General features: G+C 38.8%; 46 protein-coding genes, 1 pseudogene and 1 riboswitch (2 of these 48 cut by a window edge). Of the genes and pseudogenes, 33 read left to right on the plus strand and 14 right to left on the minus strand.

Going from position 1 to position 57671, the window contains the following annotated elements; translation table 11 throughout:
- Positions 1-314: the 3' portion of a glycoside hydrolase family 1 protein gene (locus tag HZ311_RS10910; RefSeq protein ID WP_023519209.1), read on the plus strand. It extends 1132 nt beyond the left edge of the window; 314 of the gene's 1446 nt are visible here — the last part of the coding sequence; its start codon lies beyond the left edge, outside the window; its stop codon occupies positions 312-314.
- 136 nt (positions 315-450) lie between these two features.
- On the opposite strand, the gene HZ311_RS10915 is transcribed toward HZ311_RS10910, so the two are convergent.
- Positions 451-1905, minus strand: a complete 1455-nt coding sequence (locus HZ311_RS10915; protein WP_232092483.1) for a metallophosphoesterase — start codon at positions 1903-1905, stop codon at positions 451-453.
- Positions 1906-2417: 512 nt separating this feature from the next.
- Here HZ311_RS10915 and HZ311_RS10920 point away from each other — a divergent pair.
- The 6 genes from HZ311_RS10920 (at position 2418) to HZ311_RS10945 (ending at position 9991) form a co-directional block, all read left to right on the plus strand.
- On the plus strand, positions 2418-4850 hold the full coding sequence (locus tag HZ311_RS10920; protein WP_023519211.1) for a DNA translocase FtsK: 2433 nt from the start codon (positions 2418-2420) through the stop codon (positions 4848-4850).
- 479 nt (positions 4851-5329) lie between these two features.
- Positions 5330-5740, plus strand: coding sequence for a hypothetical protein (locus HZ311_RS10925; protein ID WP_051377631.1), 411 nt, complete (start codon positions 5330-5332; stop codon positions 5738-5740).
- Between the two features lie 15 nt (positions 5741-5755).
- Entirely contained in the window at positions 5756-6169 is a 414-nt protein-coding gene (locus HZ311_RS10930) for a hypothetical protein (RefSeq protein WP_010736159.1), read from the plus strand.
- Positions 6170-6289: 120 nt separating this feature from the next.
- Complete coding sequence (gene rlmN / locus HZ311_RS10935) at positions 6290-7363, plus strand: dual-specificity RNA methyltransferase RlmN (RefSeq protein ID WP_010736158.1); 1074 nt, start codon at positions 6290-6292, stop codon at positions 7361-7363.
- Between the two features lie 85 nt (positions 7364-7448).
- Complete coding sequence (locus HZ311_RS10940; protein WP_023519215.1) at positions 7449-7991, plus strand: aminoglycoside 6'-N-acetyltransferase; 543 nt, start codon at positions 7449-7451, stop codon at positions 7989-7991.
- Between the two features lie 332 nt (positions 7992-8323).
- A complete protein-coding gene (locus HZ311_RS10945) occupies positions 8324-9991 on the plus strand; it encodes a peptide ABC transporter substrate-binding protein (protein WP_010736156.1) in 1668 nt (555 codons plus the stop codon).
- Between the two features lie 92 nt (positions 9992-10083).
- On the opposite strand, the gene HZ311_RS10950 is transcribed toward HZ311_RS10945, so the two are convergent.
- Positions 10084-10428, minus strand: coding sequence for a DUF3899 domain-containing protein (locus tag HZ311_RS10950; protein WP_010736155.1), 345 nt, complete (start codon positions 10426-10428; stop codon positions 10084-10086).
- Positions 10429-10508: 80 nt separating this feature from the next.
- On the opposite strand from HZ311_RS10950, the gene opp3b reads away from it, so the two are divergent.
- From opp3b to HZ311_RS10975, 5 genes are read left to right on the plus strand one after another with little or no spacing between them, the layout of a single operon-like run.
- A complete protein-coding gene (opp3b, locus tag HZ311_RS10955; protein WP_023519216.1) occupies positions 10509-11450 on the plus strand; it encodes an oligopeptide ABC transporter permease in 942 nt (313 codons plus the stop codon).
- Positions 11451-12494 (plus strand): ABC transporter permease, encoded by a 1044-nt coding sequence (locus HZ311_RS10960; RefSeq protein ID WP_019722499.1) that lies wholly within the window; start codon positions 11451-11453, stop codon positions 12492-12494.
- 5 nt (positions 12495-12499) lie between these two features.
- Positions 12500-13582, plus strand: a complete 1083-nt coding sequence (locus HZ311_RS10965; protein ID WP_019722498.1) for an ABC transporter ATP-binding protein — start codon at positions 12500-12502, stop codon at positions 13580-13582.
- Positions 13557-14510: an ABC transporter ATP-binding protein gene (locus tag HZ311_RS10970; RefSeq protein ID WP_010736151.1), complete on the plus strand. Its 954-nt coding sequence runs from the start codon at positions 13557-13559 to the stop codon at positions 14508-14510. Before HZ311_RS10965 ends, HZ311_RS10970 begins: the two co-directional genes overlap by 26 nt.
- Before the next feature lie 11 nt (positions 14511-14521).
- A complete protein-coding gene (locus tag HZ311_RS10975; protein WP_023519217.1) occupies positions 14522-15529 on the plus strand; it encodes an RNA-guided endonuclease TnpB family protein in 1008 nt (335 codons plus the stop codon).
- Between the two features lie 307 nt (positions 15530-15836).
- Here HZ311_RS10975 and HZ311_RS10980 read toward each other — a convergent pair.
- Positions 15837-16340: pseudogene (locus tag HZ311_RS10980) on the minus strand (transposase); the annotation flags it as partial.
- A 207-nt stretch (positions 16341-16547) separates the two neighbouring features.
- Here HZ311_RS10980 and HZ311_RS10985 point away from each other — a divergent pair.
- Together HZ311_RS10985 and tnpA are read left to right on the plus strand one after the other, a co-directional pair.
- On the plus strand, positions 16548-23303 hold the full coding sequence (locus HZ311_RS10985) for a hypothetical protein (protein WP_178946663.1): 6756 nt from the start codon (positions 16548-16550) through the stop codon (positions 23301-23303).
- A 548-nt stretch (positions 23304-23851) separates the two neighbouring features.
- Positions 23852-24304: an IS200/IS605 family transposase gene (gene tnpA, locus HZ311_RS10990; protein ID WP_010736145.1), complete on the plus strand. Its 453-nt coding sequence runs from the start codon at positions 23852-23854 to the stop codon at positions 24302-24304.
- A gap of 124 nt (positions 24305-24428) precedes the next feature.
- Here the strand turns inward: tnpA and HZ311_RS10995 are convergent, their stop codons facing one another.
- Both HZ311_RS10995 and HZ311_RS15800 read right to left on the minus strand, forming a co-directional pair.
- Complete coding sequence (locus tag HZ311_RS10995) at positions 24429-25250, minus strand: NUDIX domain-containing protein (RefSeq protein ID WP_010736144.1); 822 nt, start codon at positions 25248-25250, stop codon at positions 24429-24431.
- Between the two features lie 91 nt (positions 25251-25341).
- Positions 25342-25620 carry a hypothetical protein gene (locus HZ311_RS15800; protein ID WP_080674305.1) on the minus strand — a complete coding sequence of 93 codons (279 nt, stop codon included), beginning with the start codon at positions 25618-25620 and terminating at the stop codon, positions 25342-25344.
- Positions 25621-25897: 277 nt separating this feature from the next.
- Between HZ311_RS15800 and metG the strand changes: the two genes are divergently transcribed.
- Positions 25898-27907 (plus strand): methionine--tRNA ligase, encoded by a 2010-nt coding sequence (metG, locus tag HZ311_RS11000; protein WP_010736142.1) that lies wholly within the window; start codon positions 25898-25900, stop codon positions 27905-27907.
- Between the two features lie 107 nt (positions 27908-28014).
- On the opposite strand, the gene HZ311_RS11005 is transcribed toward metG, so the two are convergent.
- Entirely contained in the window at positions 28015-29310 is a 1296-nt protein-coding gene (locus HZ311_RS11005; RefSeq protein ID WP_010734358.1) for an ISL3-like element ISEfa11 family transposase, read from the minus strand.
- A gap of 459 nt (positions 29311-29769) precedes the next feature.
- Between HZ311_RS11005 and HZ311_RS11010 the strand changes: the two genes are divergently transcribed.
- The gene (locus tag HZ311_RS11010) at positions 29770-30531 is read left to right on the plus strand and encodes a Fic family protein (protein WP_023519220.1); all 762 of its coding nucleotides are present in this window, start codon (positions 29770-29772) and stop codon (positions 30529-30531) included.
- A gap of 41 nt (positions 30532-30572) precedes the next feature.
- On the opposite strand, the gene HZ311_RS11015 is transcribed toward HZ311_RS11010, so the two are convergent.
- Positions 30573-31166 (minus strand): hypothetical protein, encoded by a 594-nt coding sequence (locus tag HZ311_RS11015; RefSeq protein ID WP_023519221.1) that lies wholly within the window; start codon positions 31164-31166, stop codon positions 30573-30575.
- A 168-nt stretch (positions 31167-31334) separates the two neighbouring features.
- Here HZ311_RS11015 and HZ311_RS11020 point away from each other — a divergent pair, with 168 nt between their 5' ends.
- The 5 genes from HZ311_RS11020 to HZ311_RS11040 all read left to right on the plus strand — a co-directional run bounded on the left by HZ311_RS11020 (position 31335) and on the right by HZ311_RS11040 (position 35887).
- Complete coding sequence (locus tag HZ311_RS11020) at positions 31335-32657, plus strand: APC family permease (RefSeq protein WP_010736139.1); 1323 nt, start codon at positions 31335-31337, stop codon at positions 32655-32657.
- A gap of 136 nt (positions 32658-32793) precedes the next feature.
- A complete protein-coding gene (locus tag HZ311_RS11025) occupies positions 32794-33570 on the plus strand; it encodes a TatD family hydrolase (protein WP_023519222.1) in 777 nt (258 codons plus the stop codon).
- Positions 33563-34132, plus strand: coding sequence for a ribonuclease M5 (gene rnmV / locus HZ311_RS11030; RefSeq protein ID WP_010736137.1), 570 nt, complete (start codon positions 33563-33565; stop codon positions 34130-34132). Before HZ311_RS11025 ends, rnmV begins: the two co-directional genes overlap by 8 nt.
- Positions 34125-35009 carry a 16S rRNA (adenine(1518)-N(6)/adenine(1519)-N(6))-dimethyltransferase RsmA gene (rsmA, locus tag HZ311_RS11035; RefSeq protein ID WP_023519223.1) on the plus strand — a complete coding sequence of 295 codons (885 nt, stop codon included), beginning with the start codon at positions 34125-34127 and terminating at the stop codon, positions 35007-35009. Before rnmV ends, rsmA begins: the two co-directional genes overlap by 8 nt.
- A gap of 251 nt (positions 35010-35260) precedes the next feature.
- The gene (locus HZ311_RS11040; protein WP_019722490.1) at positions 35261-35887 is read left to right on the plus strand and encodes a hypothetical protein; all 627 of its coding nucleotides are present in this window, start codon (positions 35261-35263) and stop codon (positions 35885-35887) included.
- 93 nt (positions 35888-35980) lie between these two features.
- On the opposite strand, the gene HZ311_RS11045 is transcribed toward HZ311_RS11040, so the two are convergent.
- Positions 35981-37090, minus strand: coding sequence for an ABC transporter ATP-binding protein (locus tag HZ311_RS11045; protein ID WP_010736134.1), 1110 nt, complete (start codon positions 37088-37090; stop codon positions 35981-35983).
- A gap of 413 nt (positions 37091-37503) precedes the next feature.
- Here HZ311_RS11045 and HZ311_RS11050 point away from each other — a divergent pair, with 413 nt between their 5' ends.
- The 4 genes from HZ311_RS11050 (at position 37504) to HZ311_RS11065 (ending at position 39381) form a co-directional block, all read left to right on the plus strand.
- Positions 37504-37737: an AbrB/MazE/SpoVT family DNA-binding domain-containing protein gene (locus tag HZ311_RS11050; RefSeq protein WP_010736133.1), complete on the plus strand. Its 234-nt coding sequence runs from the start codon at positions 37504-37506 to the stop codon at positions 37735-37737.
- Positions 37738-38064: a type II toxin-antitoxin system PemK/MazF family toxin gene (locus tag HZ311_RS11055; protein ID WP_023519224.1), complete on the plus strand. Its 327-nt coding sequence runs from the start codon at positions 37738-37740 to the stop codon at positions 38062-38064.
- A gap of 63 nt (positions 38065-38127) precedes the next feature.
- The gene (gene mgsA / locus HZ311_RS11060; RefSeq protein WP_023519225.1) at positions 38128-38559 is read left to right on the plus strand and encodes a methylglyoxal synthase; all 432 of its coding nucleotides are present in this window, start codon (positions 38128-38130) and stop codon (positions 38557-38559) included.
- Positions 38560-38713: 154 nt separating this feature from the next.
- Positions 38714-38811, plus strand: a riboswitch (THF riboswitch).
- Between the two features lie 36 nt (positions 38812-38847).
- Positions 38848-39381 carry a folate family ECF transporter S component gene (locus tag HZ311_RS11065; protein WP_010736130.1) on the plus strand — a complete coding sequence of 178 codons (534 nt, stop codon included), beginning with the start codon at positions 38848-38850 and terminating at the stop codon, positions 39379-39381.
- Between the two features lie 77 nt (positions 39382-39458).
- Here HZ311_RS11065 and HZ311_RS11070 read toward each other — a convergent pair whose 3' ends face one another.
- The 4 genes from HZ311_RS11070 to HZ311_RS11085 form a co-directional block, all read right to left on the minus strand.
- Positions 39459-41234: an ABC transporter ATP-binding protein gene (locus HZ311_RS11070; RefSeq protein ID WP_178946664.1), complete on the minus strand. Its 1776-nt coding sequence runs from the start codon at positions 41232-41234 to the stop codon at positions 39459-39461.
- Between the two features lies 1 nt (position 41235).
- Positions 41236-42951, minus strand: coding sequence for an ABC transporter ATP-binding protein (locus HZ311_RS11075; RefSeq protein ID WP_023519227.1), 1716 nt, complete (start codon positions 42949-42951; stop codon positions 41236-41238).
- Positions 42952-43357: 406 nt separating this feature from the next.
- Positions 43358-43999 (minus strand): lytic polysaccharide monooxygenase auxiliary activity family 9 protein, encoded by a 642-nt coding sequence (locus tag HZ311_RS11080; protein ID WP_023519228.1) that lies wholly within the window; start codon positions 43997-43999, stop codon positions 43358-43360.
- A 612-nt stretch (positions 44000-44611) separates the two neighbouring features.
- Positions 44612-45553: a helix-turn-helix domain-containing protein gene (locus HZ311_RS11085; RefSeq protein WP_062805586.1), complete on the minus strand. Its 942-nt coding sequence runs from the start codon at positions 45551-45553 to the stop codon at positions 44612-44614.
- A gap of 212 nt (positions 45554-45765) precedes the next feature.
- Here HZ311_RS11085 and HZ311_RS11090 point away from each other — a divergent pair, with 212 nt between their 5' ends.
- The 8 genes from HZ311_RS11090 to HZ311_RS11125 all read left to right on the plus strand — a co-directional run bounded on the left by HZ311_RS11090 (position 45766) and on the right by HZ311_RS11125 (position 55714).
- A complete protein-coding gene (locus tag HZ311_RS11090) occupies positions 45766-47502 on the plus strand; it encodes a fibronectin type III domain-containing protein (RefSeq protein ID WP_153830493.1) in 1737 nt (578 codons plus the stop codon).
- 766 nt (positions 47503-48268) lie between these two features.
- Positions 48269-49282, plus strand: coding sequence for an NAD(P)H-dependent glycerol-3-phosphate dehydrogenase (locus HZ311_RS11095; RefSeq protein ID WP_010736124.1), 1014 nt, complete (start codon positions 48269-48271; stop codon positions 49280-49282).
- Between the two features lie 30 nt (positions 49283-49312).
- A complete protein-coding gene (galU, locus tag HZ311_RS11100; protein WP_010736123.1) occupies positions 49313-50194 on the plus strand; it encodes a UTP--glucose-1-phosphate uridylyltransferase GalU in 882 nt (293 codons plus the stop codon).
- A 63-nt stretch (positions 50195-50257) separates the two neighbouring features.
- Complete coding sequence (locus HZ311_RS11105) at positions 50258-50632, plus strand: hypothetical protein (protein WP_010736122.1); 375 nt, start codon at positions 50258-50260, stop codon at positions 50630-50632.
- Between the two features lie 509 nt (positions 50633-51141).
- The gene (locus tag HZ311_RS11110) at positions 51142-51747 is read left to right on the plus strand and encodes an SIS domain-containing protein (RefSeq protein ID WP_010736121.1); all 606 of its coding nucleotides are present in this window, start codon (positions 51142-51144) and stop codon (positions 51745-51747) included.
- 521 nt (positions 51748-52268) lie between these two features.
- Positions 52269-54008 carry a putative basic amino acid antiporter YfcC gene (gene yfcC / locus HZ311_RS11115; RefSeq protein ID WP_019722929.1) on the plus strand — a complete coding sequence of 580 codons (1740 nt, stop codon included), beginning with the start codon at positions 52269-52271 and terminating at the stop codon, positions 54006-54008.
- Between the two features lie 203 nt (positions 54009-54211).
- Positions 54212-55402: a beta-aspartyl-peptidase gene (gene iadA / locus HZ311_RS11120; RefSeq protein WP_023519234.1), complete on the plus strand. Its 1191-nt coding sequence runs from the start codon at positions 54212-54214 to the stop codon at positions 55400-55402.
- Between the two features lie 90 nt (positions 55403-55492).
- Complete coding sequence (locus HZ311_RS11125; RefSeq protein ID WP_010736118.1) at positions 55493-55714, plus strand: CsbD family protein; 222 nt, start codon at positions 55493-55495, stop codon at positions 55712-55714.
- Positions 55715-55776: 62 nt separating this feature from the next.
- On the opposite strand, the gene HZ311_RS11130 is transcribed toward HZ311_RS11125, so the two are convergent.
- Together HZ311_RS11130 and HZ311_RS11135 are read right to left on the minus strand one after the other, a co-directional pair.
- Positions 55777-56442 (minus strand): ABC transporter ATP-binding protein, encoded by a 666-nt coding sequence (locus HZ311_RS11130; protein ID WP_010736117.1) that lies wholly within the window; start codon positions 56440-56442, stop codon positions 55777-55779.
- Positions 56443-56454: 12 nt separating this feature from the next.
- Positions 56455-57671, minus strand: partial view of an ABC transporter permease gene (locus tag HZ311_RS11135; protein ID WP_178946665.1) — the 3' portion only. Its footprint extends 292 nt past the window's final position; only the last 1217 of its 1509 coding nucleotides appear in the window; its start codon lies off the right edge, out of view; its stop codon occupies positions 56455-56457.

The raw sequence follows: 57671 nt of genomic DNA on the forward strand, positions 1-57671 counted from the left end.
AAAACGGTTTAGGTGAATATGACAAATTGACAGAAGATAAAAAAATCCATGATGACTACCGTATCAACTACTTGGAAAGTCATGTCAAAGCCATCAAAGAAGCTATTTCAGATGGTGCAGAAGTCTTGGGCTATTGCACATGGTCTTACACAGACTTGCTGAGCTGGTTAAATGGCTACCAAAAACGCTATGGCTTCGTTTATGTAGATCAGGATGAAACACAAGAAGGATCACTTGATCGCTACAAAAAAGATAGCTATTACTGGTACCAACAAGTAATTCGTGAGAATGGCGCGAATATTGGGAACCAATAAATATTGCACGAATAATACGTACTAAAGTGGATGGCACAATTTAAAAAAAGGAACAAAAGAGGAGGTACTGCTCATCTTTTGTTCCTTTTTTTGTTTGTCTTTTAGCTTTTACATCACCTAGAATTTCTGTTGATCACTAGTCTAACATAAATTGTTGAAGCACCGTTACACCAAAATCAGGTGCAGTCAATAATGTTGCGCCGATTGCGGCATCCGTCAATTTCCCACTATACGAATTTAGTGTGAGTAGTTTTCCGCTTCGAACGTTTCTGAACTTGTACAAAGGAATGGTTCCATAGGCATTTCCTGCGCTTACTACTCGCCATTGTGCCCGTTTATCTGAAGCATTTAAAACCCCAGTGCGTACAATAGAGAAGCCATTCCATTTACTATCTGATTCATACATTGAAAAATTATTTGCTCGATTATGGATGACAAAGGAATTGTTAGCCTCATAGAATACAAATCTCCATTGTTGGTTCGTATTCCTATGTTCATTAAAATAGATGACATCATCACTACTTGCTGAATCATCTAGCGCTCTACTATTATTAAGAGAATTAATGATGTGATAAGAATTACCTACCCTATTAGCCAATTCTTTTTGCTGTTGGTAGTCTCTGTCATCATTCACAGCAGTGAGTCCTTTCGAATTTATAGCAATTGTATCAATGAGTTGTTTCTTTTCCCAAACATTCCCAATCACTCGATAGATTTTCATCTCATTTTTTGAATGATCGACTTCTGCAGTTAAGTAAGTTTTTTGAGAAGCACTGCCAGAAGAATAAACTGGGACTTTGCCAAAATACTGTGGGTAAGAAACCTTACCGATTGTTTTGTGATAATGCCCTGCAAAAACGGCTCGCAACGTTCCATTATCATAATATTTTTCTACCATTGCCTTGAATCTTCCTTGGGGATCACTTCCCAATTTCCAATCATTTGGTTTATGTATATAAAGAATAGCCGGTTGGTTTGCACTTCTTGCTTCTTCTAACTGTCTCTCGATATAGTCCATCCCAGGTGTTAACCAATAAGTAGGACCAGGCCCTTCAGAGCAAGAAAGATGCATCGTGGGATAATTGTTGGCTGTGATCATTCTAAAATCCCCAATTTTTTGTGAATAGTTTAGGCTATCAACATGCTTAGATTCAAAAAAGTAATCTTCTTTCCAAGTATCTTTTGAAATCCAATTATGAGGTCTATAGGTATGCATTCTGTTAAAGGTTATCCGCCAAGCTTGGTTGAGGAAAGTATCCTCGAAATTATTTTCAATATCGTGGTTTCCTAGGCCATAAGAATAAGGCATTTTTAGTCTACTGAATAATTGATCCATGCGACTCCACTGAGAGCCTTGACCGTAAGCAGTGACATCCCCATTGACATAGGTATGTATTACTTTATTGCCGATGCTTGTTGAATAATCATTGATACTGTCATACTGATTTAAAATTAACGCAGCGGACTCCGCTCTGAGATCGCTATCTGATTGATAAATACCATCATCTGTTTTTGCTGTCCATGGAAATTGAGGATCAGAGGTAACTACAAACGAATAGTCGATGTCTGCGAATGCCGTAGTGCCAACCATAATTGTACCTACTAGAATACTCGCACTCAAAGTAATGCTTTTGATCATTTTATTTATTAATATTTTAGTACGCTTTTCAAATTTCATTTCTACTCCATTCTCTTATATTAATTTATTTTTTAAAGTTTGTTTCACTTTTATTTTGAAATTCTACACTCGAAGGCTTTTTTGATTCTTGTGAGTGTTATGACAAAACAAAAAGTGGTGTGATTTCCTATATTTTCGTAACCTCCTTTAAAGTTGATTGTTTTAAAAAAAGTATATCTTCCTATAATAGGTACTGTTCATAGTGTGTGGTGTTGCAACAAATAATTCTTCTTACAAAGACATAAAAGAATTTCTATCCTCACCTCAACGAAAGAGCGAAGACCATGGAGGCAAAAGGGGTGGCGAGGATCGTAGGAAGAGTTTTGAAGAATCAGATAAAAAGAAAATCAGCAATCGGGCAAACAAAACTTTTGTTCGCTTGCTTTTTTTTGTATAATGGAACTTGATGAAAAGAGGGATATATCATGGCAAAGAAAAAACGTCCTGCTAAGAAGAAGAGAAAAACTAAAAAACAAAAACAGCAGCAGGAGCAAATGATTGCGATCGGTGTTGGCTTTGCTTTTATACTATTTGCCGTCTTTGGGTTTTTGAAATTAGGCTTTTTAGGCATTTTAGTGGCGAATGGCTTTCGCATAGTCGCTGGAAATACGTATCAGATCCTCTGTGTATTATTAGCAGTTTTAGGATTTTGGATCATGGTCAAAAATAGAGAATTCACGATGGGTAAGAGTCGTCGTTGGCTGGGAGTCGGTCTGTTTTATTTAGGTATCTTACTCTTTTTACATGCCAATCTTTTTGGAAAATTGAACAGCGGAGAACCCAATATCATTGGAACGACTTGGGATCTACTATCGGCAGATATTCGTCAAAGCCAAATCACCACGAATGTTGGTGGCGGTATGTTAGGTGCATTTATTTATAATCTGACATTCTTTTTGATTGCTCAACCGGGAAGTTATTTCGTAGCTGTTTTATTGATTATTGGCGGAGCAGTATTATTCAGTAATGTTGAGGGTCATCAATTATTGAATGCCTTACAAGTCATGGGAGATAGATTCCAAGAACTGTTAGAAGGCGATCCAGAAAAGCAGGCACGTAAACAAGCTGCGAAAGAAGAGCGGCAAAAGCAACGAGCAGAAGCGAAGGAAGCAAAACGTCTTGCTGCGAAAGAAGCAGCCGAAGCTGCGGAAATAGAACAAAAGCGAGCCACTCGTCAAAAGAATCAGGTACAAAAGGAAACTTCTCCTATTTATGAAGAAAGTGAACCTGAACAATTAAGTTTTGTGCCGATTGACAGTTTCCAAGGAAATGTCCAACCTCCTGTTATGGAACGTCCTAAACAGGATGAGATGAGCCAAGTACAAGAGTCTTCCGAAGATGAGTTATTTGAAGATGATGGCACTGCATTAGAATTTGAGATCGAAGCAGAAGAAGAAAATCAAGCATACGAGCTACCTTCAATCGATTTATTAGACTCAGCGCAAACCGTGGATCAAAGTGATGAGTACAAGAAAATTGAAAAGAACATTGGCGTGTTAGAACAAACTTTCCAAAGTTTTGGTGTCGATGCGAAAGTCGTCAAAGCAAGTTTAGGCCCATCTGTGACGAAGTTTGAGATCCAACCAGCTGTCGGAGTAAAAGTAAGTAAAATCGTTAGTTTGACTGATGATATTGCCTTAGCTTTAGCCGCAAAAGATGTTCGTATGGAAGCACCGATCCCTGGGAAATCACTGATTGGGATCGAAGTGCCGAATAGCAAGATCAGTATGGTTTCGTTTAGAGAGATCATCGAAGCCCAACCGGATCATCCAGACAAGCTATTAGAAGTACCTCTAGGACGAGATGTTTCGGGTCGTGTCCAAACGGCCGATTTATCGAAAATGCCTCACTTGCTCGTTGCCGGATCGACTGGTAGTGGGAAGTCAGTAGCGATCAACGGCATCATCACAAGTATCTTGATGCGAGCAAAACCTCATGAAGTCAAACTGATGATGATCGACCCGAAAATGGTTGAGTTGAATATGTATAATGGTATCCCGCATTTGTTGACGCCAGTTGTGACCAATCCTAGAAAAGCAGCACAAGCATTGCAAAAAGTCGTTCAGGAAATGGAAGAACGTTATGAGAAGTTTGCTGCAACTGGTGTGAGAAATATCTCTGGGTACAATGAATTTGTCCAACAAAAAAATCTAGAAAATGGAACCAAACATCCGACCTTACCATTTATCGTTGTCATTGTTGATGAATTAGCGGATCTGATGATGGTTGCAAGCAACGAAGTCGAAGATGCGATCATCCGTTTAGCGCAAATGGCTCGTGCCGCAGGTATCCATATGATCTTAGCAACACAACGCCCAAGTGTGGATGTTATCACCGGAATTATCAAAGCCAATGTGCCTTCACGAATGGCGTTTGCTGTTTCCAGCGGAACAGACTCACGAACGATCATTGATTCTAATGGGGCGGAAAAGCTCTTAGGACGAGGGGATATGCTCTTCTTACCAATGGGTGAGAACAAACCGATCCGTGTCCAAGGGGCATTCATTTCCGATCATGAAGTCGAACGGGTGGTTAACTTTGTCACCGATCAACAAGAAGCCAATTACGAAGAAAAAATGATGCCAACGGATGAAGTTGAATCAGCTGGTTCAGCTGAACAACCTCAAGATGAACTATTTGAAGAGGCAAAAGCATTAGTTATCGAAATGCAAACCGCTAGTATTTCTCTGTTGCAACGTCGTTTTAGAATCGGCTACAATCGGGCAGCTCGTTTAGTCGATGAATTAGAAGCTCACGGCGTCGTAGGCCCTTCAGAAGGCAGTAAGCCTCGAAAAGTTTTTATTGAGCAAGTGGAAGAGTCAATGGATCAATCATCATCTGAAAATCAGGACATATAAAATGAAAGCAAGAAATCTTTTCTTATCGAATTGATTTTTTGCTTTTATTTTGCGTTTAGTCCATAAAAATATTTTTTGTGAAAAAAAACAGGTAGTAACAACACGACTATTATAAAATCATTCATGTTAAAAAATGATAAGCGTAAAGTCACAATAGTTTTTTTAGATGAAAGGAGATTCACTGAATGAACGATGAGACAATGAAAAAGATTGATCAAGTAACGAATGAAGTTTCCGAAAAAATCACGAATGAACAATTAACAGAAACAAGGGATGAAGCGACTGGAAAACCAGTCAACGAACAACCTAAAGAACGAGCCAAAGAACCAATCGAAGAACCAGTCAAAGAACTGGATGCGGATGCCGGTGTAGATGCAACCGAAGAACCAATCGAAAAACCGATCGAAGAACCGATCGAAGAACCGATACAACCAACGAGTCACACAAAAAAAGCAACGCGTGATGAACCCCGAGTCGGCTTGGCAAATTCTGAGTTTCAAAGGGGCAATCAGGAAGTACCGGAAGAAATCAAAAAATGGAATTGGGGCGCCTTCTCTCTTAACATCATCTGGGGAATTGGGAACAAAACGTATCTTCCATTACTGTGTCTGATTCCACTATTCAATTTTGTTTGGGTGTTTATTTGCGGATTCAAAGGCAATGAAGGGGCATGGAGAGATGGAAACTATACGGATGTTGAAACATTCAAACAAGTCCAAAAAACTTGGAGTAGAGCTGGCATAGCGATGTTTATTATTCAAATTGTGATTATCCTCTTATATCTTGTTTTCGTCGTATTCATTCTTTCTAGCTTATGGTATATTCGTGATTCTTTTATCCGGGATTCTTATAACTATGATCCTTACATTTATGATGGTTATTACTACTAGAAAGGAGAAAACAATATGCATCAAAAAATGATCAAAACTATTTTTATATTGAATATCGTTCAAACAGTGATTTATCTTTTTGGTTTCTTTAACCGAGTAGCAGAGCAGTCAGGTCTGGTTCCTCTCGTCTATGTGACACGTCTATGGGGGAATTTTTATGGAATTATTTTTTGGTCGATCCTAAGTATGATTTGCGTGATCGGCTTCACTTTGAGCTTATATTTATTGCTTTCAAAAGCAGTAGATTCTAAAAAAACAGTCGGGTTGATCATTTCTGCTATTGGTTATGGTTCCCCACTACTATTCAGTTTTTTCTTGATCATTCCAGCAACCTTGTTGATTTTAGGGCTTATCTTTATTAAATGGATGATTATAGATCCAGAAAAATCAGTAGAAGAATACGATGAGTGGCATGATACCCATGCATGACCTAAATAAGATTTAGTACAAGTTTTTAACGATTATTTAGTTTCTTTTGTGAACTATTGCATTAATAAAGGGAATCAGTTATAGTATGTAGCGATACTTTGAAAAAAAGAGGGAATAATCGTGGAAAAACAATCCATTTATGGTTTAACAAATAAAGAATTGACTGCTTGGTTTTTAGAACATGGTGAAAAGAAATTCCGTGCCTCACAAGTATGGGAATGGCTCTATCAAAAGCGTGTCACAAGCTTTGAAGAAATGACGAATCTTTCAAAAAGTTTGATTGAAAAACTATCAGAAAATTTTGAGATCAATCCATTGAAACAAGTGATCGTGCAAGAGGCAAGTGATGGGACAGTCAAATACTTGTTTGAGTTGCCAGATAAAAATATGATCGAAACGGTGTTGATGAGACAAGAATATGGCTTATCTGTGTGTGTAACTACACAAGTCGGATGTAATATTGGCTGTACTTTTTGTGCCAGTGGTTTATTAACGAAAAACCGAGACTTAACTGCGGGTGAGATCGTGGCTCAGATCATGATGGTCCAACATTACTTTGATGAACGTCAATTGGGGGAACGTGTATCCCATGTCGTGGTGATGGGGATCGGTGAACCGTTCGACAATTATGACAATGTCATGGATTTCTTGCATATCATCAATGATGCCAAAGGTTTAGCAATCGGTGCTCGTCACATCACAGTGTCAACTAGTGGGTTGGCAAATAAAATCAAAGAGTTTGCTGAAAATGGATTACAAGTCAACTTAGCAATTTCATTACATGCACCAAATAATGAAGTCCGTACGTCCATGATGCGCATTAATCGCCGTTTTCCAATCGAAAAATTGATGGAAGCAGTGGATGAGTACTTGGAGAAAACTAATCGCCGGATCACGTTTGAGTACATCATGCTGAATCAAGTAAATGATCGGCCAGAACATGCGCAACAACTTGCTGATCTGTTGAAAGACAAGAAAAAATTAACTTATGTCAATTTGATTCCTTACAACCCAGTAAGTGAACATGATCAATATTCAAGAAGTCCAAAAGCGGATGTATTGAAATTTTATGATGTGTTGAAAAAGAACGGCATCAATTGTGTGATTCGCAAAGAGCATGGGACAGATATTGATGCAGCTTGTGGGCAATTGCGTAGCAAACAAATGAAAAAAGAAAAAACTGTAGCAAAATAAATATTCTTAAAGTTAAGTTTTCTTTCCTTCTCTTTTTCCCGTTTGGCTGATAGAATAGGCTGAAATTGGAATGGAGGGGAATAGGATGATCATCAGTGAATTTGATCGTAGAAATATCGGTTTGAAGGATCAGCTAGCTGACCTTTTGCGATTGACTTGGCCGAAGGATTACGGTGAACAACCAATGAAAGAAGTCGAGCAACTGCTGGCGATGGATCGAATCGCTGTCTCAGCGGTGGAACAAGATCGTTTGGTTGGTTTTATCGGTGCGATTCCGCAGTATGGAATGACTGGTTGGGAAATTCACCCTCTAGTAGTAGAAACTTCTTATCGAAAGCAGTATATCGGTAGCCGCTTAGTTGCTTATGTGGAGAAAGAAATCGCTTCTAAAGGTGGTGTGATGGTTTATTTAGGAACAGATGATACGGATGGGGACACGAGTCTTAGTCATACGGATCTTTTTGATCATCCGTTAGATAAACTGAAATCAATCGAAACTTTCAACAAGCATCCTTATACATTTTATGAAAAAATGGGCTATCAAGTCGTTGGAGCGATTCCTGATGCAAATGGGCTCAATCAACCAGATATCATTCTGGCAAAACGACTTGGAGAAATAAATCAATGAATGAAGCACCAAAATGATTTTTTAAAATCGAATAAAACATGCGAGCCTCCCCTAGTGTGGAGGCTCTTTTTTGTAGCAAAAACCGAACATTCATATCAAACGTTCTTATAACGACCATTTTTTTATGATTATTTTATTCGAAAGAGGATTAGATAAAAATCCTTGATTTATCTCATTTTTTCAGAAAAAAATAATAAAACGTTCATGGAAAAGTCATTATTTTTTAGAAAAAGCGAAAAAAACTGTTGCAATTTTAATAATTATTCATTAAACTCATAAACAACTCAGAAAATACTAATTATTCTGAAAATTTCGATAAAGGGGTACGGAAGATGAAAAAGAATTTAACTTTTGGTGTTGTGGCCTTATGTGGGCTTGTACTTGCTGGTTGTTATGGTGGCAGCAGTGCAGATACAAGTGGTAGTGGTTCTTCAAGCAGTGGATCAGCAGATGGAGGAGGCGTCTTCAACTTAGTAGTACCTCAAGAAATGCCGTCAGCCGACCTATCGGTTGCAACAGATACAATCAGTTTTACTGCACTAAATAATGTGTATGAAGGAATCTATCGTTTAGATGAAGATAGTAAACCTCAACCAGCCGGTGCAAGTGAATTGGCTGAAGTTAGTGAAGATGGATTGACTTATAAAGTCAAATTGCGTGAAGACGCAAAATGGTCAAATGGGGAGCCTGTCACTGCAGCTGATTATGTTTACGGTTGGCAACGTACGGTAGATCCAGCGACGGCATCAGAATATGCGTATCTTTTTGCACCAGTTGAAAATGCTGAAGCAATCACAGCAGGCGACAAAGACAAATCAGAATTAGGCATCAAAGCAGTTGGCGATTATGAATTGGAAATCAAATTAGCCAAACAAACACCATACTTCCAATACTTACTTGCTTTCCCTTCATTCTTCCCACAAAGTCAAGCAGTGGTTGAAGAACATGGAGATGCGTACGCATCATCAAGTGACAACGCAGTATACAACGGACCATTTACTTTAGCTGATTTTGATGGACCAGGTACTGATACAGAATGGACGTACAAGAAAAACGAAGAGTACTGGGATAAAGATGCAGTTAAATTATCAGAAATAAAAGTCAGTGTTGTAAAAGAATCTTCTACTGCATTGAATCTATTCAAAGATGGACAAGCAGATGATGTCATCTTATCAGGTGAGTTAGCACAACAAAATGCGAATGATCCAGCTTATACGTCAGTTAAAGAAGCACGTACAAGTTATATCGAGTTCAATCAAAGAGAAGATGATTCACCATTCAAAAATGTGAACTTAAGAAAAGCCATTTCTTATTCAATCAACCGTGAAGCATTAGTGAAACAAGTCATGGGTGATGGTTCAGTTGTTTCAACAGGCTTGATTCCTGCTGACATGACTAAGAATCCTGAAACAAATGAAGATTTTGCAGCAGAAGCCGGCGAATTAGTATCATATGATCAAGACAAAGCAAAAGAATATTGGGAAAAAGCGAAGAGTGAATTAGGAATCGACTCATTAGAATTTGAATTGATGGCATCAGATGATGACTCAACGAAAAAAGTGATCGAATATATCCAAAACTCTATCCAAGAAAACCTTGACGGTGTGAAAGTAAAACCTACACCAGTACCATTCTCTGTTCGTTTGGATCGTTCATCATCTGGTGATTTCGATACAGTATTAGGTGGCTGGGGCGCAGACTATGCTGACCCAAGTAGCTTTACTGACTTATTTGTAACAGGCAATTCTTACAACCGTGGACAATGGTCAAATGCGGACTATGACAAAGCCGTTGAAGCATCTGCTTCTAAAGATGCTGGTGACGAACAAGCGCGTTGGGCTGACTTACAAGAAGCGAATAAAATCATCGCTGAAGATATGGGTGTCGCACCAGTTTATCAAAAAGCTGAAGGTCATTTAGTTAATCCAAAAGTCAAAGGTATCGTTCATCATGCTGCTGGCGCATCATGGGATTACAAATGGACATATATTGAAGAATAAACTGTCCTAAAAAGAAAAAAGAGTGTCTGGGATGTATTACAAATCCCAGACCTCTCAATTTTCTGATCCTAGTTATTCTTTTGGCCGTTCATTTAGACAAGTGAGATGAGCGCAAAGACAATCGAAAACACAAGCAAAATTCCAGCGATGATCAGCCAAAAGGTATACATACCGTAGCTGACCGAAGATAGGGAAGTAAATTCTGGTTTTTCCTTCCGGTTTCTCGTTCGTGCTAAGTGAAACGAACGTTGAAAGTGATCAAAGAAACCTGAGGAGAACACCCATAAAAATCCGCCGATAATCAAAAACGGCAACGCACATAAAAATAAATCATTGGATAATTGAAGAAGGGTCAACTGATCAGTCAAAGCATTTTTAAGTAACACGAGGACGATCACTAAACCGGCAAACAAATAAGGACGATATTTTTTTTTCATTTTTTTGCTCCTTTATCATTGGTTCATTAAATAATGTAGCGAAACATTGATCAGAAGTCAAAAGCTAGGGGGAAACATTCGTGAATAGTTATATAAAATATGTATTAAAACGTGTCTTCTTTATGGTCATCACACTTTGGTTGATTGCAACCATCACATTCTTTTTGATGCAATTATTGCCTGGTACACCTTACACAAACCAGGAACGTTTAAGTCCTGAAACAATTGAGATGTTGAACAAACAAGTTGGTTTGGATAAACCAGTCATCGTTCAATATGGGATCTATCTTTCTAATTTGCTCCAAGGAGATTTTGGTATCTCTTTCCAATTCAAAAACCAACCAGTTGCTAACTTATTAGCAGGACGAGTAGGACCTTCATTACAGCTTGGTCTACAAGCAATCATTTTCGGAACTTTCTTTGGAACGATCCTAGGAACAATCTCAGCAATGAAACAAAATACATGGGTCGATACGTCTTCTACATTAGTCGCGATCTTAGGACGTTCTATCCCTAACTTTGTTTTTGCTGTATTGTTACAATACATTTTTGCCATCCAATTTCGTGTATTACCGATCGCAAAATGGGATGGGTTCATGTATACGATCTTACCAACGATTGCACTAGCCATGTCGCCATTAGCCGACTCTGCCAGATTCATCCGAACAGAAATGGTCGAAGTCTTGCATAGTGATTATGTTGAATTGGCTCGAGCAAAAGGCTTGAGTCGTTGGGAAATTGCCTTCAAACATGGTCTACGTAATAGTTTGATCCCGTTGATGACCTTGTTAGGCCCATTAGCAGTCGCTTTGATGACTGGTTCATTAGTTGTTGAAAATATCTTTGCTATTCCGGGGATCGGTGAGCAATTCGTTAAGTCGATCACAACAAATGACTATCCAACGATCATGGCTGTCACGATCTTGTATTCATTTATGTTGATCTTAGTTATTTTAGTCGTGGATCTATTGTACGGACTAGTTGATCCGAGAATCCGAGTTTCTGAAGGGAGTCGAAGCTAGATGGAACTGATACCAAAACGCTACGAAACAATTGCAGAAATTCCTGCAGATGAATTTTTACCGTTACAAAAAAACACAGAAGAAGAACGTGAAAAAATCGAAGCTCCTTCACTGAATTTTATCCAGGATTCTTGGCGTCGATTGAAGAAAAACAAAGCGGCAGTTATTTCTATGGGATTACTGATCGTGATCATCTTTATCTCGATCATCACGATTTTCGTTTCACCCCATGATCCAACCGCTCAAAATGTCGATTACATCAACTTACCACCACGTATTCCTGGTATCAATATCGACGGACTAAACGGAAAAGCAATGGTTGCTGGTGAGTTAGTCGATAAATATGCGCAAGCAAATGTTCCCGCAGACGTGAACTACTTTTTAGGAACAGATGGTCTAGGTCGTGATGTGTTAAGTCGTTTGTTCATGGGAACACGTATCTCTCTACTGATTGCCTTCATTGCTGCGTTACTAGATGTAACGATCGGTGTTGCCTATGGTTTGATCTCTGGTTTGTTAGGTGGTCGTGTGGACAATGCGATGCAACGTTTCTTAGAGGTCTTATCTGGTATTCCTAACTTAGTCGTGATGATTTTGATGTTGGTCGTCTTTGAACCAGGGATCTTCTCGATCGTGGCGGCGATGGCGATCACGAACTGGATTCCGATGGCTCGGATCGTCAGGGCGCAAACCTTGAAATTAAAAGACCAAGAGTATGTGTTAGCAGGAATGACATTAGGTGAATCCAAATGGAAGATCGCCTTCAAGCATATCTTGCCAAACATTTCGAGTGTGATCATCATCCAAATGATGTTCAGTATCCCATCAGCGATTTTCTTCGAAGCTTTCTTAAGTTTCATCGGCCTAGGCTTGACACCACCTTCTGCTTCATTGGGAACGATGTTGAGTGATGGATACAAAACATTCTTATACTTGCCGTACCTATTATGGATACCGGCAGCAACCTTATCGGTGATCATGATTGGTTTCAACTTATTAGCAGATGGCTTACGTGATGCCTTTGATCCTAAAATGAAAGAGTGAGTACGATGACGAAAATTCTTGAAGTAAAGAACTTACAAATCTCCTTTGATACCTATGCTGGAAAAGTCCAAGCAATCCGAGGCGTCGATTTTCATTTGAACAAAGGTGAAACATTGGCAATCGTTGGCGAATCCGGTAGTGGGAAATCTGTAACGACTAGAAGTATCATGCGTTTACTGTCAAGTAACGCATCGATCGATTCTGGTGAGATTTTATTCAAAGGACAAAACATTGTTGATAAAACAGAAAAAGAAATGCAAAAGATTCGTGGGAAAGAAATTGCGATGATCTTCCAAGATCCGATGACTTCATTAGATCCAACGATGACGATTGGTAAACAAGTAGCAGAATCTTTACGTAAGCATAATAAAGTATCGAAAAAAGAGGGGCAAAAAGCCGCTTTAGAATTATTGAATCTTGTAGGAATCCCGGAAGCTGAGAAACGCATCCATAGCTATCCTCATCAATTTTCAGGGGGACAACGGCAACGGATCGTGATCGCGATCGCGTTGATTTGTTACCCAGAAATCTTGATTGCAGATGAACCAACGACAGCCTTAGATGTGACGATCCAAGCACAGATTTTAGAGTTGTTGAAAAAAATCCAATCAAAAATCGACACGTCGATCATTTTTATCACCCATGATCTTGGTGTCGTAGCGAATGTCGCTGATCGAGTAGCAGTGATGTACGGTGGAAAAATCATTGAAGTGGGGACATCTGAAGAGATTTTTTACAATCCACAGCATCCGTATACATGGGGCTTACTTGGCTCTATGCCTACATTGGAAAGTGGCAATGACCGCTTATATGCAATCCCAGGTTCTCCACCGGATTTATTGAATCCGCCAAAAGGTGATGCCTTCTATCCACGAAATGAATTTGCATTGAAAATCGATGCGGAACAAGCACCACCGTTTTTCGAACTATCACCAACACACCAAGCAGCTACTTGGCTATTAGCCCCACAAGCTCCAAAAGTGACACCGCCAGAAGAGATTCAACGGCGCTGGGCGATTTTTCAAGAAAAGCAAAAAGCACATGGCCAAGGGGGATTGAACAATGAACAAAAAACTGCTCGAGGTTAAAGGCTTAAAACAGTATTTTAATGTAGGAAAGAAAAATGAAGTCCATGCGGTGAATGATATCAGTTTTCACATCTATGAAGGAGAAACATTCGGCTTAGTTGGCGAATCTGGTAGTGGAAAGTCAACCACAGGTCGAACGATCATCCGTTTGAATGAACCAACGGGTGGCGAGATCTTATTTGATGGGCAAGATGTGACGAAATTAAAAGGCAAACAAGCCATGACAAAGTTTCGTCATGAAGTCCAAATGATTTTCCAAGATCCATATGCTTCATTAAATCCAAGAATGAAAGTACGAGATATTATTGCAGAAGGAATCGATGTCAACGGACTAGCTAAATCACCCGAAGAACGTGCAGAAAAAGTCAACGAGTTACTAAAAACAGTTGGCTTAAATCCCAGCCATGGCACACGCTATCCTCATGAATTTTCAGGGGGACAACGCCAACGGATCGGGATTGCACGAGCATTAGCAGTCAATCCGAAGTTTATCATTTGTGATGAACCAATCTCTGCTTTAGACGTATCGATCCAAGCCCAAGTGGTCAATCTTTTACAAGATTTACAAAAAGAGCAAGGATTGACTTACTTGTTTATCGCGCACGATCTATCCATGGTGAAACATATCAGTGACCGTATTGGTGTGATGCACAATGGCTTGTTGCTTGAGATGGGAACCAGTGAAGAAATCTATAATCATGGAGTGCACCCATATACGGAAAGCTTACTATCAGCGATCCCATTGCCTGACCCTGATCATGAACGCCAACGTCGCCGGATCAAGTATCAACCTGAACCAGATGATGGACAAATCCGCACGTTAAGAGAAATTGCTCCTGAACATTTTGTATATGCAACAGAACAAGAAGTTGCTTATTATGCGAAAAAATTAAAACGGCAGAAAGAAGCCTTGCTAGTCGCAAACTAGGGGAGAAGCCGATGCTAAAAGCCTTTAAATTTCGAATCTATCCCACTGATTCACAAAAACAGTGGTTGATCCAAACATTTGGTTGTGTGCGTTTCACTTACAATCATTTATTAAAAGCCAGACAGGCGTATTATTTAGAAACACAAGCGATCGATTATACGCTGACACCAGCTTCTTTAAAAAAGCAATATCCGTTTTTAAAAGAAGTCGATAGTTTAGCCTTAGCGAATGCCCAATTAAACTTGGATCGTGCATTTCGTAATTATTTTAAAGGACGCGCAAGCTTCCCCAAACTAAAAAATAAAAAAAGTATTTGGCAGTCGTATACGACGAATAATCAAAAAGGAACAATCTATTTAGAAGAAACATACCTCAAATTGCCAAAGCTAAAAGAGAAAATTCGCATCCATGCCCATCGTCCGATTGAAGGAACGATTCGTTCAGCAACGATCTCATCTCGATACAACGAGATCTTTTATGTCTCCTTGCTCTGTGAAGTTCCCCAAAAGACGATGAAAGCGTCAAATAAATGGATCGGGATAGCCTATGATCCAGATCGTCTAGTGGAGATGTCCACACCACTTGACATCACGATTCCTAAATTCAAACAAGTTGATCAACAACTTCTGCGGGCAAAGAGAAAGCTTGTGATCAAAGGACGATCAGCACAGCATCGACGCACACGCGTTGAAAGAGTAAAAAATTATCAAAAGCAAAAAAGGAAAATCAAAGACCTTTATTTAAAACAAAAATTTCAACGAGAAGACTATTTAGAACAAATTTCAGGAACAGTGATCCGTCATTATGATTATTTGTTTGTCGAATCGATTTCAGCAGATTGTCCGGAAGGTGATTTTTCTATCCAAGACTGGCATAAGCTATTAGCAAAGCTCCAATATAAATCGCAATGGTATAGCAAAAAGTTAGTATTGATCGATATGAAAGAACAAACAGATCCTTCCACAAATAAAAAGAGTCTGGAATTAGTTGAAATCGGGAAACAAGTCCTTTTTGAATAAAAAAACTGGTAGGGGCGCCAGGGTTCGCCTTGCTAATAAAAAACATCTATTGTTTTTGTTTCTAGGAATTTCTTTCAGAGAAGCTCACTAATTATGACAAACCAAAAAAGAGGAGAAGAGCATGAATGCTCTTCTCCTTTCAGACTGTAGACAAAAGCATCAGTTTCCTCTTTACTAAGAGTGTAGACTAATACTTTTGTCTATTTTTGTATAATAAAAGATATGGGCTCTTTGTCAATAAGGACTGATGAGTTGCGAAAAACTAAATCTGAGTCAGAACAAACCTCATTCTGACTCAGATTTTGTGTTATCTAACTTTGATTAATTGATTGGTCAAAAAGATTCTAATTTTCATATTCTCAAATGATTTAAATCCGTAGGATACTCGTTTCATTGTTTTTATGTGGGTATTCTTTGCTTCTATTTTTCCATTGGAGTAAGGATAAATCATCGCATTGCCGATGCCTTCTTCGTAGATCAGAAGGTTTTGAAGTTTCTCACGAAATCCTTCATCTAATGTTTCGGGAAGTTCTGCCAATAAGGAGAAAAGCAAGTCAGGATCTTTGTCTCGAAAAGCTTCAACTAATTCATGGAAAACGGGATACGCCTCCTTTAGGGGCGTGGAAAAGCTAAGCAATCGATCAATCATCATTGCTTCAGTAAGAAATGGGTATTTAGGTGCTCGGAAACTTTTCCATGTTTTATATTCATAGTGGTTAATGTTTGCACGATTTTTTAGCAGAAAGCGCCAGTTCTTTTTCAGTTTTTCTGCATGGCTTTTCTGTTCTACTTTACGTTGCTCATTCATTTGATTGTTTGGACAGCATTATACATTCCTCCTCAAAAAGCGAACGTTTTTTTTTAATTGTAATAAAAAAACTGTAGTCTGAGTTTTCTTTTTTAGTGTATTTTTTGAAGTTTGTATTATATGATACAAAAAAGAGTGATTAGGAGGTGCTTTTTGTTGACTACATATAAATAAACTATCTATCTTATTAATTAACGAGGAGTGAAAGAGATGCCAAAGTTACCAGAAGATGCTCATAGAGAAAAAATTGGGAATAATTACAACAAACGGAATGATGAACATCCGCCAGGAACGGACCAAAAGATTTTAACCTATCTAGCCAATCACAGGGGGCAAACGCTGATACGCAATGGTGTATGGACATTTACTGGATTGGTTTATCTAGCCACTATTTTTCAAAATTTTCGGCCAGTAGATCCTCCCGAACAACATCCGGTTATAAAAAAAGACTCGCCAGCATTTGAAGTCACTACACGAGTTGACGTGAGAAGAGAGGGGAATCAGGCAAGGATTCACTCCTTTGTTTCCACCTCCACCATCAATCGTGCTCGAATCCATTCCTTGAATCCAAACCATGCGATATCCCATTCGGATACAGACAAACTTTCTTATGACAATCAGACGTTTGCTAATACGACATCCATGGATCTATCACCGTACGTTGATCTCGCGAAGATGGTGCATGAACGAAGTCTTTCTTTGTACCGACGGAGGCATAAGATTCATCAACTGATCAATTGTACCACCACGAGAAGGACAGATCAGGTAAACACATGGATCGTCACAGGAACAAGTGTGGAACAAACGCGATTGACCACTATTTGCCAAGAAGCGATTACTCGATCGAATGCGCAAAATGAGCAAAAGAAACAAGAGAGGGAGAATTCTACACACTCTTCTCACCATAAGAATGATTCAAAAACTCAAGATTTTCCTTATTTTTCTGCACAAGAGTCGGCTCAAAAACTAAGTGAAGCCATCCGAACCACCTTTGAAACCAAATATAATGGCACAACAGATGCCCCAACGAATGTACATAGACCAATCCCAGCCACGTTTTGGAAGGGATTAACGGAGCGATTTTACCAGATCTTTCACCAATACGAGAATACGAGCTACACCCAAGAACAAAAAGACACAAGTGGTGGGTCAGTGCTGTCGCAGTTTGTGAATTTATTGTTGCGTACTTTTTCGATAGATTATGAGGAAGAGCTATCTAGTGATTTCCATTTAGAAAAGGATCAACAGTTACCGATGAATGTGTACTCCACGAAAGACTCGCATCCATCCAAGATTTCACCAAAAAAATCAAGGGAGGAAAAACAGGCGCAGGATCCTCAGGAAACAGCTTCAGAGGAAGTGACAGGCACACCACCAGAAGGTGAATCTGTACTATCTCCTGAAAAAGTGAGTTTCTTCACGCAACTTTGGGATCTAGTAGAAGATTTTTGTGAAAAAGTAGGGAGCTTTGATATTTTCCCAACATTTGGGGTGGAAGCAATGCCCCTTCCTGTTAGCACTGAAACAACTCTCGAAGACAGTTCGGTGAATGCGACAGCTATTCCTACGGAAGTACTTGGATTAAATGTGACAACAGCTGGAGAATTTGACACCACCCAAGAGCAAGAGATCAATGAAAAAATCCAAGCATTTTTGCGTGAAAATAGAGCTGATCCAGCAAAGGAAATAATTCAAGAAGAACAGGAAACACCTCTTCCAATGTGGAATAAGGAACAAAAAGAGGACATAAATAAAAAGCTGACTCATTTTTTCACGGAAAAAGGAATTGCTTGTCAAGAAAATGCTGAGGAATTAATGGAGACAGTCGGTGAGTGGGTACTTCTTGAAGGTGCAGCGCCACCAACGTTGGATATGGTGAAAGTTAAACAAATTGCAAAACTGATCTTGGAAATGAGCGAAGAGACAGTGATTTCAGAGGAACAAGCCGGTCTAACGGTCGGGACATGGATCTATGAAACAGTGAAGGACAACCAATCTGTGGCTTTAAATCTTGTTGTGGAAACGACTAAACAACCAGAAGGAACCAGTACGCCCCACCCCACAAGAACAGAAAACCAACCTGTGGCTTTAAATCTTGTTGTGGAAACGACTAAACAACCAGAAGGAATCAGTACGCCCCACCCCACAAGGACAGAAAACCAAAAAAATAACAGCGAAACTGATGGAATTCAATGGCGTGACCCTAATGTGCGAAAACAAATGGAAGCATTTTTTCAAGAAAAGGAATTATTACCAAATCAGCCAACCAAAGAACAAATATTGATCGCCTTAGGAAAATGGATCATCAAAGAAGAAAATAACAAATTCGTCTTCAATTATAAAAGAATTCAAGCAGTAGCAAAAGTGATTATAAAAGGATTGAAGCTTTATGATATAAAAGGAAAGGAAAAGATTTCAAACAAAGATGCCGAATTAACTGTCATGAAATGGGCCTTTGAAACGATATTAGGAAGTTCGATTGAAGCTTATATAGTCAAAACCTTAGTGTCGGCTCCTGATGTAGAGCAATTTACCATAGGTCGATTGAGAGATTTATTCACTGCCAGAAACTTAGAAAAAGAGGGATTAATTCAGTTAGATACGCCTACCCTTTCTCAAGAACAGAAAAGAGTCTTTAACAAATTATGGAATTTGTTACTTCATAAAGAGCTACCAAATTATTTTCTAGATAGCAGTGGTTTAGCGGATCACTTATTGATTTCTGATTATCAATCATTGATGCAGCTGACAGGAGCACAAATTTTAAATGAGAGTGGGTACCCACAGGCATTCAGTCAAGAAGATAGTTGGTTGATGGGGCAACATTTCTGGGAAACGATCCTTGAAAAAGGCGTGACCAGCTATGAAGAATTCCGTCAACTTCTAATGCCTTCTTTGCTTGCGGTCGCCCAACTAGAACCAAATCTATTACGAGAGGCATTGGCTACGGACACCTACAAAGAAGTGGCAATCAGTACCTTTATTGGATATCAACAAGAAGGTTATTATAAGCTAGTCGAAAATCAAGAACTCCTCAGTCAATTGTATAAAGCTTATCAAAAAGTCTTTCTTCAATGGCGTCGAAAAAAAGCATTAGCTATAACTGTGGCACAGACTTGTCGCGACAAAGGTTCCCTCATTTCATTTCATGTGATTAAACAAAATTATCTTATAGGTTCAGAAGATCCTTGTCCAGATATTGACTGGATTCCAGAGAAATTAGAAACTAGTTATGTTAAATTGACGAAAAATGTAGCAGATACGTATTTGCCACTGAATAAAAAACTGATAGAGTTTGCATTACTCGCCTTCGACAAAGAGGAAAGAGCGTTTATTTTCTCAGAAGGAACTCAGCTATATGAGGCAAATGCCGAGTTGACAAATGAAAGTGACTATATGGCTGAAGTGCCAGTCGCAAGTGTGGCTCTGAAGATGTATCAGTTGCTTTCTATGAAGAAGAAACAGAGAACGATTCTAAATCTAGACAAAACCGATCTGTTTGTAGCGGACAACGAAAAGGAAAAACGTTGGTATGCCCTGAAGCAGTTGGCTGGCGAAGGAGGTTATCGTTTTTATCGTGTTGATCAAGATCCTCTATTATACCTCAAATTTGGGTTATTTGATCAGAAAAACCTTTGGAAAAATGGGTATAAGAAAGAAGGAAATGAGATTCGGATCGGGGATAAACTTTTTACATTTTCTACTCGTATGAATTGGAGTAAAAAATTATCCCATGGAGTTGAGACAACTCCATTCATTGAAGCACTTAGTCGTAAACATAGTGATCAACTGTATCAACAATTGTATGATTCGGGAGACGACAAAGCGGATCTCGAAAAAGCTTTGGAGGTCGTCAAGCATTTTATTCCTTTTTATGATTGTGTGACAGGGAGCATTAATCAAGACACAGAAGGAGCAATTGTTTCTTGTACGATTGATGCCTTACTCATGATTCCGGTACTCGGTCAAGTCACTTCCCTCAATATGAAATTTACATTAGGTGCGGCTCGAGCGTTTGCCAGTAGAGGAATTCGCAACGCCATCAGAAGTGGTAAAAGTTTCCTACCAACAGCGGCCGAGACCAGAAGACTTGCGTTAACTCTTGCACAAACGATTGATCCAGGATTTGAGACCATTGTAGGTGGAGGACGATGGATCATTAGAAAAGTAGTGCAGTTCAAAAATGAACTTCGTGTGGGTAAAAAGACGAGAGAAATGTTAGAAAGAGTCGAAGCGTGGGAGAAGAAGCAAAAAGCGTGGGAGAAATCAATCGAGATCGTTCAGTTAAATGGTCTGGAAGTACCAGTGAGAAAAGTGAATGCTCATTTGTATATGCGCGTGACGAATCTAGAAACTGCAGAGGTGTTTGGCGGCTTGTTTATGAAAAAGGGGGATCGCTTAGAGCCCTATAGACCCGCTACATTTACGAATGAACAACTCAACTTGATTAACCTCTTGGAGGTGAAGTTGGATGAAAATCAGATCTTTGTCGTGGAAGATAATTTAAATCCTCAAGCCTATGGTATAGGAAAGATCACAACTGTAGCAAAAGAAGGTGAAGAAACGAAGCGTTGTATTGAAATGAAGGAGAAATTGATTGAAGTGACCATGACAGTCATCAAAAAGCATGGAATCCGATTAGATGTTTATGATCGTCATGAAGGAAAAATGTTACCAGTGAATTTTAACGGGATGGAATGGTATTTTGAAGAAGCAACGTCTACTTTCATATCAAAATCCGTAGAGGAAAAAATCGCTGGGATGTTAGATAAGTTTGAAACACTAAAAGATCCAAGTGGACTTTCTGCTCCGTATGGAAAGGGGATGATGTGGAATGAATCAGGCAGATCCTACATCAAGATCAATAATCATTACATTCCGTTGATCGCATTGGATAAAAATAGCAATCGGTATCATTTAGTGAAAAAGGAATACAATGAACCGATGACGATTTTGATATTTGATGAAAAAAAAGGCAAGTTTCGTTTTGAGACAGATTCGGAAAGAGCGAAGGTAGAAGCAATTGAACAAACAAGTAAGAAAGAAAAACCTCATAAGTTAGAGGCTTTACAGCATAAAAGAAAAACCACTTCAGGTGAATCAAGAGTGTCGCAAGGAGAGACACCGGGCACCTCAGGTACTTCAAGCACAAGTTCTCACGATAAAAGGGTTAAAATGGGCACATTGGTTGGTCAAGTGGAAAATAATGATATTCCCAAATCCGCGGGAAAATATGATTTATGGAGTAAACTTAGAGAAGCAGAGCTTTCTAAAGGTGTAATTCCAAGAATAGAAGATCCTAATGTTCGACTTGCACCGTTAACTGAATTTGTTTCAGATTTGCCTAATAAATATCATTTTAGTGACGAGGAAATAAGACAGAGTATTTTGAAAACAATTAAAGTGAACTTGCCGCCCAATTCTACTTTTAAAACAGTGGCAGGAGTTACTTCTGATAAAGTGCCAGACTTTCTCAAACCGTTTGTTCAAGATATGGAATATGGTCTTGAACAATTAATGGATTTTGCAGATTCTGGAATAGCCATATTTGAAAAATTATTGCTTGACAAAACTACTGAAAAAGTTGAGCTTAATAAAGCCGTGGCAAACGCTGAGGTTGAAAACGCTGTGGCAAAAGCTGTAGTTAACGATGCTGTGGCAAAAGTTCAGCTTGCAGAATCTCCGCTTGACAAAGCTATTGCACAAGCAGAGCTAGAAGAAGTTATGGCAAAAGCAGAGCAGGCACAATTTGAACTTGACAAAGCGATTGAACTAGTTAAGTTTGATCAAACTCTTTCACAATCTAAGGAAGGGAAATATTTAATAAAATTATTTTCAATAGGTGAGACTCCTAGCCAAGAACTCATCATAACAGAAACGATTAAAAGACTGTTGAATAGGTTGAAAAAAATCAAAAACTTCTATAAGCAATCAAAGGAATGGGACTATGAAAATATTTTGCTCGTTTGGAGTGATTCATTCACCAAGAAAGAAGGATTAGATGTTTATGTATCAACAGCTGATATAAATATTCCGAAAGCAGAGGTTTTTCCAGTTGATGGAGAATGTCGGGTCATTATTTATGCAGATAGTTTTCATTTGGATCCTCAAAAATTTCCAGAATATGAGCTAACAGCAAGACCTTCTTCAGTGCTCTTTCATGAAGGATCACATCTTGTTTCAAATACAAACGATCTGGCAGTTCAATATTATTCTCCAAGAGGGACGGAATTGACTACAGTACAAGCAATAAACCGGTTTTACGAGGAATTAAAAAACATAGTAAATGTAGATTCTAAACCTTTCGGTGTTTTTGTGGATCATTTAGCGAAAGAATTGAATTTACCTACCTTATCCAAGTCTGAGGTTATAAGGAGAATGTGTGAAGATGATGTGTTGCTTTATAATTTTTTATTGACAGATGCAGAATTCTTTACAATGATTTTAAGGGACATTATCGAAGGAAGAGAGGTGGATGAAATCGTTCGTGTCCCAAGAAGTACAGATAATAAAAAAATGAAACTAAAATTTCTGTTCCTCTATACGGCAATGGCTTATCTGTCTAGAAATTCAAATTTAGAGGTAAATCATCAGTTAAACCAAATGAAAGAACAGACCACAACAAAAGTAATGGATAATGTAAGTACAGATATCCCAAGTAAAGAAATGCCGAAAGAAACAAGAATGCCTGTACACACGGAATCTTTAAAAATACTAAAATATAAAGCAAAAGATATGTTGAAAAAGGAAGTCTCAGACCTTCTAACGGCTAGTATGATAAAAAGTAATAACAGTACAACTGAATATATTATAAAAGAACAAGGAGTAATGAGCCCAACACACCCTTCATTGACTTTAAGTTTCTCGAACCTTGTAACTAGTAGTATTGAAAAAAGTAATAAACTTCGACAAAATGTCTCGAAGAGACGAACAAACCATCTGCAAGAAGTAACTCCACAATATTAATTCAAGTAGGTCATTCAAAAATATATGGGCTTGGTATAATAAACTAAACAAAAAATTAAGGAGGAGTGATGGACGAGTTATATTAAAGTAGACACCAAGTTAAGAGAGTTTGTGGGGGAAATTACTATGAAACATGGACCATTTACACAAGAATTCAAACGATAAGCGGTTTTATTCATCTTGGATGAAGGACTACCTGTCCAAATTGTTTCAAAAAATTGGAAGTCCATCCTCACAAAATTAACTTATCTTTTTGTTCATAAAAGTCTTGCCAGTTCCCCCTTCATATTTAAATGAAAAAGGCTCGAGTAATGAAAAGCAACTCCCACAAATAGGAACCAAACATAATCAGACTGTAGACAAAGAAAAAATTTCTTTGTTCTACAGTTTTTTTGTTATTGACTTTAGTCAGTTTCGTTCGCGTAGCGTACGAAATAAAAAAACCGCGCGTTTCTATGCGTGGACGAAATAGCTTTAGCGATAAAAAACTCCTTTCGATATACTAATAGTGGCTACCAACCGCATATCAGATTGAAAGGAGTTTTTTTATGTCTAACAATGATAAAAGTTTAGCACATACAAGATGGAATTGTAAGTATCACATAGTATTCATCCCGAAGTATCGACGAAAAGTGATTTATGGAAAGTTAAGAGTAAGTATTGGTCAGATATTAAGAAAATTGTGTGAGATGAAAGATGTTGAAATCATTGGAGCACATGCAATGCCTGACCATATTCATATGTTAGTAAGAATACCGCCAAAGATTAGTATTTCTAGTTTTATGGGCTACTTAAAAGGACGAAGTGCAACTTTAATCCATGAAAAACATGCGAATTTGAAATATAAGTATGGGAATAAAAGCTTTTGGTCCAAAGGATACTACGTGAGTACGGTTGGGTTAAATCAAAAAACAATTGAAAAATATATTCGAGAACAAGAAGCAGATGATCGAATTAGAGATAGTATAAGTAAACAAGAGTATGTAGATCCATTTAAATAGTTAAAGAGAGATAGAGCTGTGAGCGAGCGGTTGGTGGTTATTTAAAAAGCCCCTTTTAAGGGGCTAGCGAGTGGTGAGCCCTTCTAGAGCTGTTAAAAAGCCACCCGTTTTCACGGGTGGATATTTACTCTGTATGTCCAGGTTTTAATTGATAGATCTTTGAGGGACGTCCGATACCGACAGGACGTTCACCGATTTCATCGAAGTATTGTAACATAGCTTTTTTGAAATTGGAATGATCGATCATTTTAAAATCGATCCCTAAGAATTTAGCGAATACTTTGCGTGCTTCAGTGATCGTGAAGTCTTTTCCTAGCACTTGAAGCACTTGGGGTTCATGTTCCATTTTGTTGACGACACGGTTGAAGGCTTTGACAATGATCTCGCTATGGTCAAAAGCTAATGTGTCTTTGCCAGAAGACTCGCTCGTCGTCAAGTCTAGAGTGATTGCTACATCCCCACTCGATAAATGCAGTTTGTTTGCATTGCGTTCAAGTGAAAACCACTGCACTTCTTTGGCATCGTCTCCAGCGATCAAAGGTTCTTCACCGATAAAGGCGAGATAGCTGACTGTCACGACCCAGCCACGAGGATCACGATTCGGTGTACTGAAGGTATGCAGTTGTTCAATATTTTCTTCGGATATGATGACGCCTGTTTCTTCTTTTGTTTCTCGCAATACGCTGGCACCAGTCGATTCATTTTTTTGGACGAATCCTCCGGGAAGTGCCCAAGAATTTCGGTAAGGATGGCTTTTACGTTGGATAAGTAAAACTTTTAATTGATCTTCTTCTTTGTTGTAGCAGAGTAAAACGATATCGACGGTCAAGGAAGGTTTTTCATATTCAGGACGTTCTTGGTCTTGGTACCAAGATAAGAAATCAGTTTCAGAGGCCTCTTGTTCATAATATGTTTTTTCTTCTTCTTTTGAATGAAAATGTTCCACTTTCTCACCTCCTATTATGTTAAGGTACTTTTTACTTTATTGTAGCAGAATCTCTCTGAAAACCAAAGATTTCTAGACAAATAAATCCAACTCAGAGTTGAAAAAGAAACGGTAAGAGTAGATTAAATAGGAAGAAAAGCAAATAAAAAGGGGGAAGCTTCTGTTTTTCTTCTCGAATGGCGAAAAAGCCACAGAGGACGATATACCCTGCTAGGATCACTCGAAGGATCAAAGTGAGCAAAAGAAAAGTATTTAATTGCCCATGTAGATTGAAATAACCATACAGATGTAAATAGTAAAAACTAAATAATAGATGGATGAGAGAAAGTAAAGCAATGCTGATAATCATTCGTTTGTGTTTTTTTGTCATTAGTCTCAAAACCTTTTCTTATATGATATTGCTTATTATAGCATGTTTGTAAAGTAAAAATGAGAGAGTAGACGATCCTGAAGAAAAAGGAGCGAGAGTGTGGGTAGAGAAGGAAGTGGTTCATCACGATAACGTAGGTTCTTTATAAATGTTTTCTTGAAGGGAAAGGACATCTTTACATTTCGGGAGTTATCAAAAAAAGCTAACAGCGTATTCATTTTATGGTATACTAGCAAGGAAACGAATTCGCACCATGCGATAAAGGAGGAAGTACCCCATGGCAGAAAAGGAAACTTTTTATATCACTACGCCCATCTATTATCCAAGTGGCAAACTGCACATTGGCAATTCTTATACAACGATTGCATGTGATGCTGTTGCACGTTATAAACGTTTGATGGGCTTTGATGTGTTTTATCTAACTGGGGTAGATGAACACGGACAGAAAATCGAGAAAAAAGCAGAAGAATTAGGCGTAGAGCCACAGGAATATGTAGACAAAATGGCTGCAGATGTCAAAAAACTATGGAAAACATTAGATATCAGCTACGATAAATTCATTCGCACAACTGATGATTATCATAAAGCAGCAGTTCAAAAAATCTTTGATCGTTTGCTTGAACAAGGCGATATTTACTTAGGTGAATATGAAGGTTGGTATTCTGTCTCTGATGAGGAATTCTTTACAGAAACTCAACTTGCAGAAGTATACAAAGATGAAGACGGCAAAGTGATCGGCGGGAAAGCGCCAAGTGGTCATGAAGTTGAGCTAGTCAAGGAAGAGTCTTATTTCTTCCGTATGAGTAAGTATGCAGATCGCTTGTTAGAGTACTACGAAGAACACCCAGAGTTTATCCAACCTGAATCACGTAAAAATGAGATGATCAATAACTTCATCAAACCAGGTTTAGAAGATCTAGCAGTTTCACGGACGACATTCAGCTGGGGAATCAATGTTAAAAATGATCCGAAACATGTAGTGTATGTCTGGATCGATGCGTTGTCGAACTACATCACCGCACTGGGCTACGGTTCAGAAGACGATCAATTATTCCAGAAATATTGGCCCGCAGATGTCCATATGGTTGGAAAAGAAATCGTTCGGTTCCATACGATCTATTGGCCGATCATGTTGATGGCATTAGATATCCCATTGCCAAAGAAAGTCTTTGGACATGGCTGGTTGTTGATGAAAGACGGCAAGATGTCTAAATCGAAAGGCAATGTCGTTTATCCAGAAATGCTCGTAGAACGCTATGGCTTAGATGCTTTGCGTTATTACTTATTGCGTGCAGTACCATTTGGTTCAGATGGCGTATTTACACCAGAAGACTTTGTGTCACGTGTGAACTACGATTTGGCGAATGACTTAGGGAATCTTTTGAATCGAACGATTGCAATGATCAATAAATATTGTGATGGCATGGTTCCTGACTATGCGTCATTAGTGACACCGTTTGACAGTGAGTTATCAACAACTGCTGCGAATGTGGTTGGTCGTTATCATGACGCAATGGAAAAAATGGAATTCAACACTGCTTTAGCCGAAATCTGGGTATTGATTTCTCGTGCCAACAAATATATCGATGAAACAGAACCTTGGGTCTTAGCAAAAGACGAAGAGAAGAAAAAAGAGTTAGAGAGCGTGATGATCCACTTAGCTGAATCGTTACGTATCACTGCGATCCTCTTACAACCGATCATGACAGAAACACCAACTAAAATCTTCAATCAATTAGGGTTGGATGCCGAGACGATGAACCTTGAAGGATTACACTTCGGTGAATTCCCATCTGGGACAAAAGTCGTTGCAAAAGGTACACCGATTTTCCCACGCTTAGAGCTGGAAGAAGAAATTGCGTATATCCAAGCAAAAATGTCAGAAGGTACTCAAACAAATGAGGACTCTGTCAAATGGGACCCAGAAGAAACAGAGCTTGTTTCGACTAAAGAAAAACAAATCAAATTCGATGTATTTGAAAAAGTCGAATTAAAAGTAGCAGAAGTCATCAATTGCCAAAAAGTCGAAGGGGCAGATAAATTATTGCAATTCCGTCTAGATGCAGGAGATGACCAAGACCGTCAAATCTTATCCGGTATTGCCGAATTTTATCCTGATCCAAGTGAATTGATCGGCAAAAAATTAGTGATCGTTGCTAACTTGAAACCACGCAAAATGCGCGGGCTGATCAGTCAAGGAATGATTCTTTCAGCAGAAGCAGCTGATGGTTCATTACAAGTGATCGAAGCACCAAAAGGTATGCCAAACGGTTCTGAAGTTGGCTAATCAATGACTGTTAAGAACTATTCTAGGCTCTTTGTCAATAAGGACTGATGAGTTGTGCAAAATCAAATCTGGGTCAGAATGAACCTCATTCTGGCTCAGATTTTTTGTTATCTTACTTTGATTAATTGATTGATCAAAAAGATTCTAATTCTCATGTTCTCGAATGATTTAAATCCGTAGGATACTCGTTTCATTGTCTTTATGTGGGTATTCTTCGCTTCTATTTTTCCATTGGAATAAGGATAGATCATTGCGTTGGTGATGCCTTCTTCATAGGTCAGAAGGTTTTGAAGCTTTTCCCGAAAGCTGTCATCCAACGTTTCGGGAAGTTCTGCTAATAAGGAGAAAAATAAGTCAGGGTCTTTGTCTCGAAAGGCTTCAACTAATTCATGAAAAAAGGGATACGCCTCCTTTAGGGGCGTAGAAAACTCAAGCAATCGATCAATCATCATTGCTTCAGTAAGAAATGGGTATTTTGGTGCTCGGAAACTTTTCCATGTTTTGTATTCATAATGGTTGATGTTTGCACGATTTTTTAGCAAAAAGCGCCAGTTCTTTTTCAGTTTTTCTGCCTGGCTTTTCTGTCCTGCTTTACGAAGTTCATTCATTTCACGGATACGCAACTCATTGAACGCTTGATTCATGTGTTTGACAATATGAAACCGATCAATCACTATTTTCGCATTTGGCAGAACACGTTTGGTGAGCTGGAAGTAGGCGGCGTTCATGTCTGTCACCAAGAATTCTACTTCTTCTGGATTGGTACACTTTAAGAAATAGCTTGTTAATCGAGGTAATTTACGCGTAGGCAAAACATCTATTAATTTTCCTGTTTCGCCATCTGCGCAAATAAAGCTCATTTTATCTTCTATGGAAGCATGCGAACGAAATTCATCAACCATCAATACTCTTGGGAGAATCTTCTTAGATTGCTTTGGTAAATAGCTTTTAAACTCTTTCAATGTACGAATAACAGTGGTCAAAGATACCTGACAGCTTTTCGCAATAAAAGATAAAGATACTTTTTCAGTCAGTAAAGAAGCAATTTTATATCTAACATGATTTGCGATTGAATGTCTGGATTGGACAAAATAACTTTGAGCAGTCCAATGGGTTCGGCAGTTTTTACAGGTATAGCGCTGCTTTTTTAGGCGCATAACCAAAGGCATATGATTGTATTGTTCAAAACGGACAATCGTTTCTTTTTTTCCATTTTTCACTATAATTGCTTTCCCGTTTCCATCTACCACAGTAGAACCACAACTTCTACAAGCACGAGGAGTAGGCGAGAGAACAGCATCGACGACCAACGTCTTTTTCTTCTGAAGGGTCTCGTAAGAGACCTCTGTAATCATCAAATCTTTCTCTATTATTCTCAGCATTTTTTTGATAGAATCATTCATATAGCATATCGTCCTCTCAGTTGTTTATTTTGTGGTGATTTAATCATACTAGAGAACGATATGTTTTTTAATACCTAAAATGAAAATGGGACTGAAGAATCAATTCTGATTCATCAGTCCCATAAATTATAGAGCCCTATTCTAAGCAAATAAGCTTAGAATAGTTCTTTTTTGATAACCTTACTTTTCATGGCTCTATAAAAATAAAACTAACGAGGTTGTGCGAACACCGTTTATTTGTTTTTAGGGGGTACGAAAGGACGAATCTCCTCGGCTTTTTTATAACTTTGATTGAGTGACAAATTTTTTGGAACTGCAGTATTAAACCATTCATTCATGTTACAATAAGAAAGAAAAGTGAGTAAGTAAACGATCCAAGCCGAATGAGCAGGTCATTGGCTTAGTTAGCGCTTGATAAGAAATAGGATAACTATGCTATCTATTGGAAGGAGACGAAAGATGAATGTGGCTGAGTTAGATTTAGTTACCCGATTTGTACTGGAAAAAAAAGCAAATCTGCATGGCGGAATTTACCATTTGACTCAAGTAGAAATGGCGTATAACTCCAATCGAATCGAAGGGTCGAGAATTTCTGAGAAGCAAACCGCCTTAATATTTGAAAATAATATTCTCCCTCCTGCTGAAAGTGGCGAGGCAACGAAACTAGATGATATCAAAGAAACAGAAAATCATTTCAAAGGTTTCGATTACGTGATCGATCATATCGAAGAACCGTTATCGAATGATTTTATCAAAGAACTACATCGAATTTTGAAACGAGGAACAACTGATGAAAACAATCCGCTAACACCTGTCGGAGAATTTAAACTTGTTCAAAATATGATTGGTTTTGGTTATGATGAGGTTGAAACCATAGCATCCGAGGAAGTAACTGAAAAAATGACGGAATTACTTGCTCACTATGAGAACTCAAAAAAACAAAGCTTAGTTGAAATTGCAGATTTTCATGTGAAATATGAACGCATCCACCCATTTGCAGATGGCAACGGACGTATGGGACGTTTGATGATGTTCAAAGAATGCTTGAGGCACAATATCATGCCTTTCGTGATCAAAGTTGTCCATCGTGAGTTCTACTACAGAGGTTTAAGTAATTGGGGAACCGAGAATGGTTATTTACTTGATACTTTAGGTATGAGTCAAGATATGTATGAACAGTTTTTAAAAAAAATGAAATTCACAGGATCGGTTCATCAATAAAATAGCTTTATAGATATATTGAAAAAGTCGAGCGATGATAATCATCGTCCGACTTTTTTTAGTTTTAGCCGTTGTTTGACTTTCGTTGGCAATAATGCTGCGACGATTGAAAATGGAATACATAGAATATACCAAGCAATCAGGCGGCTATTGCCGTAACGTACATAAATCTTGGTCAATAGCGAGTGAAGGATCACCAGCCCTAGGAGCAAGCTGATCGCAAAGAACCATCTTGTATCCCAATCAGTCAAGTGGCGCAAGGCGTTCATGGTTAAAGGATAGCCGTAGAAAAAAATCCCGACCATCGTGACGCGCCAATTTTTGACGATCGTTTGAACATTCAATAGTAAAAAGATGACCGATAGTAAAAAAGCAATGGGCGGAAACAAGCCGACGAGAAAGGAATAGACGATTCCCCACAACAACATCCCAGGCCCTTTGATCAAGGCGGCAATGAGAAGAAAACTAGCCATCAATAGCAATTGCTGTGTCAATGTCGCAATTGTTAGCCAGCCAAATAAAATCAACAATAACCAATGTAGCTTGGATTGTTTTTGTTCTTTTTGTGGAAAGAAAGTAGTACCTTTATCTTTTAGATAAGATGCTAGTTTTGGATCGATCGATTGAAAATCCATAGGGTACCTCCTGACATTTCAAGTAGCTTCATTCTATAAGAAGTAAGACAAGAATACATCCGTCTTTAGAGGGATATTTTCACTACAAATTTCTGAAAAGAATGGTAAAATGAAAAGTTCTCGGTTATACTGAAAAAAATAAAAAAGAAATACGAAATGAGGAAGAGGATGAAGGGGAAATTAAAACGCGAGATCAATTTGTTTGGTGCATTATCCACAGTAATGGGAACTGTGATCGGCGCCGGCGTCTTTTTTAAAACAGCAGCGGTAGTGGCAAGTACACAATCAACAAGTTTGACGTTACTCGCGTGGTTGTTAGGGGGATTCTTAACGATCTGTGCGGGGCTAACAGTCGCTGAATTAGCCACTGCCATTCCTGAAACAGGTGGAGCTGTCAAGTATATTGAAGCAGCTTACGGTAAGTTACCAAGTTTTTTGTTAGGCTGGGCACAAAGTTTGATTTACTTTCCAGCCAACATTGCGGCATTATCGATCATCTTTGCAACACAGCTGATCAATCTCTTACAGCTATCTCCTGATTATTTATTGGTGATTGCTATTATTACAGCACTTTCTATCACTGGATTGAATCTGTTAGGGACCAAAGTTGGTGCGTACGTTCAATCGATTACATTGGTAGTCAAGTTGATCCCAATTGCAGTGATCATTATTTGGGGGCTTCTGACACCCGGACAGGGTACTGTTCAATTATTTCCAGTAGAAGCCGGACAAGGTGTTTCATGGGCAGAAGGACTTAGTGGTGCTTTGTTGGCGACACTATTCGCTTACGATGGCTGGTTAGGTGTCGGAGCCATGGCTGGAGAAATGAAACGTCCAGAAAAGGATCTACCAAAAGCGATTATTTTAGGATTGAGTTTTGTGACATTCGTTTATCTATTGATCAACTTCGTCTTTTTAAAAACATTACCGATTGATCAAATTGCTGGAAACTTGAATGCTTCATCTGATGCGTCAGCGGTCATCTTCGGTGAACTAGGAGGAAAAATCGTTACGATCGGTATTTTGATCTCTGTCTACGGCGCACTGAATGGTTATACGTTGACTGGGATTCGTGTTCCATATGCAATGGCATTAGAAAATGAGTTGCCGTTCAGTAACCAGTTGACAAAGCTCTCAAAAAAATTCACCGTTCCTTATGTCCCTGCGTTGTTCCAACTAGCGATTGCATGTATCATGATGAGCTTGGGTTCATTTGATTTTCTGACAGATATGTTGATTTTTGTCATGTGGCTATTTAGCTTATTGATTTTTATTGGCGTATTTATTTTAAGAAAGAAAGCCCCAGAGATGCCTCGTCCATACAAAGTACCCCTTTATCCAGTGATACCGATCATTGCGATTTTAGGAGCCATCTTTATTTTAGGGATGACACTGATCACACAAACGAATTTGGCATTGATCGGAATCTTAGTCACATTGTTAGGTGTACCTGTGTTTTACTACAAAAAAAGACAAACTGAAAGTAACTAACTGATAATGAAAAGACAAGAAGTGAATCAAGTCATTTCTTGTCTTTCTTTGTACGATATCTCATGTTTTTTAGTCTTTGAGACTTCTTTAACGCCTGCTTATATGCTAAAGTAATGAATGAAAAGGAGAGATAAAGATGATATTTGATTCTCATACTCATTTGAACGCGGAACAATTCAATGATGATATTCCTGAAACGATCCAGCGTGCAGAAGAACTAGGTGTGACTAAAATGGCCGTTGTAGGCTTTGATACACCAACGATCGAAAAGTCCTTGATGCTTAGTCAAGATTACCCAAACATTTATAGCATCATCGGCTGGCATCCTACAGAAGCTGGTAGCTATACGAAAGAAATCGAAAACAAACTACAAGAACAACTGACTTTACCAAAAGTGGTTGCTTTAGGTGAAATCGGACTGGATTATTATTGGATGGAAGATCCCAAAGAAGTCCAAGATAAAATCTTTAGAAGACAGATCGCCATCGCAAAAGAAATGCGTCTACCGATCAGTATCCATACGAGAGATGCCTTGGAAGACACTTATAAGGTGTTAAAAGAAGAAGACATTCGTGATATTGGCGGAATCATGCATAGCTTTAGTGGTGATTATGAATGGGCACAACGTTTCCTTGATTTAGGGATGCACATTTCTTTTAGTGGTGTCGTGACATTCAAAAAGGCGTTAGATGTGCAAGAAGCAGCGACAAACGTCCCAATGGATCGTCTATTAGTGGAAACGGATGCTCCTTATTTAGCGCCAGTGCCCTATCGAGGAAAAAGAAATGAACCAGGGTATACTCGTTACACAGTCGAAAAGATCGCTGAACTTCGTCAACTACCAATGGAAGAAGTTGCGGCACAAACATGGAAAAACGCCCATCATTTATTTGGATTATCAGAGCATGACTAAGTTAAAGATCCAAGAAATCATTGTTGTCGAAGGGAAAGACGATACGAGAAGGCTACAAGAAGTGGTTGAAGCCGATACGATAGAAACGATTGGTTCAGCGATCAATGAAGAAATCTTGATGCAGATCGAACATGCACAGGAAACTAGGGGAATCATTATTTTTACGGACCCAGATTTCTCAGGTGAGAAGATCCGTAAAACGATCATGGAAGTGGTACCACAAGCAAAACATGCATTTTTGCCAAGGAACCAAGCCGTACCGAAAAAAAAGGGAAGCTTAGGGGTCGAACATGCGAGTGATGAAGCGATATTAGAAGCGTTGAAAAAGGTCGTTACGCCAGTCGATGATGAGACCCAAGTACCGGAGATCACTAGACAAATGCTGGTTGCATATGGATTGATTGCCGGAGCACATGCAAAAGAAAAACGTGAGATGCTAGGTGATGAATTACGCATCGGCTATACGAACGGAAAACAATTGGAAAAACGATTGAACATGTTCCGAATTACGTTAACTGAGTTTAAGCAGGCAATGAAAAAAGTGGAGGATCATTATGAGTGAATATCGGGATATTGCAACACCCACTAGAACAAAAGAAATTTTATTGAAGCACGGCTTCTCTTTTAAGAAGAGCTTAGGACAAAACTTTTTGACAGAGCCGAATATCCTTCGAAAAATCATTGAAACTGGTCAAATCGATCAGCAGACTAATGTGATCGAAGTAGGGCCAGGAATTGGTGCATTAACAGAGCAAATCGCGCGTCATGCCAAACAAGTAGTCGCATTTGAAATCGACGATCGATTGATTCCTGTCTTGGCAGATACCCTTTCACCTTATCCGAATGTCACAGTCATCCACCAAGATATTTTGAAAACTGATTTAGCAGAGGCAGTCAATACTCAATTCAATGAGCGGTTACCATTGAAAGTGGTGGCTAATTTGCCTTATTATATTACGACACCGATCATGATGCACTTTCTTGAATCAGAAGTAGTGGTTGACGAAATGATCGTGATGATGCAAAAAGAAGTCGCTGATCGCATCTCAGCAAAACCGGGAACAAAAGCATATGGTTCTTTATCGATCGCTGTGCAATACTATATGGAAGCAAGTTTGGCGTTTATTGTGCCAAAAACAGTATTTGTGCCACAACCAAACGTGGATTCAGCAATCTTGAAATTGACAAGACGCGCAATACCAGCAGTTTCCGTAACGGATGAAAAAGCCTTTTTCCGTCTGACAAAGGCTGCGTTTCAACAGCGTAGAAAAACTTTATGGAATAATTTGCAACATGCCTATGGGAAAGACGAAGAAACTAAAAGTTGGTTAACCGCAAGTCTAACAGAGGCAGGAATCGATCCGAAAAGACGAGGAGAAACACTTTCTTTAGAAGAATTTGCTGCTTTGAGCAATGCTATGGAACATCTAAAAAAATAAAATGAGGAATAGAAGGCTGAAAAAGTCTTTTCGCTCTAAGTCTGAAGGCATCACTTGAGAAAACCATTTTGGGTATTCTTCAAGTGATGCCTGACTATTTTAGGAAACAAGATCCCAAATCAAATTCTTGGATTTTAAAGAGGGTGGTATTTCAGGCGCCTTGTTCCTCTTGATGTGTCTTGACACATTAGAAAGTTAGCGGTACAATAGGTCAAAACAAATGTGTCAAGACACATCAAGGGAGTAAAAAAATGAAAACAAATTCTGTAAGAAAATTGACAATTTCCGCTTTATTGATCGGGATGGGCGTTCTTATTCCGATGATCATGCCTAAGATCGTAATTCCGCCTGCTTCATTTACACTAGCTTCACATGTGCCATTATTTATCGCAATGTTTTTTTCACCCGGTGTAGCTGTGGCAGTGGCGCTAGGTACAACATTTGGTTTCTTCTTGACGACACCTGTGATTATTGCGCTTCGTGCATTGTCTCATTTGGTATTCGCTCTAATCGGTGCATGGTATTTACAAAAAAAACCAGGGATCGTCTTAAAAGACGGGCAATTCACATTAATGAACTGGCGTTTTCAAGGGTTTAACTTATTGATCGGCGTGATCCACTCGATCATCGAAATGCTAGTGGTGAGTGTGTTCTTCTTCATTGGGAATATGCCGGAAACATACTATGCAGAAGGCTACTTCTATACCGTATTCATCTTGATGGGGATCGGTGGCTTGATCCATAGTTTGGTGGATTACAATATCGCTTACTTCATTGCCGGAACATTGAGTAAATTCTTTGATGTCCCAGTTTTCACTGCTGCCAAGAAACAGCAAAAGAAAGAGATCGTGCAAGGAACGATCAAAAAAGTCGTTTAGCAATGCCACAGATAAAGACTGAAAAATAACCAAAAAAAGACCCAAGATCGAACGATCGTTGGGTCTTTTACGTATCATCAAGTTCTGTTTCGTTTATGGGATCGTGATGACATCTTCTGTATCTTTATCAAAGAAATGGCCTTTATTGATATTGAAGGCAAGGTCGATCATTTCTCCTGGTTTATGGAAGTCACGCGCGTCAACTTTTGAAATGAACTCAGTTGTTCCAGTGCGAGTATAAAGCATGGTTTCTGCGCCTAGTAATTCTGAAACAACGACTTCTGAATTGACAACAGTTTCTGGTGAGGCATCCAAGACAACTTGTTCACTGTGGATATCTTCAGGACGAATACCAAAGACAAGTTCTTTGCCTTCATAACCTTTTTCAACTAGTACTTTATTTTTACCTTCAGGGATTCTCAATTTTAGTCCATGACCATCTGAGATAACGCCTTGGCTTAATTTTACGTTGAAAAAGTTCATGGCAGGCGAACCAATGAAACCAGCAACGAACATGTTGACTGGTGTGTCATAAACTTCTTTCGGTGAACCGATTTGTTGGATAAATCCATCTTTCATGATGACGATACGGTCTGCCATCGTCATCGCTTCTGTTTGGTCATGGGTAACGTAAATGGTTGTTGTTTCTAAGCGTTGATGCAACTTCGCGATCTCGGCACGCATGGCTACACGTAGTTTGGCATCCAAGTTTGACAATGGCTCATCCATCAAGAAGACTTTCGCATCACGTACGATGGCACGACCTAAAGCCACACGCTGACGTTGCCCCCCAGAAAGAGCAGCAGGTTTACGTTTTAAGTATTCAGTCAAACCAAGGATCTCTGCAGCATTTTCTACACGTTGTTGGATGTCTGCTTTATCGTATTTACGCAATTTCAAACCAAACGCCATGTTGTCAAATACCGTCATGTGAGGGTATAAGGCATAGTTTTGGAATACCATCGCGATATCACGGTCTTTAGGAGCAACATCGTTCATTACTTTGCCTCCGATATTCAATTCTCCTTCGGAAATATCTTCAAGACCAGCGATCATTCGTAGAGTTGTTGATTTCCCACAACCGGAAGGACCAACGAATACGATAAATTCGCGATCTTTGATTGCCAAGTTAAAGTCAGTAACAGAATAGTTTTCTGCATTATCATATTTCTTGTATACATTTTTCAGAGCCATTTCTACCATCGTACAAACCACGCTTTCTTTTTTTCTTTTATTTGATGTGTTTAGTATAGTTGAAAGCGCTATCTATATTCAATGTCACAATGAACAAGAATTCGTAGGAACTTTCGTCAATGTGTACAAAATAATTGGAAAGTGCGTGAGATTACTAAATCTGCCACCTATAAAATAGAATAAATGATGTTCATGAAACAGATCCTTCAACAATGAGAGCAAACTCCAGCAATATGGCAATTTATTTTTTTGTTTTTACTGCTCGAGTTATCAAAGATTTACCGTGTATTCACTATCTTAGAGCGTATAATACTTTGTAGATATTAAGAGATATAAAAAAGGAGGCAACCAAGAAAACAAAATTTGATTTTCATGTTAAATTAAGTTAAACTCGATTTAACATAAGCTGGGAGATGATAATAATGGAAACGACTGTTAGAAAGATTGGAAATTCTGTAGGAGCAATTTTTCCCAAAGATATTTCTCCAGAAGTTGGAAAAATATATACGATTATTAAAATAGGTGAAACATATGTATTAAAGCCCAAAAAAGAAGATATTTTTAAGACTCCAGAGGCATGGGCAGGCTTTAGAGATTCAATCACCCAAGAAGATAAAGAGTGGGATGAGATGAACCTTGAGGGGGAGGAACTATAAATGGATTATCCAAAGCAAAAAGATATTGTATGGCTGGATTTTGATCCAGCTAGAGGAAAGGAAATAAAGAAGCGAAGACCAGGTTTGGTAGTAAGTAAGAATAAATTCAACCAATACACTGGTTTTTGTTTGATTTGCCCAATCACATCAACTGAAAGAAAATTTGATACATATATTAAGATCAAAGAACCACAAATCATTTCTGGACAAGTTGTTACACATCAATTGCGTTCAATTGACTACACCTCTAGAAACATAATAAAAATTGAACAATGTGATATTCTCACATGGGTGGATGTACTAGAAGTCCTTGATATGTTTTTATAGAAATTTGAAAAATATCAAACCACAAAGAAATTTGGTACACTGGTAAAAAAGGAGTGAGGACGGATGAAGATAGCATTGATTGCACATGATCGCAAAAAAGAATTGATGATAAAATTTACCACTGCTTACAAAACGATACTGGAACAACATGAACTATTCGCGACAGGGACGACCGGACAAAAGATTGCAGAAGCCACAGGATTATTGGTCCATCGGTTCAATTCAGGACCTTTAGGCGGTGACCAACAAATTGGCGCGATGATCTCAGAAGATGAATTGGATCTAGTGATTTTCCTGCGTGATCCTTTAGCAGCTCAACCTCATGAACCTGATGTCACTGCGTTGATCCGCTTGGCTGATGTATATGATATTCCTTTAGCAACGAATATCGGTACCGCAGAAGTTTTATTACGAGGGCTTGAAGCCGGATTTTTGGAGTTCCGACAAGTGATCCATGAAGAAGGAAGTAAGATCCCTTTTCCTAATAAGATTTAAAATTCGGATTTTATGAGGATAGAGACAGTTGATCAAGGCGAATGTCTGCCATGTTACGAACTTAGGAATCGTTTTCGTTTAGAACATTAGGTTTTTTTATTTACAGTTCTTCCTTTTCTATGCTATAGTTTGTCTGGGATAAGTTCCCACTATTAACAGAGTAGAAAATAAAGCGTTAAGTGCTTAGAGGATGGGATGTTGCCTCTAGGACGAAGGACGTAAGTTCGCGGTTTTATTTTCGCATTCGCTGCATGAAACATGTAGCAGCTCTTAAAGGAGATGCTAGAAATGAAGAAAAATCGTTTAGATGCTCGTATGATTACGATCATGGGACTGCTGATCGCATTGATGGTCACGTTGTCTCGCTTAGTTTCATTTGAAACACCATTACTCAAAATCAGTGTAACGTTCATTCCCCAAGTAATCATGGGTATTTTATTTGGCCCATTTTGGACAGGGGTCGGTTCTGTGTTAGCTGATGTGGTGGGTATGGCATTATTTCCTAAATCTGTCTTTTTCATTGGCTTCACGTTGAATGCTTTTATTGAAGGAGCGATTTATGGGTTCTTTTTCTATCGCAAAGAGATCACTTGGAAAAATGCAATCTTAGCCACGCTCAGTGTGACAGTGTTCGTTAGCTTGATCCTGACACCATTATGGTTGGTCATCATGTATCAAGTACCGATGAACTGGGTATTCTGGGGACCACGTTTATTAAAAGCCATTATCTGGTTGCCGATCCAATCGACGATGATCTACGTGATTGGGCGCGCCATGCCATATAAAAGAATTTTGCGGAGTTTAACGACGCATACAAAATAAAAAACAAGCAGTCTTCCCATCCCAGAAGACTGCTTGTTTTTTGCATAGATCAGAAAAATCATCTGATTCGATGTTCACTATTTTTCAACCGATCCAGTAAATTGCGCTTGATAAAGTTGACGATAGCTACCATCTTCGATTTTCAATAATTCATCATGTGTTCCTATCTCAACGATTGCCCCTTGGTCCATCACGAGGATCTGATCGGCATTTTTGATCGTGGACAAGCGATGGGCAATCACAAAACTAGTTTTTCCTTCCATCATTTTTAGGAAGGCATTTTGGATTTTCTTCTCTGTCAATGTATCCACTGAACTTGTTGCTTCATCAAGTATCAACATGGGTGGATTACTGATCATCGTACGAGCGATCGTCAGTAATTGACGCTGCCCATCGGAGATTTTTAATCCCTGTCCACCAATGCGTGTATCTAGTTTTTGTGGCAAGCGTTGGACAAATTCATACATATAGGCTGATTTTAGGGCCTCATTGATTTCTTCATCACTGGCATCTGGCTTCCCGTAACGTAAGTTTTCTCGTAGCGTACTGTCGAATAACCAAGTATCTTGTAAAACCATCCCAAAGCTTTTACGTAAGGAATCACGGGCGATTTGGGTAATATCATAATCGTCGATCATGATCGTCCCAGAATTGACATCGTAAAACCGCATCAATAAATTCACTAATGTGGATTTACCAGCTCCTGTTTTACCAACGATTGCCACTGTTTGACCTGGTTTGGCAACAAAGCTGAAATTCTCGATCAACCGTTGTTGTGGCTCATAAGAGAAAGAAACATGTTTAAAAGCGACCTCGCCTTTGATCGTTTGAGGATCAAGTTGATACGCAAAAGGTTCATCTGGCGTTTCTTCCGGTTGGTCGATCAATTCAAATGCTCGTTCTAAACCAGAAAATGCTGTTTGGATCTGTGTCGTGATCCCTGATAATTCAATAAAAGGTTTTGAAAACTGACTTGAATAGATCGTAAAGCTTGAAATGATCCCGACAGTAATCGTTGAATCACTTCGTAAGGCAAGTAAACCACCAATCAAACCAATGGAGAGATAGGCTAAGTGATCGACAAAACGAGAAGATGGGTTCGTTAATGAAGAAGAGAATTGCGCGCGCTGCCCTTTCTCATATAAGTCAGCATTCAATGCGCTGAATTGCTGTTGATTGACTTCTTCTTGTTGGAACGCTTTGATGATTTTTTGATTACCGATACGTTCCGTAACGAATCCTGAAATGTTCCCAATGATTTTTTGTTGGTTATCAAAATCATTTTGAGAAGCCCGTGCGACTAACCAGCTGACTAAGAAAATGATTGGTGTCGAACAAATGACGACAAGTGTCAATAACGGACTCAAGTTGAGCATGAAGATCAGTGAGAGGATAATGATCGCTACCCCAGAAAATAATTGATTGAACGCCGCTGATATCGCGATGGAGATATTGTCCATGTCATTTGTGAAACGGCTGACGATATTCCCATGTGAATTTTGATCATAGTATCTTAAAGGTAAAAGATTCAAACGAGCAAAGGCATCTTTTCGTAGATTCGCAACGGAGAGGTAAGCCAATCGGTTACTTAATACTTGGATCAGCCATTGACTGATGACATTAAGTAAAACGATCCCGCCAAACATCACCAGAAGTTGGACTAATCGAGTAAAGTTGACTTGTCCCACACCAACCATTTGATCGATACTTAGACCGATTTGTAAGGTCATTACGACGGTAGCAACACCATTGACGATTCCCAACAAGACAGCTAACCAAATTTCACGTGGATGGGCCGTCAGATAAGGAACAAAACGTTTGAGCGTTTGCCAAGATAGTTTTTTTGTTTTCATTTTATTCCTCCTCCTGTGATGCCACGATTTCACGATACTCAGAAGATTGACTAAGCAATGTATCGTGCGTACCCTGGGCCACGATTTTTCCTTGATCCATGACGAGGATATGCTCTGCTTGTTGAATCGAACGGATGCGTTGAGAAATAATGATGACCGTTGTGTTGAGGGAAGTTTGTAGTGCTTGGCGTAAGTTTAGATCCGTTTGATAATCAAGGGCACTCAAGGAGTCATCTAAGATCAATAAGGCGGGTTTGGCGATCAATGCACGAGCAATCGTCAACCGTTGTTTTTGTCCTCCGGAAAAGTTTTTCCCATTCTCCATGACTCTTGTGTCTAAACCTTTGGGTAATTGGCGAACAAAATCCTCCGCTTGGGCAATTGCCAAAGCTTCCCAACACTCTGCGTCTGTCGCGTCAGGTTTTCCCCACTGAAGATTTTCCCGAATGGTACCGGTGAATAAGACAGCCGTTTGTGGTACTTGCGAAATCTGACTTCGTAATGTATCTAAGGGCCAGTCACGAACGTCTTGTTCATCAAATAGCACAGAGCCTTCACTAACATCATAAAAACGTGGGATCAATTGTGTCAATGTCGTCTTCCCACTTCCGGTCGGACCAATGATCCCTAAGACAGTTTGGCGTTTCAAAGTGAAATTGATTCCTTGTAATGACAGACCAGATTCTGGCGTATAACGAAAATCTACGTTTTTAAATTGTAGAATTGTTTCAGAATCCATGACTGGTTCACTAGGAGTCTCAGCATCTGTAATGGTATTTTCGGTATCTAAGACTTCTTTGACCCGCTGAGCAGAAGCTTCTGCACGAGTAAAAATCACGACAAGATTGGAAACGACGATCAAGGCTAATAACATTTGGTTCATGTAATTGATCAATGCTAAAACTTGTCCTTGTTGTAAGGAACCGATATTTACCTTGACCCCGCCGACAGTCAATAGACAAATGATTCCGACATTCATGATCAATGTCGTTGCCGGAGAGAGCAAAGCGGAGATATTGGAAACACGTAAATAATTTTTTGCTAAGACATCTGTGTTTTCATCAAATGTTTCGATTTCTTTATTGGTACGTGAAAATGCTCGGATCACACGAACCCCGCTTAAGTTTTGGCTAACAGTCTCGTTTAGACCATCCAACTTTTCTTGGACTTTTTGATAGAGGGGGATCGTCTTACGGATAATAAAGTATAAAATGATTGAAAAAATTGGTAATAAAGCTAAGAAGAATAGCCCGACTTGCCAGTCGATCACAAACGCCATCACTACTGATCCAATACTTAAAAAAGGTGCTCGGATCAATAAACGGATAACCATTGCGAGTGCAAGTTGTAGCTGATTGATATCATTGGTCATCCGCGTGATCAATGTATCCGTCCCAAAATGATTTAATTCACTATGGGAGAAAGAGTTGATTTTTTTGATGAGTTGATTTCTAAGTTCTGTTCCAAACCCTTGAGAGGCAATGGATGAATAATATTGACAAATAATGGCACAGATCAATCCGATCACCGACATCGCGATCATCCAGATACCCATATTGATGATTACTTCACGATTGTTCATTTTTAGCCCATTATCGATCAGCGAAGCCATCAGTAAAGGTAAAATCAATTCAAAGACTGCTTCTAAAAATTTAAATACAGGACCTAGGATGATTTGTTTTCGATAGTCTTTCGCATAGCGCAATAACTGAATCATAAAAATTTCCTCCTAAAAACAAGTTACCCAATATTGTTCGAACGTCTATCGGCAAAAAACAACCGATTTATGATAAATAGATATCCTTAAAGCAACAAAAATATCTTGCAGCGAGAAATCTAACGATGATATAACTAGGTACTCTCATATTGTAGCTTATGAAATTTAGAATGAAAAGAGAACAAGCCTTTTCATAATCCGCACATTTTAGTAAAACTTAAGAAATCACACCATAACGCTTAACGCGTTGTCGCTCTTGCAACGCCTATAATTGAATAAACCATAGAAAAAAATAATTACAAAAAAGCACCATCTACAAAAAATTGACGAACAACTCTCGTAGATGGTGACTTATTTCCGTGGCTAAAGATTCCTGCCTCGGTCTCTTTCGGTCATTAATAATTTTTTATTTTTGTAAGTCAGCTAAAACTGTTTCACCTTTAACATCGACATCAATGACATTATAGAACCCATTTTTAGTATCAGCGACATCCCAAACAGCTAAGATCACATGATAACCTAATCGGTCATTGGGAATGTTGATCGAATGTGTCGGATTAGTAGAAGCTAGTTGTCCATCATTGCCTACTTCACCAATGAATTCCAAGTCGTCTCTTGTCAACGCATCATTTTGATCCCAACCGGCTTTCGTCATGTAGTAATGCCATTTCGTTGTTGCATGGTTGGCAGTAAATGTCCAAGTAAAATCATTTGCACCAGCTGTCAGTTGTTGTTTTGTCCACAATGAGGCTGTTTGTTGATCCAATAAGAAATCACCTACCGTACCATTTGCAGAAGCGATTTGACCATCTTCAGGTCCTGCAGCTGGGAATCCTTTTGGTGCTTCAAGGGATTGTGGCTCATTGATAACAGCTCCGTATTTTTTGAATGCAGCATTCCAGTTTGTATTTTTGTCAAGGCTTCCTTGGTAGCCACGACTTGCTGGTTCAGAAACATAACCATGAGCAGCAACATCAACAGAAGTAAGCGTGCTTGCTCCGATACCTGCCAAAATGAATCCTAAACCAATTAATGTACTCTTTTTCATAATAATTCCTCCGATATTTTTACTTTATGTAATGTACGATTGTTATCATAACTGATATATTTTTAATCTGAAAATTATGTATGTTATTGCAACAAAAAAATTTCGTTCATCGCGAGTGTTATTAGAAATTATACTATTTAGTCATTTTTTAGGTGAAACGCAAATGTTCGCTGGAGAAAGAACTGCCACTGAAGGAGTCGCGTTTGCACAGTATAGAAAGGGGAGACATGGGGATAAAACAAGTAACAAAAGAATTTATTGAGAGGAAATGTAGAGAACGAATCAGAAAATGAAGGAAGCAACGTTATGCACCTACACAGGCAGTAGGCTGGTGCGCCCTTGTAGGTGGTCCATATGACTGGCCAGGATTTGTTGACTTTAGTAATCGGTGCCCCTGAAAGGAATACACGAAGACGCATTTCTTCAATGCGTTGCATTTCTGATAGTTCTTTGATCGATAATCGTCTGACTACGAAATGTGCAATGAACTGTTTAGAAACTCTCGTATCAAGCACGCCATTCCAGTGGAACCTATCGAATCAATCGAGAATAAACAGAGAGACTTAAAAACCGTGTATCTTCTCATTGGGAGTGAGGAGATACGCGGTTATTTTAGGCAGTATTCACTTGGCGTTGTGGAGAGAGGCGATCGCACGTACTTTTGACAACGACTTTTGTGTGATGATCATTGTTCGGAAAATCACATACTTCAGCGCAAAATTTTTCTTTTAGATTGATCATGTAGTCTTTACTCGTAGAAAGATCTAACCATTCAAAAAACGCAATACCCGTTTCCACTTCTTTTAAAGCTGTTTTTTGTCCATCAGCTAGTTTATCTAAAGCAGTAAACACTTTGTAATGTGCAAGATCGAGTGTTTGTTTGTGTGTCGTCGCGATTTTTTTTAATTGGGCTAGAAATAATTTGCGTAATGTGGTTGATTCACGGTTAAAAGAAAGACGTATGCCGTTCAAAATAAAGTTAGAAAGAAGCTCCGAATAATAGGTATTATCTATGTAGGCTTTCATCTTTGTGACACTATTTTGGAACGAATAGGCAATGTATTCATCATCAAAAATAAATAAACAATTCGAAAAAATAGTCAATTCAAAGTGCCCCCATGTATCAATCTTTTCAAGATACTTCTTTATAACACTGATTTCTTCTTTCATTGATGCGGTAAAAGAGCTACTATACAGATAATTTGAAATCAATTTTCTTTGGGCGTAGATCAAACGATAATAAATGTTTCCTGTTTTTTCAAATTCGTTGAGCAATTCTTGTTCTTGAGCAGATGTAATGGTTTTTGAAGTGATTAAATAATTCGTTAATTTTTGTTTATTAGACAACGAATTACTATTCAATAAAAATTGATATTCTTCAAGTGTGATATTCATCCGATCAAGGTAGTTTACTATTAGTTCAAAGCCGATTTTTGTTCCACGTGATTCAAAAGCTGCTAAGGTTCCTCTTTGTGAGATACCTGAAGTTAGTTGTTCTTGTGTCAATCCACGATCTTTTCTTAATTTTCGAATTAGAGCAGCATGTTCTGTCATGTTCATTTCCTCCAGAAGCTGTTTTTTTGTACATGGTTATAATAGCATAATATAGTTATGTGGATGTTATGTTTTCATATGTGCGCCCTTTTGTTAAAAAAGTGCGATTTTTTTGTTTGGAAAGTTATTTTGTTGCAATACCAAACAAAAAAAATTTTGAAGGATAAAATATGTTTTAATCTCTTCTGTAATACAAATTTAGGAGGGAAAAAATGAATAAGAAAAGTTTATTATTCTCAGTTGGTCTTTTAGGTTGTTTGTTTGGAGGCGGAACAGATGTGTTTGCAGCAGATGCAGCAGATACGATGCCAGATATCTCAAATCGCCAAGTTTCAGTAGGTTATTATCATAATTGGGTGCCTGAACAAGGTGCTGGTTACCAAGGTGGCCGTCCGGCAGATACTGATTTGGCAAAAGTAAATCCTTTTTATAATGTGATTGCTGTGTCATTCATGAAAGGAGAAGGTATCCCAACATTCAAACCTTACAATATGTCAGATACTGAATTTAGACAAAAAGTAGCCACTTTGAATGCTGAAAATCGTGTGGTCATTATTTCACTTGGTGGTGCAGATTCACATATTGAATTACATAAAGGGGAAGAACAAGCCTTTGCCGATGAAATCATCCGTTTGGTTGAAGTTTATGGATTTGATGGCTTAGATATCGATTTAGAACAAACCGCAGTAGATGCAGGCGACAATAAAACAGTAATTCCAGATGCTTTGAAGATTGTCCGTGCGCATTTTGAGAAAGAACAAAAACATTTCATTATCTCCATGGCGCCAGAGTTTCCATATTTAAGAACACAAGGTAAATATGTACCATACATTACTGCTTTAGAACAAGAATATGATTTTATTGCACCACAGTTATACAACCAAGCAGGTGACGGTATAAGTGTTGGAACTGAATGGATCGCTCAAAATAATGATAGCAAAAAATTTGAATTCTTATATGGAATTTCAAAAGCTTTCAACGAAGGAAGCGGTGGGTTTATCCAAATCCCAGCGAATCGCTTAGCTTTAGGTATTCCAGCAAACGTAGATGCAGCAGCAAATGGTTTTGTAAAAGAACCATCAAAAGTTTACGATGTATTCGAACAAATGGAAAAAGATCAAACACCATTAAAAGGTTTGATGACTTGGAGTATCAACTGGGATGAAGGAAGAAACTCAGCTGGTGTCGAGTACAATGAATCATTTGCGAAGTCTTATCAGGATCTATTCCAAGAAAAAACACCTGATACAGAAAAACCATCACAACCAACAAATCTAGCAGGCACAGCAACACATTCAACTGTTGCTTTATCATGGACAAAATCAACAGATGATCGTGGCGTAGCAGGTTATTACATTTATCGTGATGGCGAACAAATTGGTAGAGCAACAAACAATGCTTATACAGACACAAAATTGACTGCCAGCACAGAATACACTTATACAGTGAAAGCATTTGATGCAGCTGGTAACGTTTCAGAAGAAAGTAAAGCATTAGTGATCTCTACATTAGAAGAGCCACCAGCAGACTTAGAAGCTCCATCAGTACCATTGAACATTACGGCTTCATCAATTAGTGACAAGAGTGTTTCTTTATCATGGACACAATCAACAGATAACGTGGGTGTAGTAGGTTACTATGTTTACCGTGATGGTGAGCAAGTAGGAGAAACAGAAACAAATACATTTAGTGACGCAGGATTAACAGCTAATACGGAGTATTCTTATACAGTAAAAGCATTTGACGAAGCGGGCAACATTTCAGAAGAAAGCAAAGCATTAGTTGTGACAACGGCGGATGCACCATCAGCAGAAGCATGGGATGCAGATACAATTTATGATTTAGGTGATATCGTGACACACAAAGGAAACACATATCGTGCAAAATGGTGGACACGAGGCAATGAGCCTGGAACTGAACAATGGGGACCTTGGGAATTGATTGGCTAATCGATCCATACCCGTTTTTATTAATGAAGCAATCGTTGATGCTGAATCAATCAACGAATAAGTGATTTGCTCAGTATTGTTAAGATTTTCGTGCATGTATAACGAGAATCTTAGCAATTGGGCAAACGCATGATAAAAATTCAATTATTTATTTATGTTTGTATAACAGAACATGAAAAAAACATATATTATAACAACTATTATAAAAATTCCAAGTCCTCTTTTTAGAGGGCTTTTTTTATTTTTTAAGAAACATAATTGTTTGGTTATGATATTGCTATGTATAAAAAAATCATCGAGAAAGAATTACGATAAATAGAAGAGATGGATAGAGACAGCTGATTTTTAGAAAAATAAATAAAAAAACGAAAATCGCTTATTAAACGACGATTTTCGTTTTTTATTCTTGAGGATTTTGTCTATTCTTGAAACTTGCACTTACATTGGTGGAGTAACTGACCACATAAGATGCACCTCCTTTAGTTCGACTGTTGATAAATAGACTATATCATTGGAATAGACCAAAAAACATCTTGTATGGTATTGCAACATTATAATTTCTATTTAAGGTAGATCAAGAAATAAAATGGCTGAATAAAATGTTTCTGGGGCATTTGACCTCTCACACCATCTAAAAAGTAGCCACTTCGAAACACTTATATCTCGACCTCTTCTTAAACAAAAGCTAAAAACAATGAAAATAAGTCCAGTATTTTGTTAATCTATACTATAATAGAAACTAACTATGAATTTTGGAGGAATTTCCATGAAACAAAAAATTGCAGTATTAGGCCCTGGCTCTTGGGGAACTGCTTTAGCTCAAACCTTAGCAGAAAATGGACATGACGTCCGTATCTGGGGGAATGTTCCAGAACAAATCACAGAAATCAATACGTATCATACGAATAAACACTATTTACCTGAGTTACATTTACCAGAATCAATCATCGGTTACACAGAATTGGCTGAAGCTGTCAAAGAGGTAGATGCAGTATTATTTGTCGTACCGACGAAAGCAATCCGTGCTGTAGCACAAGAATTGCTACAACATTTAACGACAAAACCAGTGATCATCCATGCAAGTAAAGGATTAGAACAAGACACGCATAAGCGGATCTCAGAAGTGATTGCTGAAGAAATCCCAGAAGAAAAACGTCAATCCATCGTTGTTTTGTCGGGACCTAGTCATGCAGAGGAAGTGGCAGTCCACGATATCACAACGATTACTGCTGCAAGTGTTGATCAAAAAGCAGCTACTTATGTGCAAGAATTATTTATGAATGATTATTTCCGAATCTATACAAATAATGATGTGATCGGTGTGGAAACAGGTGCAGCATTGAAGAATATCATTGCAATCGGTGCCGGCGCGATCCACGGTCTTGGTTTTGGTGACAATGCGAAAGCGGCGATCATGACAAGAGGATTAGCTGAAATCAGTCGTCTCGGTGTAGCAATGGGCGCGAACCCTTTGACCTTTATTGGATTGAGCGGTGTTGGTGATCTGATCGTCACTTGTACCAGTGTCCATTCACGAAATTGGCGCGCGGGTCATATGTTAGGTGAAGGACAGAAATTAGACCAAATCCTAGAGAATATGGGAATGATCGTGGAGGGTGTATCGACAACAAAAGCGGCGGTTGAACTTGCTGATCAACTAGGTGTAGAAATGCCCATCACTCAAACAATCTATCAGGTCCTTTATCAAGGGAAGGATATCAAACAAGCAGCAAAAGAAATCATGTTGCGTGATGGCAAGATGGAAAACGAATTTCAGTAAATCAACAGAATGGAGTATATAAATACGCATATGGAGAATAAAATCGTAAGAAAAGCAGTCATTCCTGCAGCAGGTCTAGGTACACGTTTTTTACCTGCTACAAAGGCAATGGCAAAAGAAATGTTGCCGATCGTTGATAAACCAACGATCCAATTTATCGTAGAGGAAGCTTTAGCTTCGGGGATCGAAGATATTTTGATCGTTACCGGAAAAGAAAAACGACCGATTGAAGACCATTTTGATTCGAATATCGAATTAGAATTGAATCTACAAGAAAAAAATAAAATCGACTTGCTAAAATTAGTCGAAGAAACAACGAATGTCAATCTCCACTTTATCCGTCAGTCCCATCCTTTAGGACTAGGTCATGCGGTATTACAAGCGAAAACTTTTGTTGGAGATGAACCATTCATCGTTATGCTTGGGGACGATTTGATGGAAGATGAGATTCCACTGACAAAACAATTGATCTTAGATTACGAGAAAACAAAAGGTTCGACTGTAGCAGTCATGAAAGTTCCTCATGAAGACACGTCAAAATATGGGATCATCGATCCAGAAACAAAAGAATCTGAAGGCTTGTATGAAGTGAAACGATTCGTCGAAAAACCAACACCTGAACAAGCTCCGAGTGATTTAGCGATTATTGGACGCTACTTATTGACACCAGAAATTTTTGAATTATTAGAAACACAAAAACCTGGAGCTGGAAATGAGGTTCAATTGACGGATGCAATTGATGAATTAAATAAAAAGCAACCCGTATATGCGAGAGTATTCAAAGGCTCTAGATATGATGTCGGTGATAAATTTGGTTATCTAAAAACAAGTATCGAATACGGTTTAGGTCATCCTGAAATCAGCGAGCAGCTGAAACAATACCTCATTGATCTAAGTCATTCTCTGGACTAAAAACTTAACAATTAGAGAAATAAAATCTTGAGAAAAGAATAGTAAATGAGGTGTATTGCTTACATGGGGATTCTAATCAACATTGCACAAACGTTTCTTGATGGATTGAAATGGTTGATGGAGGGAAATAATTGGCTGTTTTTACTGCCAGTATTATTTATTAGTTTGTTTACGATGTTTTATATGGTCAGAATAAAAGAAACCTTTTTGATTTTTATTTGGTACTTAGCAACAGTGGCGATCGGTAGTTTGATCATCGTTCTTTTGTGGGGAGATCAACAGGCATTTCTTTTTGCGGCAGCTTTTCTTTTGCTGTACCTTTTTGCCTATATCCCGTATCTACTCAAAAGATTTCATGTCGTCAAAAAAGGCAAACATGCGGCTTCTCCGAACCGCTCAAAGGATGTCTCAGAAAGACGGACAAGATCTGACCGCTGATATTTTGATACTTGCACTTGTTTCGCACTTTCCTTACAATAGATGCAGATAGAAATAACTAAAAAAAAGGCTCCTTGATAGTTAGCGGCAACTAACTATCAAGGAATGACCAGTCACACGTATACACCCTGACCGATCATTTTGCCATAGTCGATGCAGCGCACCGACCGCATTTATTGTACCTGATTTAAGGAAGATTTTCTACCTTATGAATCTAAAAAGCGGAGGAAGCGGGGCAGTTTATTTACTATGTCAAAACAGATGTATATTCAAGCGAGAAGTTTGTTTAATCCGTTTTAAAGACTTGCTTTTAGCGATACATCGTTCCTATCTTTTACACTGAAGCCGAAGAACATCAAGATGCTGCTACATCAGATCTTTTGCTTGATTGTAATGAATAAGTGGTTAAGGTAAAGATGAGACTGAGCAATTGCTTCGTCTCATCTTTTTGTATTTTTCTTTTTGATAGTTATCTCTATTCTGAAATAGCAGAAGAAGAGGAGAAAAGAATGAGCTTACCCTATTTTGATTATTGTCAAAAACTTGAACAAAAATTAAGGATCGAGGAACCCTTGATGGAACAAGCGGGTCGTTGGATCGCTACACAGATTCATCGAGGAGGATGTTTACATATTTTTGCTAGCCGTACCTTACAAGGCACTGCCTATGAATTTTGGCAACAATGTCCAAAAATCTTGCCAACTCAGTTGATTGAACATCCCGCAGCGGGGATTTATGAGTCGCTGGAAGGAACTGGCCAAGCAATCATTGAACAAATCAATGCGCAACCCGAAGATATTTTTCTTTTCTTATCAAATGAAGGTAGAAATCCTGCAATCATTGAACTGGCGGAATGGGTCAAAGAACAAGGGTATCTATTGATCGTGATCACCGGATTTGACTTATCCCGAAGTATCAAGTCAAGACATAGTAGTGGTTTGCGCTTATATGAATATGCAGATCTAGTATTAGATAACTATGCAACGATAGATGATGCCGTCCTTACGGTTCCTAAATTTGAGCCAGCTATATGTGGTGCAGCTTCCTTAGCAACCTTAATCCTATTACAGCAGATCGTTTATTTTTCAGTGTATTATTTGTTGGAGAGTCACTAAAGCGAGAAGGTTAAGAGTCCGAAAAAGAGACAAGAAAGAATCATGAAGATTCTTTCTTGTCTCTTTATACACGTTGATGAAAGAGTCTTCCCCAAAACTCTTTACACTCCAATTATAGTACATTTGTTATGAATATTGCAATGAAGATACCTAATGAAAATAAAAAGAGAGGAAGAGAGAGGCAGAAATTCAATCAAAAACATCGATTCAAATAGGAAAGGAGCGAGGAAGAAAATGTATAAATATTTGTTAATCGCTAAAAAATCTTTGTTTATACGTAATTAGAAATGAAAATAAATAGTCGGAAATAGCGACATTGTAAAAATAAAAAAAGAATTTTAATCCATTTTTATAGGTACTATGGCTTTGAAACCAGCGTTTTTATTAAAATGTGTCTTGATGATAACTAAAATCAATAGATTATTTTAATTGTTTATTCATGTGGTATAGAACATTTTACTGTATAATCTATTTGCTTATTCATTATTGACAAAAACGTAGCAAGAAAGGAAGAACGAGTTTTGAAGAGAAAAAATTCTTCAGTAAAGAAAAAACGAGACTTTACCAAAATGACGACACCGCATACGTATGTCATTATTTTTGGTGTAGTTGTACTTGCCTGGTTATTAACGTTTATCGTACCAGCTGGGAGATTCAGTACGCAAGATATAGAATACAAAGATGCAAATGGAGAAACCAGTACCAGAACAGTATTACGCCAAGATTCGTTTCGTTATGCTTATGAATTAGATAAGGCTTTTGTATTTGATCAACTGGAAGAATTACAAAATGATCCAAAGGAAAGAGAAAAGCTAGCTGTTCCTGAAGAAGGATTAGAAGAAGTCTTGGCAGCTGGTGAGAAAAACTTGACCCAGGAGAAACTAGATGAAATCTCACTGACAGATGATGTTTTATACGATGAATATGGTGAAGACATCTATGACACCTCAAAGAAATTGCATAAAACAGCAAAACTATGGGGGACCGATGATTTCGGTGGTTTCGGCTTTTTAAACTTCGTTTTTGAAGGTCTAGTATCAGGTGATAAATATGGTTCAGCAGTCGGGATTGCTGCACTTATTTTAGTCGTGGGTGGTGCATTCGGGATCATTATGCGAACGGGTGCCATCGATGCAGGTATTTATGCTTTTATCAATAAGACACGTGGTCTAGAACGTTTAGCTTTACCGCTCTTATTCTTTGCTTTTTCATTTGGAGGCGCAACGTTCGGTATGGCTGAAGAAGTCATTCCATTCTCAATGGTCATGGTACCTTTTGTGATTGCCTTAGGCTATGATTCAATCGTCGCCGTCACAGTCACCTATGTGGCGTCACAAGTCGGGAATGCCACGTCATGGATGAGTCCGTTCAGTGTCGCCGTTGCTCAAGGGATTGCAGGTATTCCAGTCTTATCAGGCGCCACCTTCCGATTGATCATGTGGGTCGTCGTGACTGCGTTATCGGCTGGTTACTTAATGATCTATGGCGAAAAAGTTCGGAAGAATCCGGAAAGTTCATTAACGTATAAATCTGATGAATACTTCCGTAACCACTTGAAGAAAACATCCGATGAACAAAAACCATTTACACTAGGCCATAAATTGATTTTAGGCGAAATGTTGATCGTTTTAGTTTGGATCGTTTGGGGAGTCACACAAAAAGGCTATTATATCCCAGAAATCGCCTCTCAATTTTTTGTTATGGGACTCGTTGCAGGGATCATTGCTGTTTTATTCAAATTGGACGGTATGACGGTCAATGATATCGCCTCTTCTTTCCAATCTGGAGCAGCAGATCTAGCTGGAACAGCGATCGTTGTTGGGATGGCAAAAGGAATCTTACTTGTATTAGGTGGATCAGATGCTTCTGTACCTTCTGCGCTTAATACGATCTTACATGGTATTGGAACAGCACTGACTGGTGTGCCGGCAGTTATCGGGGCATGGGCGATGTACGTATTCCAAAGTTTGTTCAACTTAGTCGTCACTTCAAATTCTGGACAAGCGGCATTGACGATGCCAATCATGGCACCGTTGGCTGATTTAGTAGGTGTCTCTCGTCAAGTGGCTGTATTAGCTTATCAATTAGGTTCAGGATTCATGGATGCGTTCACGCCGGTTTCTGCTAGCTTGATTGGTGTCTTAGGTGTGGCACGGATCGAATGGGCAAAATGGGCACGATTCCAAATCAAAATGCAAGGATTCTTCTTTGTTTTAGGAACGATCTTCATTATGATTGCAATCGCGATCGGACTTCAATAAAACAAATAAGAACTGATTTATAGCAATCAAAGAAGTTATGCTAACCGATACGTAACTCTGAGACAATAAGCGAGAAAACCCGAAAGTATCTTCATATTTTTGGATTTTCTCGCTTATTTCCGAAAGAGCGATGGATTGCTTATTAAACAACCTTTTGAGTGTTCTAAAAGGTAAAGACTATTTTATAAAGGAGAAGATCAGATATGAAACTCATTCGACAAATCGATGTCTATGCACCAGAATATCTTGGTAAGAAGGACGTATTAGTGGCAGGAAATAAGATTGTTGCCTTGGAAGATCAACTATCCGGCGGTTACGAAGAATTGATCGTGGAAGAAATTTCAGGAGAAGGAAAACTCTTGACCCCAGGTTTTATTGATGCCCATTTCCATATTTTAGGTGGCGGCGGCGAAGGAGGCTATCATAATCGCACGCCAGAAGTCACACTTAGTCAATTAACGACAGCAGGAGTGACAACAGTCGTAGGTTGTATCGGGACAGATGGCGAGGGTCGAGATACGACTGCTTTGATCAGTAAAGCAAGAGGGTTAGAGGCAGAAGGATTGACTACGTATGTTTATGTTGGTTCTTATCGGTTGCCGGTCAAAACGGTGACTGATTCATTGATCAAAGATTTTCTTACCATTGATAAGATCATTGGGATCGGAGAAATCGCTGTCTCTGATCATCGCTCTTCTCAGCCAACATTCGATGAGTTTGCTCGGTCAGTGGCGGATGCTCGTGTTGGGGGCATGTTATCAGGTAAAGCAGGGATCGTGAATGTCCATTTAGGTGGCGGAAGTCGAAAATTGGAACTATTGAATCGTGTGGTTGAAGAAACAGAAATCCCTATTACTCAGTTTTATCCGACGCATGCGAATCGGACAACTGAATTATTAGCTGCATGTATCGAATTTGCGAAAAAAGGTGGAACGATCGATTTCACTGCAAGTGAAGATCCTGATTTTTGGGAAAAGACCGATGGTGAAGTTCGTTTCAGTAAAGCATTGAAGCAGTTATTGGAAGCACAAGTCTCTCTTGATAACTTCACCTTGACCTCCGATGGACAAGGTAGTCTCCCATATTTTGACCAAGAGAACCATTTTATCGGTATGGGCGTCGGTAGTGCGAAATCCTTACTGGTGGGCATCAAAGAAGCCGTTCAAAAAGAAGACATTCCTTTAGAGATTGCCTTACGAGCTGTGACGTCCAATCCTGCAAGAGTCCTTAAACTGGACCAAAAGGGAAGAATCGCTGTTGGTAAAGATGCAGATCTTTGTCTACTTGATAAAGAAACCTTAGAAATCGATACGGTGATCGCTAATGGCACCATCATGGTCCAAGAAAAACAAGTGAAAGTTTGGGGAACATTTGAGCAAATTCTTAACAACTAAATAACACAATAAGCATTCTGTTTGTTTGTTTTTATAATTGGTGTTACTCTAAAAGTAGTTACAAAGACAAATTTTAGAGGAGGAAATATCATGGCAGATTTAGAAGGACGCTCTAAAGATTTGAAAGACAAAGTTGCAGGTGAAGGCAAAGAAGCCTATGGAAAAGCAACAGGCGATAGAAGTAAAGAAACAGAAGGTAAAGCCCAATCTGTAGGTGCGGATATCAAGAGTAAAGCTCGTAATATCGGCGATGAAATCAAAGAAGGCTTTGAAGATGTAAAAGAAAAATTTTCAAAAAAAGACCATAAATAGTCTACTTGTAAATTCTTAAAAAAAAGCGTCCTACCAATAAGGTGGACGCTTTTTTTTAGCGGTTATCCAATGGCAATGGACGCGAATGTTTTATTTTTTAATTCAAAAACTTCATCACATTTTTTAGCCACTTCTAGTTCGTGTGTCACAATGATGATACAGCGATCTTGCTCATGGGCGATTTCTTGGAAGAGTTGAACGATTTCTTGTGAAGTCGTTTCATCAAGGTTTCCTGTTGGTTCATCCGCAATGATCAACTGATGTTCGCAACAAATCGCTCGGACGATCGCTACGCGTTGTTGTTGTCCCCCAGATAATTTAGTGACTTGTTGTTTTGCAAGTGTTTCATTTATCCCAACGCGTGCCAAGCGATCAAGTGCTACTTGGCGATACTCTTTTTGAGGAGTATTTGAAATTTCCATGGCGGTAATGACGTTATCAAGAGCGGAAAGGTAAGGCAATAAGTTGTACGCTTGAAAAATAATGGATACATCATTTTTGCGATAATTCCGTAGGCCTATTTTAGCTAAAGCTCGCTCTTCATAATAAACAGTCCCTTCTTTTGGTGTATCAAGTCCTGAAATCAACGAAAGAAAGGTCGTCTTTCCTGAACCACTAGCCCCTAATATGGCGTACATTTTTCCTTTTTCAAAGGATAGATTCACATCTTTATAAAGTGCTTCTGTTGGATTCTGATACCAGAAGCCCAAGTTTTCTGTACGTAACATCCAATTCCTCCTTTAGTTTAATAAAATTTTTCGTGGATTTAATCGTAGTATGCCGATGGAGGCTAGAAAAACTGAGAGTAAGCTGATCCCAAATGCAACAGCTGCTAGTAGGCCAAGTTGAGCTGGTTGAACAGTGATTTCAAGGTCGCTTACTTGCTCCGAAACGGTAAATGGATTACTAGTTCCACCTGGTTGTCCGCCAGGTCCACGATTGCCACCACCAGGCATCTGCTCTCCTTGTTGCTCGGCAGGTGAGTCGGTTGACGTTTCAGTTTGTTGATCAAGCAACTGTTGACCGACAGCATTTGCAACGACATTTCCACTGAATGAAGCCACACCTAACGCGACGATCATACATATGGCCACTTCTGCAAACAATTGAAGGACGATTTTGCTTCTGGATTCACCTAATGAAAGCAATACCCCTAGTTCATGGCGACGCTCACGAATCGTGATCATGATGATCAAAGTCAAAATAATGATTCCAGCAACCGCAACGAGTAAAACGACATTTTGTGAAAAACTGGCCACGTTGTTAAGTGGTTCAAGCATTGCTTGGAACATGGTATCGTTTGATTGAAGACTGAACGTTGAAGTATCGATCAGGTTTTCTGCTTCATTGATAAAGTCTGTCATTTTATTAGGATCGGTCAGCGTATAAACCGCAGAATCGATTGTGTCATCTTCTGTCGAGCCATTCAATGTATTGGCAAACGTATAATAAGTATACAAAGTGTTCGCTGGATTCATGAAATTGAAATTCATTCCCATGCTACTACTTGTTTCACTTGACTGATAGATTCCTTTGATCGTCATTTCATAAGTTGTTTCTTCGTCTTCCGTGCTAGTAATTATGAAAGTATCTCCTACGGATAAGTCATTCGCACTAGCTAAAGTAGAGTCGATCACAACATTGTTCGTATCTTTGTCGCTATCAGTGATTCCTTCTCCTTCGATGATTTTAGCTGTGCCATCTGTAAAGCCACTGGTTTGGGCTGTATTGGATACCCCGCTGATTTGAAAATCTGCTTGGATCATTTGAGGTTTGCCACCTCCCATAGCTCCACCCATGTTTTCACCGTTTGGTGCAGCATCAGTTGCAGTATCAGTTTCTTCGGATGTTTCTGAGGTATCAGAGCTTGAAATGGCAGTGATCCCGCTATTGGCTAAAGCTGATGCAGAGCTTTCGAAGGAAAAACTTGCTACATTATCTAGTGCTGCGATCTTTT

The sequence above is a fragment of the Enterococcus mundtii genome (assembly GCF_013394305.1).
GTDB lineage: Bacteria > Bacillota > Bacilli > Lactobacillales > Enterococcaceae > Enterococcus_B > Enterococcus_B pernyi.

What these genes read in the sequence shown, in the direction of transcription:
- HZ311_RS11065 (WP_010736130.1), top strand. Translation starts at nt 38,848, where the DNA reads ATGAAGAAAAATCGTTTAGATGCTCGTATGATTACGATCATGGGACTG.
- HZ311_RS15800 (WP_080674305.1), bottom strand. Translation starts at nt 25,620, where the DNA reads ATGACAAAAAAACACAAACGAATGATTATCAGCATTGCTTTACTTTCT.
- HZ311_RS10975 (WP_023519217.1), top strand. Translation starts at nt 14,522, where the DNA reads ATGCTAAAAGCCTTTAAATTTCGAATCTATCCCACTGATTCACAAAAA.
- HZ311_RS11010 (WP_023519220.1), top strand. Translation starts at nt 29,770, where the DNA reads ATGAATGTGGCTGAGTTAGATTTAGTTACCCGATTTGTACTGGAAAAA.
- metG (WP_010736142.1), top strand. Translation starts at nt 25,898, where the DNA reads ATGGCAGAAAAGGAAACTTTTTATATCACTACGCCCATCTATTATCCA.
- HZ311_RS10915 (WP_232092483.1), bottom strand. Translation starts at nt 1,905, where the DNA reads ATGGTTGGCACTACGGCATTCGCAGACATCGACTATTCGTTTGTAGTT.
- rsmA (WP_023519223.1), top strand. Translation starts at nt 34,125, where the DNA reads ATGAGTGAATATCGGGATATTGCAACACCCACTAGAACAAAAGAAATT.
- HZ311_RS11070 (WP_178946664.1), bottom strand. Translation starts at nt 41,234, where the DNA reads ATGAAAACAAAAAAACTATCTTGGCAAACGCTCAAACGTTTTGTTCCT.
- HZ311_RS11085 (WP_062805586.1), bottom strand. Translation starts at nt 45,553, where the DNA reads ATGACAGAACATGCTGCTCTAATTCGAAAATTAAGAAAAGATCGTGGA.
- HZ311_RS10985 (WP_178946663.1), top strand. Translation starts at nt 16,548, where the DNA reads ATGCCAAAGTTACCAGAAGATGCTCATAGAGAAAAAATTGGGAATAAT.
- HZ311_RS11020 (WP_010736139.1), top strand. Translation starts at nt 31,335, where the DNA reads ATGAAGGGGAAATTAAAACGCGAGATCAATTTGTTTGGTGCATTATCC.
- HZ311_RS11055 (WP_023519224.1), top strand. Translation starts at nt 37,738, where the DNA reads ATGGATTATCCAAAGCAAAAAGATATTGTATGGCTGGATTTTGATCCA.
- HZ311_RS10940 (WP_023519215.1), top strand. Translation starts at nt 7,449, where the DNA reads ATGATCATCAGTGAATTTGATCGTAGAAATATCGGTTTGAAGGATCAG.
- HZ311_RS11015 (WP_023519221.1), bottom strand. Translation starts at nt 31,166, where the DNA reads ATGGATTTTCAATCGATCGATCCAAAACTAGCATCTTATCTAAAAGAT.
- HZ311_RS11105 (WP_010736122.1), top strand. Translation starts at nt 50,258, where the DNA reads ATGGGGATTCTAATCAACATTGCACAAACGTTTCTTGATGGATTGAAA.
- tnpA (WP_010736145.1), top strand. Translation starts at nt 23,852, where the DNA reads ATGTCTAACAATGATAAAAGTTTAGCACATACAAGATGGAATTGTAAG.
- HZ311_RS11130 (WP_010736117.1), bottom strand. Translation starts at nt 56,442, where the DNA reads ATGTTACGTACAGAAAACTTGGGCTTCTGGTATCAGAATCCAACAGAA.
- HZ311_RS10970 (WP_010736151.1), top strand. Translation starts at nt 13,557, where the DNA reads ATGAACAAAAAACTGCTCGAGGTTAAAGGCTTAAAACAGTATTTTAAT.
- HZ311_RS11040 (WP_019722490.1), top strand. Translation starts at nt 35,261, where the DNA reads ATGAAAACAAATTCTGTAAGAAAATTGACAATTTCCGCTTTATTGATC.
- HZ311_RS11075 (WP_023519227.1), bottom strand. Translation starts at nt 42,951, where the DNA reads ATGATTCAGTTATTGCGCTATGCGAAAGACTATCGAAAACAAATCATC.
- HZ311_RS10950 (WP_010736155.1), bottom strand. Translation starts at nt 10,428, where the DNA reads ATGAAAAAAAAATATCGTCCTTATTTGTTTGCCGGTTTAGTGATCGTC.
- HZ311_RS11045 (WP_010736134.1), bottom strand. Translation starts at nt 37,090, where the DNA reads ATGGTAGAAATGGCTCTGAAAAATGTATACAAGAAATATGATAATGCA.
- mgsA (WP_023519225.1), top strand. Translation starts at nt 38,128, where the DNA reads ATGAAGATAGCATTGATTGCACATGATCGCAAAAAAGAATTGATGATA.
- HZ311_RS11125 (WP_010736118.1), top strand. Translation starts at nt 55,493, where the DNA reads ATGGCAGATTTAGAAGGACGCTCTAAAGATTTGAAAGACAAAGTTGCA.
- HZ311_RS10945 (WP_010736156.1), top strand. Translation starts at nt 8,324, where the DNA reads ATGAAAAAGAATTTAACTTTTGGTGTTGTGGCCTTATGTGGGCTTGTA.
- iadA (WP_023519234.1), top strand. Translation starts at nt 54,212, where the DNA reads ATGAAACTCATTCGACAAATCGATGTCTATGCACCAGAATATCTTGGT.
- galU (WP_010736123.1), top strand. Translation starts at nt 49,313, where the DNA reads ATGGAGAATAAAATCGTAAGAAAAGCAGTCATTCCTGCAGCAGGTCTA.
- rnmV (WP_010736137.1), top strand. Translation starts at nt 33,563, where the DNA reads ATGACTAAGTTAAAGATCCAAGAAATCATTGTTGTCGAAGGGAAAGAC.
- HZ311_RS10965 (WP_019722498.1), top strand. Translation starts at nt 12,500, where the DNA reads ATGACGAAAATTCTTGAAGTAAAGAACTTACAAATCTCCTTTGATACC.
- HZ311_RS11025 (WP_023519222.1), top strand. Translation starts at nt 32,794, where the DNA reads ATGATATTTGATTCTCATACTCATTTGAACGCGGAACAATTCAATGAT.
- HZ311_RS11110 (WP_010736121.1), top strand. Translation starts at nt 51,142, where the DNA reads ATGAGCTTACCCTATTTTGATTATTGTCAAAAACTTGAACAAAAATTA.
- HZ311_RS11080 (WP_023519228.1), bottom strand. Translation starts at nt 43,999, where the DNA reads ATGAAAAAGAGTACATTAATTGGTTTAGGATTCATTTTGGCAGGTATC.
- HZ311_RS11090 (WP_153830493.1), top strand. Translation starts at nt 45,766, where the DNA reads ATGAATAAGAAAAGTTTATTATTCTCAGTTGGTCTTTTAGGTTGTTTG.
- HZ311_RS11095 (WP_010736124.1), top strand. Translation starts at nt 48,269, where the DNA reads ATGAAACAAAAAATTGCAGTATTAGGCCCTGGCTCTTGGGGAACTGCT.
- HZ311_RS11005 (WP_010734358.1), bottom strand. Translation starts at nt 29,310, where the DNA reads ATGAATGATTCTATCAAAAAAATGCTGAGAATAATAGAGAAAGATTTG.
- HZ311_RS10920 (WP_023519211.1), top strand. Translation starts at nt 2,418, where the DNA reads ATGGCAAAGAAAAAACGTCCTGCTAAGAAGAAGAGAAAAACTAAAAAA.
- HZ311_RS10930 (WP_010736159.1), top strand. Translation starts at nt 5,756, where the DNA reads ATGCATCAAAAAATGATCAAAACTATTTTTATATTGAATATCGTTCAA.
- HZ311_RS11050 (WP_010736133.1), top strand. Translation starts at nt 37,504, where the DNA reads ATGGAAACGACTGTTAGAAAGATTGGAAATTCTGTAGGAGCAATTTTT.
- HZ311_RS10960 (WP_019722499.1), top strand. Translation starts at nt 11,451, where the DNA reads ATGGAACTGATACCAAAACGCTACGAAACAATTGCAGAAATTCCTGCA.